This is a genomic window from Gracilibacillus sp. HCP3S3_G5_2, from assembly GCF_052063305.1.
Taxonomy (GTDB): domain Bacteria; phylum Bacillota; class Bacilli; order Bacillales; family Amphibacillaceae; genus Gracilibacillus.
This window is the reverse complement of sequence record NZ_JBQHXU010000008.1, coordinates 57,672-115,342: the sequence shown is the minus strand read 5'-3', so window position 1 is coordinate 115,342 and position 57,671 is coordinate 57,672. Positions and strand designations below refer to the sequence as shown.

56 protein-coding genes, 2 riboswitches and 1 other annotated feature (2 of these 59 cut by a window edge) are annotated in these 57,671 nt (G+C 36.4%); of the genes, 18 read left to right on the top strand and 38 right to left on the bottom strand.

Annotated elements, in window-relative coordinates; all coding sequences use genetic code 11:
• The 7 genes from ACTNEP_RS13065 to ACTNEP_RS13035 form a co-directional block, all read left to right on the top strand.
• Nucleotides 1-1,467, top strand: partial view of an AAA family ATPase gene (locus ACTNEP_RS13065; protein ID WP_441162460.1) — the 3' portion only. 1,638 nt of this gene lie to the left of the window's left edge; the window shows 1,467 of its 3,105 coding nt (coding positions 1,639-3,105); its start codon lies beyond the left edge, outside the window; its stop codon occupies nt 1,465-1,467.
• Nucleotides 1,468-1,777: 310 nt separating this feature from the next.
• On the top strand, nt 1,778-2,263 hold the full coding sequence (gene vrrA / locus ACTNEP_RS13060) for a VrrA/YqfQ family protein (protein ID WP_441162459.1): 486 nt from the start codon (nt 1,778-1,780) through the stop codon (nt 2,261-2,263).
• Nucleotides 2,264-2,344: 81 nt separating this feature from the next.
• Entirely contained in the window at nt 2,345-3,307 is a 963-nt protein-coding gene (gene msrB, locus ACTNEP_RS13055) for a peptide-methionine (R)-S-oxide reductase MsrB (protein ID WP_441162458.1), read from the top strand.
• 48 nt (nt 3,308-3,355) lie between these two features.
• Nucleotides 3,356-4,393, top strand: coding sequence for an AbrB family transcriptional regulator (locus ACTNEP_RS13050; protein ID WP_441162457.1), 1,038 nt, complete (start codon nt 3,356-3,358; stop codon nt 4,391-4,393).
• Between the two features lie 85 nt (nt 4,394-4,478).
• Nucleotides 4,479-4,682, top strand: a complete 204-nt coding sequence (locus tag ACTNEP_RS13045; RefSeq protein WP_441162456.1) for a DUF6501 family protein — start codon at nt 4,479-4,481, stop codon at nt 4,680-4,682.
• Nucleotides 4,683-4,870: 188 nt separating this feature from the next.
• Complete coding sequence (locus ACTNEP_RS13040) at nt 4,871-5,440, top strand: histidine phosphatase family protein (RefSeq protein ID WP_441162455.1); 570 nt, start codon at nt 4,871-4,873, stop codon at nt 5,438-5,440.
• Nucleotides 5,441-5,555: 115 nt separating this feature from the next.
• Entirely contained in the window at nt 5,556-5,795 is a 240-nt protein-coding gene (locus tag ACTNEP_RS13035) for an indolepyruvate ferredoxin oxidoreductase subunit alpha (RefSeq protein WP_441162454.1), read from the top strand.
• Nucleotides 5,796-5,841: 46 nt separating this feature from the next.
• Here the strand turns inward: ACTNEP_RS13035 and ACTNEP_RS13030 are convergent, their stop codons facing one another.
• Complete coding sequence (locus ACTNEP_RS13030) at nt 5,842-6,132, bottom strand: acylphosphatase (protein WP_441162453.1); 291 nt, start codon at nt 6,130-6,132, stop codon at nt 5,842-5,844.
• A 55-nt stretch (nt 6,133-6,187) separates the two neighbouring features.
• Between ACTNEP_RS13030 and ACTNEP_RS13025 the strand changes: the two genes are divergently transcribed.
• Together ACTNEP_RS13025 and ACTNEP_RS13020 are read left to right on the top strand one after the other, a co-directional pair.
• A complete protein-coding gene (locus ACTNEP_RS13025; RefSeq protein ID WP_441162452.1) occupies nt 6,188-7,159 on the top strand; it encodes a P1 family peptidase in 972 nt (323 codons plus the stop codon).
• Nucleotides 7,160-7,424: 265 nt separating this feature from the next.
• Nucleotides 7,425-8,927: an FAD-dependent oxidoreductase gene (locus ACTNEP_RS13020; RefSeq protein ID WP_441162451.1), complete on the top strand. Its 1,503-nt coding sequence runs from the start codon at nt 7,425-7,427 to the stop codon at nt 8,925-8,927.
• A 346-nt stretch (nt 8,928-9,273) separates the two neighbouring features.
• On the opposite strand, the gene ACTNEP_RS13015 is transcribed toward ACTNEP_RS13020, so the two are convergent.
• From ACTNEP_RS13015 to ACTNEP_RS12995, 5 genes are all read right to left on the bottom strand, one after another.
• Nucleotides 9,274-9,714, bottom strand: coding sequence for a carboxymuconolactone decarboxylase family protein (locus ACTNEP_RS13015; RefSeq protein WP_441162450.1), 441 nt, complete (start codon nt 9,712-9,714; stop codon nt 9,274-9,276).
• A gap of 85 nt (nt 9,715-9,799) precedes the next feature.
• The gene (locus ACTNEP_RS13010) at nt 9,800-10,672 is read right to left on the bottom strand and encodes an RNA polymerase sigma-70 factor (RefSeq protein WP_441162449.1); all 873 of its coding nucleotides are present in this window, start codon (nt 10,670-10,672) and stop codon (nt 9,800-9,802) included.
• 480 nt (nt 10,673-11,152) lie between these two features.
• On the bottom strand, nt 11,153-11,503 hold the full coding sequence (locus ACTNEP_RS13005; RefSeq protein WP_441162448.1) for a DUF2200 domain-containing protein: 351 nt from the start codon (nt 11,501-11,503) through the stop codon (nt 11,153-11,155).
• Nucleotides 11,504-11,615: 112 nt separating this feature from the next.
• On the bottom strand, nt 11,616-12,020 hold the full coding sequence (locus tag ACTNEP_RS13000) for a VOC family protein (RefSeq protein WP_441162447.1): 405 nt from the start codon (nt 12,018-12,020) through the stop codon (nt 11,616-11,618).
• Nucleotides 12,021-12,175: 155 nt separating this feature from the next.
• The gene (locus ACTNEP_RS12995) at nt 12,176-13,126 is read right to left on the bottom strand and encodes an aminoglycoside phosphotransferase family protein (protein ID WP_441162446.1); all 951 of its coding nucleotides are present in this window, start codon (nt 13,124-13,126) and stop codon (nt 12,176-12,178) included.
• 388 nt (nt 13,127-13,514) lie between these two features.
• On the opposite strand from ACTNEP_RS12995, the gene ACTNEP_RS12990 reads away from it, so the two are divergent.
• Nucleotides 13,515-13,955: a cell wall hydrolase gene (locus tag ACTNEP_RS12990; RefSeq protein WP_441162445.1), complete on the top strand. Its 441-nt coding sequence runs from the start codon at nt 13,515-13,517 to the stop codon at nt 13,953-13,955.
• Nucleotides 13,956-13,991: 36 nt separating this feature from the next.
• The gene (locus ACTNEP_RS12985; protein ID WP_441162602.1) at nt 13,992-14,222 is read left to right on the top strand and encodes a DUF3231 family protein; all 231 of its coding nucleotides are present in this window, start codon (nt 13,992-13,994) and stop codon (nt 14,220-14,222) included.
• A gap of 54 nt (nt 14,223-14,276) precedes the next feature.
• Here the strand turns inward: ACTNEP_RS12985 and ACTNEP_RS12980 are convergent, their stop codons facing one another.
• Genes ACTNEP_RS12980 through ACTNEP_RS12970 form a run of 3 tightly spaced genes read right to left on the bottom strand, consistent with a single transcriptional unit; the run spans nt 14,277 to nt 16,265 of the window.
• On the bottom strand, nt 14,277-15,347 hold the full coding sequence (locus ACTNEP_RS12980) for a hypothetical protein (RefSeq protein ID WP_441162444.1): 1,071 nt from the start codon (nt 15,345-15,347) through the stop codon (nt 14,277-14,279).
• Nucleotides 15,340-15,753: a hypothetical protein gene (locus tag ACTNEP_RS12975; RefSeq protein WP_441162443.1), complete on the bottom strand. Its 414-nt coding sequence runs from the start codon at nt 15,751-15,753 to the stop codon at nt 15,340-15,342. Before ACTNEP_RS12975 ends, ACTNEP_RS12980 begins: the two co-directional genes overlap by 8 nt.
• Nucleotides 15,753-16,265, bottom strand: coding sequence for an RNA polymerase sigma factor (locus ACTNEP_RS12970; RefSeq protein ID WP_441162601.1), 513 nt, complete (start codon nt 16,263-16,265; stop codon nt 15,753-15,755). The genes ACTNEP_RS12975 and ACTNEP_RS12970 overlap by 1 nt, the downstream gene beginning before the upstream one ends.
• Nucleotides 16,266-16,443: 178 nt before the next feature.
• Here ACTNEP_RS12970 and ACTNEP_RS12965 point away from each other — a divergent pair, with 178 nt between their 5' ends.
• Nucleotides 16,444-17,568 carry a CAP-associated domain-containing protein gene (locus ACTNEP_RS12965; RefSeq protein WP_441162442.1) on the top strand — a complete coding sequence of 375 codons (1,125 nt, stop codon included), beginning with the start codon at nt 16,444-16,446 and terminating at the stop codon, nt 17,566-17,568.
• A gap of 31 nt (nt 17,569-17,599) precedes the next feature.
• Here the strand turns inward: ACTNEP_RS12965 and ACTNEP_RS12960 are convergent, their stop codons facing one another.
• The 5 genes from ACTNEP_RS12960 to ACTNEP_RS12940 all read right to left on the bottom strand — a co-directional run bounded on the left by ACTNEP_RS12960 (nt 17,600) and on the right by ACTNEP_RS12940 (nt 21,765).
• A complete protein-coding gene (locus ACTNEP_RS12960) occupies nt 17,600-17,914 on the bottom strand; it encodes a DUF2680 domain-containing protein (protein WP_441162441.1) in 315 nt (104 codons plus the stop codon).
• Nucleotides 17,915-17,984: 70 nt separating this feature from the next.
• Nucleotides 17,985-18,713 (bottom strand): YkgJ family cysteine cluster protein, encoded by a 729-nt coding sequence (locus ACTNEP_RS12955; protein WP_441162440.1) that lies wholly within the window; start codon nt 18,711-18,713, stop codon nt 17,985-17,987.
• A gap of 221 nt (nt 18,714-18,934) precedes the next feature.
• Entirely contained in the window at nt 18,935-19,729 is a 795-nt protein-coding gene (locus ACTNEP_RS12950; protein WP_441162439.1) for an energy-coupling factor transporter transmembrane component T family protein, read from the bottom strand.
• Nucleotides 19,719-21,173, bottom strand: a complete 1,455-nt coding sequence (locus ACTNEP_RS12945; RefSeq protein ID WP_441162438.1) for an ABC transporter ATP-binding protein — start codon at nt 21,171-21,173, stop codon at nt 19,719-19,721. The genes ACTNEP_RS12950 and ACTNEP_RS12945 overlap by 11 nt, the downstream gene beginning before the upstream one ends.
• Nucleotide 21,174: 1 nt before the next feature.
• Nucleotides 21,175-21,765, bottom strand: coding sequence for an ECF transporter S component (locus ACTNEP_RS12940; protein WP_441162437.1), 591 nt, complete (start codon nt 21,763-21,765; stop codon nt 21,175-21,177).
• Between the two features lie 154 nt (nt 21,766-21,919).
• A riboswitch (TPP riboswitch) is annotated at nt 21,920-22,026 on the bottom strand.
• Between the two features lie 147 nt (nt 22,027-22,173).
• Nucleotides 22,174-22,356, top strand: a riboswitch (Lysine riboswitch).
• A 141-nt stretch (nt 22,357-22,497) separates the two neighbouring features.
• Between ACTNEP_RS12940 and dapA the strand changes: the two genes are divergently transcribed.
• Nucleotides 22,498-23,388, top strand: coding sequence for a 4-hydroxy-tetrahydrodipicolinate synthase (gene dapA, locus ACTNEP_RS12935; protein WP_441162436.1), 891 nt, complete (start codon nt 22,498-22,500; stop codon nt 23,386-23,388).
• 53 nt (nt 23,389-23,441) lie between these two features.
• Here the strand turns inward: dapA and ACTNEP_RS12930 are convergent, their stop codons facing one another.
• On the bottom strand, nt 23,442-24,587 hold the full coding sequence (locus ACTNEP_RS12930) for a M20 family metallopeptidase (RefSeq protein WP_441162435.1): 1,146 nt from the start codon (nt 24,585-24,587) through the stop codon (nt 23,442-23,444).
• Nucleotides 24,588-24,688: 101 nt separating this feature from the next.
• Between ACTNEP_RS12930 and ACTNEP_RS12925 the strand changes: the two genes are divergently transcribed.
• Nucleotides 24,689-25,132 carry a YaiI/YqxD family protein gene (locus tag ACTNEP_RS12925; protein ID WP_441162434.1) on the top strand — a complete coding sequence of 148 codons (444 nt, stop codon included), beginning with the start codon at nt 24,689-24,691 and terminating at the stop codon, nt 25,130-25,132.
• Here the strand turns inward: ACTNEP_RS12925 and ACTNEP_RS12920 are convergent.
• Nucleotides 25,129-25,275, bottom strand: coding sequence for a hypothetical protein (locus ACTNEP_RS12920; protein WP_441162433.1), 147 nt, complete (start codon nt 25,273-25,275; stop codon nt 25,129-25,131). The genes ACTNEP_RS12925 and ACTNEP_RS12920 overlap by 4 nt on opposite strands.
• A complete protein-coding gene (locus ACTNEP_RS12915) occupies nt 25,275-26,054 on the bottom strand; it encodes an alpha/beta hydrolase (RefSeq protein WP_441162432.1) in 780 nt (259 codons plus the stop codon). Before ACTNEP_RS12915 ends, ACTNEP_RS12920 begins: the two co-directional genes overlap by 1 nt.
• 119 nt (nt 26,055-26,173) lie before the next feature.
• Between ACTNEP_RS12915 and ACTNEP_RS12910 the strand changes: the two genes are divergently transcribed.
• Nucleotides 26,174-26,434 (top strand): hypothetical protein, encoded by a 261-nt coding sequence (locus ACTNEP_RS12910; protein WP_441162431.1) that lies wholly within the window; start codon nt 26,174-26,176, stop codon nt 26,432-26,434.
• A gap of 109 nt (nt 26,435-26,543) precedes the next feature.
• On the opposite strand, the gene cysK is transcribed toward ACTNEP_RS12910, so the two are convergent.
• The 11 genes from cysK to ACTNEP_RS12855 all read right to left on the bottom strand — a co-directional run bounded on the left by cysK (nt 26,544) and on the right by ACTNEP_RS12855 (nt 41,136).
• Nucleotides 26,544-27,458 (bottom strand): cysteine synthase A, encoded by a 915-nt coding sequence (cysK, locus tag ACTNEP_RS12905; RefSeq protein ID WP_441162430.1) that lies wholly within the window; start codon nt 27,456-27,458, stop codon nt 26,544-26,546.
• 218 nt (nt 27,459-27,676) lie between these two features.
• Nucleotides 27,677-28,381: a LutC/YkgG family protein gene (locus tag ACTNEP_RS12900; RefSeq protein ID WP_441162429.1), complete on the bottom strand. Its 705-nt coding sequence runs from the start codon at nt 28,379-28,381 to the stop codon at nt 27,677-27,679.
• Entirely contained in the window at nt 28,374-29,807 is a 1,434-nt protein-coding gene (locus ACTNEP_RS12895; RefSeq protein ID WP_441162428.1) for a LutB/LldF family L-lactate oxidation iron-sulfur protein, read from the bottom strand. Before ACTNEP_RS12895 ends, ACTNEP_RS12900 begins: the two co-directional genes overlap by 8 nt.
• On the bottom strand, nt 29,807-30,532 hold the full coding sequence (locus tag ACTNEP_RS12890) for a (Fe-S)-binding protein (RefSeq protein WP_441162427.1): 726 nt from the start codon (nt 30,530-30,532) through the stop codon (nt 29,807-29,809). The genes ACTNEP_RS12895 and ACTNEP_RS12890 overlap by 1 nt, the downstream gene beginning before the upstream one ends.
• Before the next feature lie 115 nt (nt 30,533-30,647).
• Nucleotides 30,648-32,714, bottom strand: a complete 2,067-nt coding sequence (locus tag ACTNEP_RS12885; RefSeq protein WP_441162426.1) for a bifunctional aldolase/short-chain dehydrogenase — start codon at nt 32,712-32,714, stop codon at nt 30,648-30,650.
• 111 nt (nt 32,715-32,825) lie between these two features.
• Entirely contained in the window at nt 32,826-34,085 is a 1,260-nt protein-coding gene (gene rhaA, locus ACTNEP_RS12880; protein ID WP_441162425.1) for an L-rhamnose isomerase, read from the bottom strand.
• Entirely contained in the window at nt 34,082-35,494 is a 1,413-nt protein-coding gene (gene rhaB / locus ACTNEP_RS12875; RefSeq protein ID WP_441162424.1) for a rhamnulokinase, read from the bottom strand. Before rhaB ends, rhaA begins: the two co-directional genes overlap by 4 nt.
• A 233-nt stretch (nt 35,495-35,727) precedes the next feature.
• Entirely contained in the window at nt 35,728-36,585 is an 858-nt protein-coding gene (locus ACTNEP_RS12870; protein WP_441162423.1) for an MBL fold metallo-hydrolase, read from the bottom strand.
• Nucleotides 36,586-36,715: 130 nt separating this feature from the next.
• Nucleotides 36,716-37,720, bottom strand: coding sequence for an AraC family transcriptional regulator (locus tag ACTNEP_RS12865; protein WP_441162422.1), 1,005 nt, complete (start codon nt 37,718-37,720; stop codon nt 36,716-36,718).
• A 56-nt stretch (nt 37,721-37,776) separates the two neighbouring features.
• Complete coding sequence (gene ilvA, locus ACTNEP_RS12860; RefSeq protein ID WP_441162421.1) at nt 37,777-39,036, bottom strand: threonine ammonia-lyase IlvA; 1,260 nt, start codon at nt 39,034-39,036, stop codon at nt 37,777-37,779.
• 90 nt (nt 39,037-39,126) lie between these two features.
• Nucleotides 39,127-41,136 carry a beta-galactosidase gene (locus ACTNEP_RS12855; RefSeq protein WP_441162420.1) on the bottom strand — a complete coding sequence of 670 codons (2,010 nt, stop codon included), beginning with the start codon at nt 41,134-41,136 and terminating at the stop codon, nt 39,127-39,129.
• Between the two features lie 238 nt (nt 41,137-41,374).
• On the opposite strand from ACTNEP_RS12855, the gene ACTNEP_RS12850 reads away from it, so the two are divergent.
• Complete coding sequence (locus ACTNEP_RS12850; protein WP_441162419.1) at nt 41,375-41,815, top strand: PH domain-containing protein; 441 nt, start codon at nt 41,375-41,377, stop codon at nt 41,813-41,815.
• 99 nt (nt 41,816-41,914) lie between these two features.
• Here the strand turns inward: ACTNEP_RS12850 and ACTNEP_RS12845 are convergent, their stop codons facing one another.
• The 8 genes from ACTNEP_RS12845 to ACTNEP_RS12810 form a co-directional block, all read right to left on the bottom strand.
• Nucleotides 41,915-42,310, bottom strand: a complete 396-nt coding sequence (locus ACTNEP_RS12845) for a VOC family protein (protein ID WP_441162418.1) — start codon at nt 42,308-42,310, stop codon at nt 41,915-41,917.
• Between the two features lie 73 nt (nt 42,311-42,383).
• Nucleotides 42,384-43,160, bottom strand: a complete 777-nt coding sequence (locus tag ACTNEP_RS12840) for a class I SAM-dependent methyltransferase (protein WP_441162417.1) — start codon at nt 43,158-43,160, stop codon at nt 42,384-42,386.
• Nucleotides 43,161-43,211: 51 nt separating this feature from the next.
• Nucleotides 43,212-44,189: a tyrosine-type recombinase/integrase gene (locus ACTNEP_RS12835; protein WP_441162416.1), complete on the bottom strand. Its 978-nt coding sequence runs from the start codon at nt 44,187-44,189 to the stop codon at nt 43,212-43,214.
• Between the two features lie 582 nt (nt 44,190-44,771).
• Nucleotides 44,772-45,170 (bottom strand): GyrI-like domain-containing protein, encoded by a 399-nt coding sequence (locus tag ACTNEP_RS12830; RefSeq protein WP_441162415.1) that lies wholly within the window; start codon nt 45,168-45,170, stop codon nt 44,772-44,774.
• A gap of 217 nt (nt 45,171-45,387) precedes the next feature.
• Nucleotides 45,388-46,311 (bottom strand): manganese-dependent inorganic pyrophosphatase, encoded by a 924-nt coding sequence (locus tag ACTNEP_RS12825; RefSeq protein WP_441162414.1) that lies wholly within the window; start codon nt 46,309-46,311, stop codon nt 45,388-45,390.
• Nucleotides 46,312-46,385: 74 nt separating this feature from the next.
• Nucleotides 46,386-47,630, bottom strand: a complete 1,245-nt coding sequence (locus tag ACTNEP_RS12820) for a glutamate-5-semialdehyde dehydrogenase (RefSeq protein ID WP_441162413.1) — start codon at nt 47,628-47,630, stop codon at nt 46,386-46,388.
• Nucleotides 47,623-48,750: a glutamate 5-kinase gene (proB, locus tag ACTNEP_RS12815; RefSeq protein ID WP_441162600.1), complete on the bottom strand. Its 1,128-nt coding sequence runs from the start codon at nt 48,748-48,750 to the stop codon at nt 47,623-47,625. The genes ACTNEP_RS12820 and proB overlap by 8 nt, the downstream gene beginning before the upstream one ends.
• A gap of 187 nt (nt 48,751-48,937) precedes the next feature.
• Nucleotides 48,938-49,160, bottom strand: a binding site (T-box leader).
• Between the two features lie 45 nt (nt 49,161-49,205).
• A complete protein-coding gene (locus ACTNEP_RS12810) occupies nt 49,206-50,282 on the bottom strand; it encodes a branched-chain amino acid aminotransferase (protein WP_441162412.1) in 1,077 nt (358 codons plus the stop codon).
• Nucleotides 50,283-50,418: 136 nt separating this feature from the next.
• Between ACTNEP_RS12810 and ACTNEP_RS12805 the strand changes: the two genes are divergently transcribed.
• A complete protein-coding gene (locus tag ACTNEP_RS12805) occupies nt 50,419-51,150 on the top strand; it encodes a CBS domain-containing protein (RefSeq protein WP_441162411.1) in 732 nt (243 codons plus the stop codon).
• Nucleotides 51,151-51,229: 79 nt separating this feature from the next.
• Here the strand turns inward: ACTNEP_RS12805 and ACTNEP_RS12800 are convergent, their stop codons facing one another.
• A complete protein-coding gene (locus ACTNEP_RS12800) occupies nt 51,230-52,726 on the bottom strand; it encodes a glutamate synthase subunit beta (protein WP_441162410.1) in 1,497 nt (498 codons plus the stop codon).
• A 16-nt stretch (nt 52,727-52,742) separates the two neighbouring features.
• On the bottom strand, nt 52,743-57,296 hold the full coding sequence (gene gltB, locus ACTNEP_RS12795; RefSeq protein ID WP_441162409.1) for a glutamate synthase large subunit: 4,554 nt from the start codon (nt 57,294-57,296) through the stop codon (nt 52,743-52,745).
• Between the two features lie 127 nt (nt 57,297-57,423).
• Between gltB and ACTNEP_RS12790 the strand changes: the two genes are divergently transcribed.
• Nucleotides 57,424-57,671, top strand: partial view of a LysR family transcriptional regulator gene (locus tag ACTNEP_RS12790; protein WP_441162408.1) — the 5' portion only. 655 nt of this gene lie beyond the right edge of the window; only the first 248 of its 903 coding nucleotides appear in the window; the start codon lies at nt 57,424-57,426; the stop codon falls past the right edge of the window.

The following is a 57,671-nucleotide window of genomic DNA, read 5'->3' as shown; positions in this document are numbered from 1 at the left end:
TATCTTACTTCTCTACAGGAAGATACTAAAGAAATGCAGATGAAGCTCCTTCAAATTAAAGAACAGGGAGAAGCTAAAAAACAAATTGTCACGCATTTAGTCCATTCACTTGAAATAAATAAAGAGCAATTAACACATAAACAATTGCAACAATTAGATAAAACAATCCAAGCAGAATTACAAGAAAAGAAAGAATCAGCAAAACACTATGAGGAAAATGTCCAGACATTACAAATACGCCTCCAAGAAATTCAACAAGCAATAGAAAACTATGACAGGTTAAAACAAGAGTTACTGCAAACACAAGAAAGATATCAAACGTTGAGCAATAACTATCATCAGATACAGGCTAAATATGATCAGATCCTTGCACAGTTTCCTGCGGATACAGAATCTCCTATAGTCTTTAAAGAACAAGTTATGCAGCTGGAGAAAGAACTAAAAAATAAATTGCAACATTGGAAAGACATTCAAGCTGATCACGAAAAAGCAATTGAGGAAAAGAACAAGGCGGCAACGAGATACGAGGAGGCAAAGCAATTTTCTCTTCAGTTACAGCAAAAATACTTGGAACAAGAAGAAAAATTTAAGCAGGCACTAAGTAATTATCAATTTTCCTCCATATCTGAATACAAGCAAGTACTTCTATCGATCAATAAGCAACAAGAAATAGAAGCCGAACTGACACACTATAAAGAACAAAAGAATATAGTGAAAAATCGATTAGAAAGTTTGATGGATTGGATAAAGGAGAAGGAAAAACCAGATCTAACAAAAATGAAAGAACAGATTGACCTGGTGGAAAAAGAGAAAGAAGAGAAAAATAAACAAATCCAATCTATTTCCTTTCAAATAGATCAACTTATCGCAACCATTCAACAAGTAAAGCAATTAGAAGAGAAGATGAAGAAAATAAATGATGATTATTTCCATATCGGAGAATTATCTGACCTTGCCAAAGGTGATAATAGTGCAAGACTATCCTTTGAGCGGTTTGTATTATCGACGTTCTTAGATGAGATATTATTGCAGGCTAATATACGTCTTGGTCAGATGACCGATCATCGATATCAATTAATTCGAAGTAACGAATTAGCAAAACGTGGTGCTCAAAGCGGGCTCGACCTGGAAGTACTTGACCATTATACTGGTAAAAAAAGATCGGTAAAGACACTTTCTGGTGGGGAGGGCTTCAAGGCAGCACTTAGTCTCGCACTAGGAATGGCTGATATTGTTCAAGCTCATGCTGGTGGTGTCCAATTAGACACACTCTTTATTGATGAAGGATTTGGTACACTTGATGAAGTGTCACTAGAGCAAGCGATAAAATGTTTGAAAGACTTGCAACAAGATCATCGTGTAATCGGAGTTATCTCCCATGTTGCACAATTAAAAGAAGAAATAAAAGCAAAACTAGTGGTAGAAGCCTCCCCGACTGGCTCTACTGCAAAGTTCAGAATAGGCTAAAAAAAAGCAAAATGATACAAAAATCAACAATAACAAAAGAAATACTGTCTAAACATGCGCTTACCCAGGAAATATCAACTGGTAATTTCCTAGAACTGTTTATGAATGAATTGAAAAAATGATATATGATATATAAAGTGAAAAGTATACATCGTCTTAAGATACACGCTGTATACTTTTCTTTGCAAATAAGATTTTGTTGACCTCTAACAACGGGTGTTTTCAAGTGAGTACTCTTTTCTCTAGCCTATACCAATCTAGACAAATGAACATATACTATATCAACATGTAATAGGAAAGGAGAATGTATATGTTTCGTCCACCAAACCAACCACCATTTAACATGCCGACACAGGGTTTCTTCCCTCAAGGTCCCATGCCACCACAACCTGCGAATCCATCTGGCCTGCAAGGTTTAATTCAACGATTTTTACCATCTCAGGCTAATAGCATGTCGCAGGCAACGAATGTGGCAACAGGTGGAGGCTCCAATTTAATGACAACATTAAACAATGTGCAGCAAGTTTTAAAAGTCGCTCAACAAGCGACTCCCTTAATTAAAGAATACGGTCCGATGATTAAAAACGCCCCCAAATTAATTAATATGATGAAAGCATTAAATGAGATAAACGATGATGATGAAAGTGAAGAACAAAGTGATGAAGAGGAAGTAGAAGTAGAAATGGAAATGGAAGAGAGCACTACTTCCGAAAATAAGCCGTTATCAAAAAAACAATCAAAGAAAACTTCGACTACAACTCGCACAAGCGAATCTCGACCAAAGTTATATATATAGGTTTCTCTCAAACAGACCACTTGCATTTTTTCCGGAGTAAGAGCACAATAAAAGTAATCATGTATAGTAGGAGGCTTACCCATGACGAAGCAATCAAAAGAGAAAGCAATTTTTGCAGGTGGCTGTTTTTGGTGTATGGTAGAACCATTCGATACACAACCAGGTATTGAACAGGTGATATCAGGATACACAGGTGGAGACAAGCCTAATCCAACCTATGAAGAAGTATGTACCAATACTACTGGTCACCGTGAAGCTGTTGAAATCACATACAATCCAGAAATTTTTCCCTATCAAAAACTATTAAAAATATTTTGGCAGCAAATCGATCCTACTGATCCCGGTGGACAATTCCATGATCGTGGAGAATCGTATAAAACTGCTATTTATTATACCAATGATGAGCAAAGAAAGTTAGCGGAACAATCCAAACAGAAATTAGAAGAAAGCGGTAAGTTTAATAAGCCAATTGTAACCGACATATTACCAGCAAAGCCTTTTTATCCGGCAGAAGAAAAACATCAAGATTACTACAAGAAACAAAGTTTCCATTATAAAATGTATAAAAAAGGATCTGGTAGAGAAGATTTTATCAAAAATCATTGGACTAAGAAATACTCGAAACAAGAATTAAAAGAGCGTTTAACACCCATTCAATATCATGTAACACAGGAGAACGGTACGGAAAGACCGTTTGAAAATGAATATTGGAACAATCACGAAGAAGGAATATACGTAGATATTGTTAGTGGTGAACCACTGTTTTCAACAAGAGACCAATACGATGCAGGATGTGGATGGCCCAGTTTTACAAAGCCTCTAAATAGGAGCTCTATTTCTGAAAAATTGGATACATCTCATGGTATGCGAAGAATTGAAGTGCGAAGCGATCAGGCTGATTCTCATTTGGGCCATGTGTTTGATGATGGTCCGATTGACAAAGGCGGAATGAGATATTGTATTAATTCCGCAGCTTTACGTTTTATTCCAAAACATAAGCTTAAAGAAGAAGGGCTTGAAGAGTATTTAGCACTATTCGAATAACTTCCCGTTTTTTTCGGGAAGTTTTTGCATAAAAAGAGGGCGTGCAGAATGATTAAGAATATTTGTTATCTTCTACTGATGTACATGGTTTCCTTCATATCAACAGGTTTATTTATTTTTTTAAACATTCCACTACCATGGATTTTAGCACCGTTGATAACAGTATTTATTTTAAATGGGATAGTAAAAGAACCACTTACACAAAATAAAACTATTTTGCAAATAAGCTTTTTATTTACAGGAGCACAGATTGGTTCTACTTTTACATCAAATACACTAAGTAAAGTGATACCTTATTTTATTCCATTTTTGATTATTACTTTATTACTGATATATGTTTGTATGAAAAGCGGTGAACTACTGGCTAAATATGCAAAAATAGAACGATCAACAGGTGTGCTAGGTAGTATACCAGGTGGTCTTTCTGTAATGGTAGCCATGAGTGATTCGATGAAAGCAAACACTGGATTAGTAGCTATTTTTCACACCATTCGATTAATAGCAGTATTATTTTTAGTACCATTGTTAGCATCATTCCTATTCATCGGAGAGAATACATATCAGGCATTTACCGATACAGTAATCGACTTAAATGTTTGGACTGTGTTATTATATTTTTTGCTTTTTGGAATTGCTTATCTGCTGCGTTACAAAATCCCGGCACCTTATGTATTGATTCCTATGTTAGTAATCGCAAGTTTAAAACTGCTGTCTGTTCCTGTGAGTGACGTTCCAGTAAGTTTATATCATGCAGCGCAACTATCGATAGGTATTCATTTAGGTTTATCGATAACAGTTTCAGACTTGAAAAAAGCAGGAAGTTTTTCTTGGATTTTCTTTTTATTTACTTGCTTTATTATCATGATAGCAACGATACTTGGTTACTTATTTGCTATACTATCTGATCTTAGTTTCGCTACAGCTATGCTCAGTCTTGCACCTGGTGGATTAGTAGAAATGGCAATTACTGCTGGTGAAGTAGGGGCAGATCCATCTATTGTAGGATCATTGCAATTAATAAGGCTGCTATTTATTATATTGGTATTGCCATTCGTTCTCAAAAGAATGACCGTTTCCAATAAATGAGCCATCATAATATTATGTTAGTTTGGGGAAATTCCTTGTACAAAAGCCAATAAATGTATATGATAGAGAGAAAGGAGGGGCATATATGATTCATCAAAAATGGGAAAGCAACCAAACAAATAAAAAGGTAAAATGTGTCCATACTAATGCAAAAAAATATAAAGTTGATTCTGTTTTAACTGAAGGGAACATCTATGATGTGAAAAATGAAACAGATGAATTTTATTTTATTATCGATAATACTAACCGAATAGCTGGTTTTAAAAAGGATTACTTTGAAATTGTTTAACTATGTTTAGTAATATTTTATATTGGGGAAACATAGTTAATGAGGTTTTTCAGACTGTAAGAATGTATACATTGTTATGGAAAATCGTTTAAGCAAGACTAGAATTTACACCTAACTTGGTGATAAGCAAAGTTTTACTATTAGTTACATGTTAGACCTTCAAAGATTCTCCATAGGAGCTGATAAAAATGAAAAGAATTCTTTTGATCCGACATTGCCATGCCTTAGGTCAACATAGTGATTCTCCTTTATCAAAAGAAGGTATACAAAAAGCGTATGAACTTGCTAGAAAACTTGAAAGACTTAGCTTTCAAATAAATCGTATTATTACAAGTCCTTATTTGCGCGCAAAGGAAAGTATTAAGCCTTTTGCAGCTCGTCAAGGAATCCCCATTGAAATTGATGAGCGATTAAAGGAACGGTTGCTTAGCGAGCATCCGATAGATGATTGGATCGATATATTAGAAGAATCTTTTCAAAATTTCCATTTTAAGTTACCTGGTGGAGAGTCCTCAAATGAAGCTTATAAACGTGCAGAAGAAGTAATAGCCGAGTGTATGGAAGATGAAATAAATGAGAATATTATTATTGTAACACATGGAAACTTACTTGCTCTGATGCTTAAGAAATTCCATGTGGATTTTGGGTTTCATGAATGGAAAACACTCACTAATCCTGACGTCTTCTTAATACAACGTATTGGTGGCGAATATATATCAGAGCGAATCTGGGAAGAAGATCAAACGGATTTTTATTAATATCATTTGAAAACTCTATGAAATAAGCTATAATGGTATTTGGGCTTTTAAAAAAATGAAAGAATATGTATGGTGAGAAATACATAAGGATTAATCGTCAAAGGAGGGGACCGTCTTGGCATTTGTAATTACTTCACCTTGTAAAGAAGAAAAAGCAGGCGAATGCGTAGAAGTTTGCCCTGTAGATTGTATAGAAGAAGGAAAAGATATGTTTTATATCGACCCTGATATTTGTATTGATTGCGGCGCATGTGAAGCTGTTTGTCCAGTAGAAGCAATTTATATGGAAGATGAAGTACCGGATGATGAACATGAATACATTGCACTAAACCGCAAGTTCTTCGAAGAAAACTAAGACAAGTCATTCAAATAAAAACCGCTATGTGTCATAGCGGTTTTTATTACTTAATATCAAACTTCTGGAATGAATGTGTAACTTCTTTTTCGGTAACCTCCATATTTTTCACTTTAGCAAAGAAGGAAGGCCCTTTATTAAGTTGCTTTAAAAACTTTTCCATCATCATATCATGACCCTGTGCTTCTATTTCAACCGAACCATCATCAAGATTTCTTACCCATCCAACAATCTCATTTTCTACCGCTAACTGTTGTGTGAATACTCGAAAACCAACACCTTGTACGCGTCCTGAAACGATCACATTTACTTGTCTCAGTATCCTCACCTCTTTCACTTAGATAATATCATTGAATATATTACATTTCAAAATTAAAGAAAGGAGAATAAAAATGAAAACGCTTAAAATTGATCAGCTAGAAGGTTTTAAAATTGGGCATCATCAAGATGAAACTGCCTTAACTGGTTGTACCGTTATTATTTGTGAAGAAGGTGCAACAACTGGAGTGGATGTAAGAGGGGGTGCTCCCGGAACTAGGGAAACGGATTTATTAGCATCCGAGAACACCATCAATAAAACACATGCTACATTTTTGGCTGGCGGCAGTGCGTATGGCTTGGATGTCGGAAGTGGGGTAATGAAATTCCTGGAACAAAGGGGAGTTGGCATGAATCTGCAAATAGTAAAAGTACCTATTGTACCTGGTGCTATACTTTTTGATTTAGCTATTGGAAGTAGTGAGATTCGTCCGAATCAAACTATGGGGTTTAAAGCTTGTGAAAATGCCTATAAGAATAAGACGGTATTTGGTAATGTTGGAGCTGGGACAGGAGCTACTGTTGGAAAAGTCTTAGGTCCTGAGTTCACTATGAAATCAGGGATCGGTTATTCTGGTTATCAAATTGGCACTCTGCAAATAGCAGCAACTGTTGCTGTGAATGCAGTAGGTGATATCATCGATCCATCTTCAGGTAAGCAGATAGCAGGATTATTCGACAGAAAAAATCATCAACTATTACATACTTCAGACATATTATTATCACAAGCAGGACAAACATTTCAAGATAACGGTTATTATGGTAATACTACGATAGGTTCTATCATGACTAATGCGAAATTGACCAAAGCTCAAGTTAATAAAATTGCTTCGATTGCACAAGATGGAATGGCAAAAACGATCGACCCTGCGCATACATTTATGGATGGGGACACTTTATTCGTAATGGCTACCGGTAAAGTAGAAGTAGATCCTACTATAGTTGGTATGCTCGCTACAAAAGTAGTAACAGAAGCAATTATAAACGCAGTAAAGATAGCTAAGTCTGTTGCCGATTTTCCTGCTTATCAGGATGTATTGTATTAAACAACTGGAGTGGGTTCTATGAAATTATTAATACCTTTTGTCGTGTTAGGTTTTATCTTAATCTATTTTCTTCCACGAAGCCAAAATTACTTTGTAATGAGTACCATACTTATTTTATGGATTATTTATTATGGTTGGGTTTATATCGAAAACAAACGCAACGATAACAGGTGAGAAGACCGATTTTATAATATGTAGATATCGTGATAATTCCTTGCTTTTTTGGAAAAGCTAGAAATAGTTTATAAAAGGAAGGGATTTTGACATGGCACAAACAATTTGGTTAGAATCAAATCTGAAATCTTTTGATGCACTAACAGAAAGCATCGAAACAGATGTAACAATTGTCGGAGGCGGAATTACCGGAATACTATCTGCATATCTTTTGTCAGAACAGGGTATGCGTGTAGTATTATTAGAAAGAGGCAGACTCCTTCATGGAACAACAGGGCATACCACAGCAAAAGTAACCGCACAACATGGTGTATTATATAATGAATTATTGCAACACGTTGGCTTGGAAAACACACAAAAATATTACCAAAGTCAAGCTGAAGCGATACAATTTATCAGACAGATTACCGAACAATATAAAATCTCCTGTCAATTTGACCAGCAAGATGCTATTTTATATACAAATGATGAGCAAAACAAACAGAAATTAGAAGATGAAGCAAACGCCTATCAAAAATTAAAAATCAGTGGAGAATTAAATGACGCCATACCATTCTCGATACCGCACAAGTCTGCATTAATAATGTATGAGCAAGCACAATTTCATCCTACAGACTTTTTAAAAATATTGGTTGAAAAAATAGAAGAAAATGGTGGAACCATATTTGAAGATACTACAGCAGTAGATATTGATTACCAAAATAAAGTAGTAGTAAGAACAGCTCGTAATTATAATGTATTGTCTGATCATGTAATTGTTGCTACTCAGTTTCCATTCTATGAAGGACAAGCATTTTATAGCACCCGTATGTATCCTTCCAGATCATATGTTCTTGGTTTGACCTCCAATCACAATTATCCAGGTGGGATGTACTTAGATATTGATCAACCGAAGCGATCTATTCGTTATGTAAAACATGAAAATGAAACGATATGGTTATTAGGTGGAGAATCACATAAAACCGGGCAATATAATAAAGAAAACACGAATCCTTACCATGACCTGCAAAGCTTTGGTGCTCAGTATCTCGACGTAAAAAATTGGCAATACAAATGGTCAACACAAGATTTCATTACATTAGATAAAATTCCTTATATTGGTTCATTAAATAAACGGCATCCAAATGTATACGTTGCAACTGGCTTTCGTAAATGGGGCATGACTAATAGTGTTGTCGCAGCACATTTGTTGAGCGATCTTATCATGAATCGTGATAATCCGTACAAAGAGTTATACCAACCACAGCGATTCCATGCAGATCCAGATATAAAGAAATTTATAAGCTATAACTCGAATGTAACAAAGGAATTTGTAAAAGGAAAACTCACTGTTAACAATGAACATAAGGACTTAAAACCAGAAACAGCAATAAAAAGGAAACATGATGGCCAAATTGTGGGTATCTATAAAGATAAACAAAGCAGAATCCATGCAGTCGATACTACTTGTACACATTTAGGTTGCGAATGTAATTGGAATCAAACGGAAAAAAGCTGGGATTGTCCATGTCATGGTTCAAGATTTTCGTATGACGGTACAATTATTGAAGGTCCTGCAACTAAACATTTAAAGAAAATTGATCTAAATAATTAAATTCTGTCTCAATATCTTAAGTATACTTGCTATTTGAGATATTGAGACCCTCTCCATTCATTACTTCCTATAATATATATTATGTTAACTAGTAAATTTTTAAGCGTGAAAGTAACTTTCTAACGTGTGTCCTGTAGTAATCTTTATTAGGAACTAATGAATGATAGCCTCTTCTATCTTTTCGGTGTCTATAAAGATATGGTATCAGTTAATATAATTATAATTAGTACATTTTTTTGTTTTTTATTGGTGTTTGACAGTATTCTTTTCACCGTATAACTATAAGATGTAAATAAGTGAGAAAGATTTATATAACCCCTTCTCACTTATTTTTTGTAACTGGTTTCTAGCTTCCAGGAATCAGGTTGGCAGCAATAGCTAATCGGTTCCAGCTATTGATTGTAAGTATGATAGTCACAAGATCGATATATTGTTTTTCGCTAAAATGCTGGCGAACTTTTTCATATAGGGTATCCGAGACACCATTTACTGAAATGTTCGTTACCGCTTCTGTTAATTCAAGAGCTACCCGCTCCTGTTCAGAATAAAAAGGCGCCTCTCTCCAGGCATTCAAAGCATAGATTCTCTGTTCTGTTTCTCCATTGGCCCGGGTATCCTTGGTGTGCATATCCAGGCAATACGCACATCCGTTGATTTGAGATGCTCGTATTTTAATCAATTCGATCAAATTGTTTTCAAACCCTGTTTTCTTCTTGTACTCTTCTAATTGAACCATCAACTTGAGTACTTCTTGATTTGTTTGCATGTAGTTGACACGTTGTTTCATGACGAAAAACCTCCATTTTGAATTTTTGTACTTCACTAATAAGACAAAATAGAAGGTGTACTTGTGACATGATACAGAGATTATTTTATTTTGGAACAGAAATATGTTTTAATTTATCTGGATTTGAAATAATAAAGATGTTTGTGATTTTTCTTTGCTGTGCCTCAAACTCAAAGGAGATAACCCTAATTAAACGACCATCTTTTATCTGCATAATTCCTGATTGATCATTGACCACCGTCAGTAGAAGTTCTCCTGCAAAGGCGTTTTTACCAGTTATACCCTCAAGAAATGCAAATACACGCTGCTTGCTTACAATCGGTTTTAAGGCTGAAAGTACCTTTCCACCACCATCAGTAACAAGTACAACATCATCTGTTAAAGCATCCATAAATTCCTCAAAATCTCCAGTTGTTGCCGCTTTGATAAATGTTTTTGCCAAAAGGTTAACTTCTTCCGTATTTTTCTGATATACAGGAATATCCTTTTTTAATTTCTGCTTGGCACGACTACATACTTTTCTGCAATTGACATCGGTCTTTCCCAGTATTTCAGCAATACCTCTGTAGTCATAATCAAATGCTTCCCGAAGAACAAATACCGCTCTTTCAAGTGGTGAAAGTTGTTCAAGTAAAACGAGAAAGGCATAAGAGACATTTTCATCTGTTACCACTTTATCTACTAGCCCTTGGTTATTTTGGTGTACCTGAGGTTCAGGCAACCAAGGTCCTGTATACATTTCTCTTCTTTTTTGAGCAGCATTTAAACGGTTAAGACAACGATTTGTTACCGCTTTAGCAAGATATGCTTTTATATCCTTCACCACAATCGATTCGGGATTAAGTTGTAAAAATAAATCATGAACAATATCTTCTGCGTCGCTTACTGATCCAAGCATTCGGTATGCAACTGAAAAGAGAAAGGGTTGATATTTTTCATATAAGACTTCCAATTTCATCATATGATTCTCCTATTTTCATGACCTTCTTTTGATAAGCTCATTATTCCCTTTAAACCTCAACCCAAGAAAAACTTTCAAAATTTTTTTAGCTTTTCTAGTATGCTATTTTTTTAATGTAAAAACTTATTTCATATATCATGGTAATAGAATCCCTACTAAAATACCTGCTGCCCTCATGATAAAATCACCCGGATCTGTGGGGGTATGTACTGCTTAACGCTCTTCCAAATACACTTAACCAAAACACAATATATCCTAAGTGAGATTGCTACAAGAAACCGAAGAAAGCATTGATTTTGCTGCTTTTTTCTCAGCCAATGTAATATCATTATCTAGATTTTTAATCGATTCGTAGCCTATTAAAGATAAAAATATCGCTCCAATTAACCACATGGGCAGCTGTATAATCGGTTGTGCCCAAATAAAGTGCTGGACAAATTTATTGCTTGTAGTTTAAGTCAATTATCAGTTAAATTATTATTTCCTTAAAATCTTCTCCATCGATTTTCCTTTTGCTAACTCATCAATTAGCTTATCTAAATAACGAATTTCCCGCATAGTTGGTTCTTCAATATTTTCTACTCGGACACCACAGACTACTCCTTTGATCAAAGACCTTGACGGATTCAATTTGGGAGCTTCTGCGAAGAAGGTCTCAAAGTCAGTTTGCTTTTCCAGTTGCTCTTCTAACTCATTTTGGCTATATCCTGTTAACCAACGGATAATTTCGTCAACTTCTGTTTTTGTACGTCCTTTTTTCTCCGCCTTCGTAACATAATGGGGATAGACTTTTGCGACACTCATTGTATAGATTTTATGTTTGCTCATAATACTTCCTCCCTTAATTATTGCGTTAAAAAAGTCTAGTTTGCTTCTTCAATTATACTGCTCTATTGCTTCGCACCAATGATTTTAGTAAAAGATTAAAGTAGCTCTATCTTTATTCATACGATCTATTCATCAACACTACTCGCCAACCATCTGGATCTTCTATTGTAATTCCTTGTTCTTTCCAGTATTCATTTTCAGGCTCTACCTCTCCATATCCCATCTTCTGTAATCGATCAGATACATTCTTGATTTCATTTTTATTAGTTATATAGAAAACTAACAGGTTATCTTTTGTAGGTGCAGGACATGGGCTTCCGTCTATATGACGTGTGAATTCTAGGTGGTAATGAACATCTGGTAAACCAATAATAACACCTTCATAACCTCTATTTCCTTTGAATTGCTGTATCTGTTTAAGCCCTAAACCATTTACATAAAAATCAATAACCTCTTCGAATTTGTCTGTAGGTCTAGCTATTCTAACCTGAACTGCTGTAAAATCGTTAAATTTCATATAAAAACCCACTCTCTGTTTTATACTTGTTGCCGGCTGTTGAAATGGAAGAATGCACCCTCCACGACTATTTTATCAAACTTATTGATAAATTACCGGAATTTATTTTAAACAATCAAAGCCTCAACTCTCTACATTATGGGAATATCAAATAATCATCCACGACTCCAGCTCTCCGCTATTCGAAGCATTTGTAATCCTACCTCTTTCAAACCTATGTTGATTAACAATAATCCAGTAGATACACATTGAATATATCCCCATTCCCATATCGCTTGAGAATCTACTCCAGTAACTTCACTCAGAAAGTTGCATCGATGATGACCACTCTCTAGTGGATTACCTGTTAGTTGATCGGGCCATTCACGCATAATAACTCCGAGATCATATGCTGGTTCTGCCACCAAGCCATCAGGATCGATCAATTTAAAACAAGGCTGAGGCTTTCCGACGTCTTGTAAGATGTTTCCGCTGTGGGCATCACCATGGATTAAAACAGAGGTTTCAAGGGCACTATTTGATGAGCGTGATTCTAGGAAAACAAGTGCATTATCAATTAATTGCTTAGCACAAGGAGTTCCAAGCTCTTCCCATAATTTAGGGATAAAACGTGAAAACCAGTTGATGATGTCATTACTCGATTGTAGTTTATGGTCTTGTGGTAAGGGTTTTTTCCAAGTTTTTTTCAAGGTACTACAGATGACTTCCATTTGACGTTTTATCGGATAATCTGTATTTGATAACGGCGTTCCTAATTTCTCTAATAACAAAGCCCGATGATTCATGCTGTAATTTAACAACCGAACATAACCATCTCCGTCTACAATAGTTAAAGCTGTTAATTCCTGTTCAAACACGGTGTTTCCTTCAGCTGGGGGAATCATCAATTTAAGTATCGCTTCTTCCCCATCCTCCGTGCTAACTTCAGCAACAAAAGCCTCTGATCCGCCATGCAAACTTTTACCAATTTGTAAGTTCCATCTTTGTTCAAATAACTGTAGAAGTTGGCCTAAATTGTTGAGCCATTGCTCCCCCTTACTACCGATATTCATGGCTTTTTGCCTGACGTTTATTGGAATTATTATATCCTTTGCTATTTTAATCATCCTTTCTATACTGCTTATTTACTCTCATTTCATTATGTAACATCTAAGAGAGGTTCAAAAGGGCTCCCGTTAGGAAAAATAGTGCAGCCAATGATTCCATAAATTGACATTATTGCATGGTCAGAAGACATTTCCTCTAACACACCGAAAATTCCAGAATTCGGGTCAGAAGTTGTGTTTTACGGAAACTGGGGGTTCTTCAAATGTTTCCTTTACCATCATTTTAACAGAGTTTCTTATTGTTTCACTTATTATTCACTCTCCTATAATTTTTTCTTGTCCTCTTTTTAAGCCGTTTCCTTTCTTACTAAATAAATTTCAACTTATAAATAAATAATCAACATTTTTGTATATTTTTTTCATACAATTCTTTTAGAGGTGATATAAAATGGCAAGAGTGAAATATACGGAAAATGACGTTAATTTAGTGGCTAGAATGATGCGTGCTGAGGCAGAAGGTGAAGGAAAGCAAGGAATGCTTATGGTTGGTAATGTCATTGTAAATAGGGCAAAGGTTGACTGTTCAGATTTTGCGGATTTAAGAACTATATCGGATGTCATTTTTCATGTGCAAGGAGGAAATTACTCATTTGAAGCTGTACAAAAAGGAAATGTCTTTTATAACAGAGCTAGGGGTGTAGAAAAAAGATTAGCCAGACAAGTGTTAGACTTTTGGAGAGAACATCCTTCCAAGTACGCACTTTGGTATTTTAATCCGTATGGGCCTTGTCCACCAACATGGTACGATCAACCATTCTCAGGACAGTTTAAACAACATTGCTACTACGAACCACAGGCAAATACGTGTGAAAGTGTTTATAGATGGTAAACAATATAATAATATGGTGACACCTCAAATAACTAAATTTGGGGTGTTTTAAGGTCTCTTAGTAAATCAACTATTCTTTCTACACCAAAACAAGTTGACTTTGTCCAACAACAAAGCTATTTACATGGTTTCTTTGGGGAGGTTCGATCTCTTCATGCTCTTGAGGTTGCTCACCTTTACGATAATATTGAAAATAATGTAACAAGTAAAGGATTATTAATTGCTTTTAGTCAAATAGCCAAAAATGAAAAGATTCAAAAATACTAAAAAAGGTAAAAGCTATCTTATTAATAACTTTTACCTTCTACATATTAATTGCTTTTAATTTTCTGGTGGTTTCTTCGTTTTTTTATTACTGCTTACTAGTTTGATACCGCTACCGATCAGTAATAAGCAAATAATAATCAACTGGAAATATTGGTGGTAAACCTGCCAAATATCAATATTGAAGTAAACCTCCAATTGATCGGCTAATGCTGGCATCAGTACCGAATCGAATAAATAAAAGCAACCAAGTAAAATGAAGACCACGCCTATCCACTTTTGATAATTAGCTAGATACTTTATAATTGGTACATCATCTAATACTTCATATTCATAGCGATTTGCCAACTGTAACGCATCAAAGAAACTGAAGAACCAAATCAACGGAATCAAAAATAAGAATAACGATAAATTTAATATATCTAAAATATAGATAGAGAATAAAAAGGAAGCCATTAATTGAATACCTCTTTTTTGCAATCCTAAATATAAATGACCTGCTCCTGGAAAGATAGCTAAAATAGTGGCCATCATTTTACTTTTTCTATCATTTTGGAGTTGATTAAAGTCATCCATTATGGTTTTATCTACTAACTCTTTGCCTGCTTGCTTTAGATTTAATTGTTGAATAATATCAAACATACTATAAATCCAAATGATGGGTAGTGCTAATAGAAAAATTAAAAACACAGCACTTGTCAGAAAACTAACAAAAAACACCATCATAATGATCCCAAAAAAGGCAGAGAGAAGAGTTAATCCTCTATAGGATAAACCTAAATAAAAATGACCAATTCCAGGGATTACGGACAATATCATTGTTGTAACACGCTCATTAGATGAGGAAGTAGATGTAGATTCATCATTACTACCTGGCGCAGTCTTTGATAATAATAACGTTATCGTGATATCCAGCATATTGATGACCCATATTGCTACCACTAATACTAGTAATAAAAAAAGAGTATCATAGAAATTAAAACCAAATATCGCTATTATGAAAGATAATGCAAGCGTTACTCCAAAAGTAATTGTATAAAAAACACCTCGAATTTTATGTCCCCAATAAATATGACCTGCTCCAGGAATGATCCCCAGAAAAAAAGCTACAATTGCTAATTTATTCATTATGACGAACCCCCTTTATTTCTTCTAACACATCATTTGTTTTTGTCATTAATTGATCAGTTACGGAACGATTGTTTTGTTTCTGCTGCATCTCTGTCACATTTAATGCCCCTTGGAATACACCCGTTAATGTCAATAAAATAGTCAATCCCGCTGCCACTAGATAGTGAATGAAAGCTGTGTTTTGCTTCTTTTTAGGAGGAGAAGGTAATATCTTCTCTATTTGGTGAAGTGTAACTTCTGTAAAATCATCAGGTAGCTCTCTGTTCATCTCGACTTCTTCTAGTAAGGATAGATATAAATCCATACATTTATCACATTCTAATAAATGTTTCTCAATACTTTTCTCTTGATCAGATTTAGCATTCATATAGCTACGTAACGCATCTTTAGTAAAATGCCTCATTAAAAATCCTCCTCCTTCCAATTTTCTTTCATCCACTTTCGTGCTCGATATAACCTCATTTTGACTGTGGTTTCTTCAATCCCCGTCATTTCAGCAATCTGTTTATAAGATAGTTCCTCAAAGTAGTAGGCTTTCACTACTTGACGAAACTTTGGTGGCAATAAATTAATTTGCTCCCGAACCTTATTTATTGTATCTTTACTAATGATTTTTTCCTCTGGGAGTATTTCTGTACTGACTGGTTCAAATTTTTCAAACGTTTCTAACTCTTCCTGCCGTCTTGTTTTCTTTCGCTTATAATCGATCGCTTTATTTAACGCAATACGACTAATCCACGTTTTAAATCCTTTATGTTGATAAGAAGAAAGAGCATCGATAATTTTAATAAAGGTTTCTTGTGCTAAATCTTCTGCGATTTTTTCATCATGTACGACACTGTAGATTACTTTAAATACATGATGTTTATAGCGTTCAATCAATAAGCGGACTGCGTGGTAATTGCCCGCTTTTATTTTTTTAATTAGTAGTTCATCTTGAATGATGCTCCCCCCTCCCCATTTCTCTTTCTATTTTAATTGACGTCTATAAAAAGTAAATGACTACAAAAATACCAAATTTTTTTACACTTATATTTACTAGTGTTCATGATATAATGGAGAATAGGATATCAAAGAAGTCAGGAGTGAGAATTTGCCCAAGTTTAGAACAATTATTTTCTTCCTGTTAGTGGGAGGATTAATATGGTTTTTTTATGAAGATGATTATCAACAAGGTGGATTTTCTAACGTCTGGTATGAGATGAAAAGTGATTTCAATCATTTCAAAGAAGATAACCAAATAAAAAGTACAGTACAGAACTTACTCTATGATTTGCAGCATTTATTCGAAATGGTTACAGACGATCAAACGGAAGTTCCACCTTCTTCTAATATAGAGTCACCAGAACTAATGAAACCGACCGAGCAAACTTTTTCCATTCATAATATCGAGATAAATGACTCGAAATCAGAGGTTGAAAAAATCCTTGGTGATGCAAAGCGAAGCTCACAAAATGAGTATGGGGTTGAGTGGCATACGTACCATACTCAATATCAGAATTTCATGATGATTGCTTATAACGAAAATAATGAAGTTGCTGGATTATATACGAATCAGGACCTTATCAGTTCAAGTGTTGATATCACACTGGAAAATGGTAAAAGAGATGTAAGAGATGTATTTGGTGAACCACTACATTCGATAAGGAAAGGCTTAGTTAATTACCGTATTGACGATAATGATGAACAGGACACATACGTAATCGATGATAACTATGTTACCTTTTTCTATGATATTCACCAAGATAATACAATAGCAGCTATTCAAATCATTACAGAAAGTCTTGAAAATCAAAAGGATGATTACTTCGCATCGCCAACTAATGAATTGGCTGAAGGGTTGGAATATCAACTCTTTGACCTAACGAATGCAGCAAGAGTTAAATTTGGAGAACCAGTTTTGGAATGGCATGAAGCAGCAAGGGTTACTGCACAAAATCATAGTGAAGACATGGCGGTAAATAATTATTTTGGACATACTAATTTAGATGGCCAATCCCCATTTGATCGCTTAAAAGAAGATGACATTTCCTTCCGTATGGCAGGAGAAAATTTAGCAACTGGTCAATCAAGTAGTATTTATGCTCACCAGGGATTGATGAATTCTAAAGGCCATCGGGAAAATATTTTAAACTCGGATTTCCGATTAATGACTGTTGGAGTTGCTTTTCAGGAGAACGGCCAACCTTTTTATACGGAAACCTATTTAACGAAATAATGCTTACCAATAAAGGTAAGCATTATTTTAGTTACTCTTCTTTTTTCTCATGCTTCATGTGATGCTTATGATCCCATTTTGGAATAAAATTATTTTCTACTAGTTTTTCGTATTTTTTCTCCATATGTTGTAGTATCTTTTGACCTTTTTCTTCTTCTAATACACCATACTCTACATATTTTTCGATAATTTGCTTCTCTTTTTCTATTGCTTCCTGTTTCAATATTCTGATCTCTTCTATCTGCTCATCCGTAAGTTCCACTTCCCCTGTTTCTGCATGAACAGAAGCCAGGAATAGACCGCTGGTTGAGATGGTTAATATACATGCAATCAAAAACTTTCGCATTTTGTCTCACTCCTTTTCCCTTAGTATGGTAAATTTTACGTTACTTATGCGCGGAAAAAAAGCGAGTTTTCTAACTGATGGAATCTTTCAACCAATTTATTAACAAATCTTCCTGGTATAAATCGTCCGGGTATTCAACGATCCCTGTATCCTCTTCTTCATATAAATATATTAATAGTTCATTCATAGCTCCCATATACTCCTGGTATAGAAATTCAAAACTGGTTGTCTCTGCAGGCATGATATGATCAGCACAAACAGCTGGATCGGTATAATTAACATAGGTTCTGCACGGTAAAGGTCTAACCTCATATGCTAAGCATTGATTGGTATTGGTATCTAACATTACACAAGGTAAGAGTGTTTTTTTATACTGGTATTTTTTATCTGGATCTGTGACATCCAACTCTGTAAACTGTTCCACTTTGTCTTGATGCTGACGATAATAGTTGGCAAAGTGCTTCTCCAACTGTTCCCGTCGAGCTTTAGGCATTTGGCTAATAGAACGTTTGATAAGTTTTGCTTCCATCTTATTAATAACGATTGGAAAATAACAGCAAAACGAACATCCCATCCGACAAGTCGGTGTCAATTGCACGGCTGTTTCCATTTGTTCTATTTCTGTAGAGACGGTTTCGAGCAGAAGCTGATAACTTTTAACTAATTTTTGATCTGCGGACAAATGACTATCTATTAATTGATCAACGATTTGATAAAAAGCATCTTCGTTAATTTGATATTTCTCATTGAGTTCATTACATTTCTCGATAATTTCTTGATGTGTTAGGTAACAATTCATGTCTACTTCTCCTACTAGATTACGATTCTATAATAACAGGAAACAAGAGTATATCCTTTGGGTGATTGACTAATTCGATCTCGTCAGTTACTAAGAGTATACTTATATTATACTTTTAATATTTTAAAAGAAAACCATTATTTTTCTTCATCTCCATAAAAGGAGTAAAGGCATGAACCTAATTTTATGTTAATAACAGATTGATCCCCCTCGCCTTTAACTCATCTAACATATTCGACTGGGAATAATGCAAATTGTTCACTACAAACATACGCAATAAGTAACCAGATAACTAACAGGAAAAGGAATAATAAATCTTTATATGAATAGCCAAGATGATAATAAAAAGTTCTTTTACTATTTCTCGAGAATTGCTTGGCTTCCATTGCGATGGCTATTCGATGTGCTCTTCGGATACTTTGGGCTAACAATGGAATAGCATATAATTTTATCTTTTCATACATCCCTTTGATTCCTTTGGAATATTGAACACCTCTTACTTTTAATGCCTGTCTTAATGTTTGAAATTCCTCGATGATTATTGGCAACATCCGAATAGCTGCCATAAAGCTATATGCATACTTAGGCTTCACTTTTAATTGCTGCATAGTAGAGTAAAATAAATAAACAGGTCTTGTTGTTAAAGCAAACAGTAGACTTAAAATACCAAAGACACTGCTTCTGAGTCCTAAGTGAATCCCTCGATAAAAACTTTCCTCTGTTATATGGATTAAGCCAAATTTAAACCAAGTATTCTGTCCTTCTCCAAAAAAGATCATTGTTGTAGAAGACGATACAAAAATAATCAATAATGGAACTGCTAGCAGTCCAATCATTTTCCAGGTATGACCAGTACCGAAAAGATATAGACCAAGAGCGCCAATAATTACATATAGCAAATAGTTGGGATTATGAACAAATAACAAACCAATAAAAAGAGTAGTTAGTATTAATAATTTAAAGCTAGGATTAATGTGATGTAACCATGTTGGTTGATAGTTAATACTAATAGACATATACCTCATCCTTCAAGCTATTTTCTTTCGTTTTAGAAAGGTCCATTAAATCGATGATCTTTCCATTTTTAATTTGCCATTCCTTCGTAGCATATAGCTCCACTATTTCTGGTTGGTGTGTAACCATGACAATTGTTATGCCATTTTGTCGGCATTCTTCAAACAATTCGAGCATCTGAAACGTATTTTTTGCATCCTGACCAAAGGTTGGTTCATCCAATAACAGAATATCTACATCGGCAATTGTGGCAGTTGCTACGCTTAATCGTTTCTTTTGGCCGATTGATAATTGATATGGATGATGGTCTTTTACATGGAGAAGATTATATTTGGTTAAATGTGTTTCTATTCTGTCGGCAAACTGTTTTTGAGGTATATTACTATATTTTAAAGAATGCTCCAGTTCTGCGTAAACGCTGTTCGTTATAAATTGTAGTTCTGGATTCTGAAAAACATACCCGATTTTTCGATAATCACACGTTCTAGTACCATCAGATAAATAGTAGTTTATATCACCTGATGTTTGGATTAATTGCATGATTGCCAGCATGAACGTACTTTTGCCAGATCCGTTCTCACCAGTAATCGCAATCCAGTCACCTTGGTGAATCGCCGCTTCCTCTACATATATTTTCGTTTGCTTCTGATAAAGACCAGAAAAGGACTTCATCGTCATTATCGGTTGATTCTTCATAACTTCATTGCAGCTAGCAGGAAGCTGACGTACATAGTCATCCCAAATGTGTGGATACCATACCCCGTATTGATATAGCCTTGCTTTAAATTGATTAAAGATTACGTTTGGGTCACCATCAGCGACTATTTGACCAATATCGTCCATTATGATCACTCGATCAACTAATGGTAATACATGTTCGATTTTATGCTCAACTATCACAACCGTTTTATTCTCTGCTACTTCCTTCAATGTATCCCAAACTTGCTTTGTACCTAGTTGGTCGAGCATAGCTGTTGGTTCATCAAGAAACAACACTTCAGGTTCCAACGCTAATACAGATGCTATCGCCAGACGTTGTTTCATTCCACCGGATAATTGATGAATAGAAGTGTGTGGATCATCTAATTGTAAACCAACTTGTTCTAAATAATATCTAATTAACTCCTTCATCTCTTGTTGAGGCTTATATCGGTTTTCTAGAACAAAGGCTATCTCTTCATCTACATAAGGCATACAGAATTGCGTATCCGGATCTTGAAAAACCATCCCGTATGATGCGGAGATCGTAAGTTTATCTGCTTTAATCGGCACTTCTATCACATCTGGTATTAAACCAGCCAATATCTGAAGTAAGGTGGATTTCCCTGAACCTGATGGACCAACAAGTAATACTTTTTCCCCTTCTTTTATGGATAAAGATAAATTTTTAAATAATAAAGATGCTGTATTCGGATATTTAGCTCGCAGATTTTTAACCTCTAACATATTATTTTACCTCATCATCCAATATTTTATAATCATCTTCAGAAATTGGGCGAATTGCCTTTGTTACTCCGGTTTTATCTAATGCTTTTACTAGATAGTAAGCAAAAAAACCTGTAATCAAGATAGAGCCTATTACTCTATTCACTATTAATAACATAAGATTCCAAGCAGCTAATGAATCGATATAGCCATAATATACATCTAGTATAAGCGATCCAATGGCAGCCCCTACTGCTGCCAAGCAAACTACATATAATCGGTAACTCTTGTATCGATACATGGCAAATATGAGTTCACAACCTATTCCTTGGACAAGACCATATAACAACAAGGATATCCCCCATTGGCCACCAAACAAAAATTCTCCTTGTGCAGCTGCAAGTTCCGCTAATAAAGCAACACCAGGCTTACGAATAATGAGAAAAGCAACAGTCGCTGCCATAAACCACATACCATAAATTAATTGATCAATGTGTAAGCCCAACACCCCTACAACACTGTATAATGGTCCCCAAATCTTATAAATAACACTAAAAATAAATGCGATGACAATTGTAATTAAAATATCGGTTAATGTTAACGTTTTTTTCATGTTCGCACCTCTTTCCTTTTAGGATAAATTAATATTTTCTTGTAGTATCAGTCTATCTTATCGCTAAGTACCCCTCCTTTAAACACACAAATAGCCACTATCCATACATTCGTAGAGATAGTGGCTATATTTATCCATATAAAGGTATCACTATATAAGATATTTGCCACTTCCCTACGCTGGTATTAACCAGATCAGGTTCTAAGGGTCTTAAAGTAATACTTTAATCTCAGTCTTTACAAGACACCCCTAGTGGAATGTGTTTATACTATTTAATTCGACTTCATCATATCAAATTTTTCCATATTGTCAAGATTTTTTTATAAATCGGATTGCATCCATCGATATTTTTTGGTATAGTTGGTACCAACGTAAAACAATTAAATATTTTGCTTCAATTTTTATTGAAGTGAGAATAGAGGTGCAAAAACCATTAGTACATAGTTGGAGACTGATGCTGTCTGTGAAGACTATGGAAAGGGGAATTTGCCGAAGTAATCTAAGTATGCATCTGCTTATTTTACTGGTCCTTCATTGAATAAATGCAGGGCTGTCATATAGTGAAGAACTATATGGAGGGCTATCTCACGCATCGAACCTAATGTGAATTCAAGATGCAACAGTGATACCCTCATTGTTGCATCTTTTATTTGTTGTAGGCGATGAGATACCCTCTATTCAATGAAAATATCATCAAATTGTTTTAAATCTTTGAATAGAGGTGGATATATTATGAACTTTGGACGTGTACTAACAGCAATGGTAACTCCTTTTGATCAAAATGGGGACATTGATTACGGAAAAACGGAAAGATTAATTAACTACTTATTACAAAATGGAACAGATGCATTAATTGTAGCGGGAACAACGGGTGAATCTCCTACTTTATCAAAAGAAGAAAGAATTTCCTTGGTTAAATATGCTGTTAAAACGGTTAATGGTCGCGTACCAGTTATAGCTGGAACTGGATCAAATAATACACGTGAAACTATCGAGTTGACAAAAAAAGCAGAATTAATTGGTGTAGATGGAATTATGCTTGTGGCGCCTTATTATAATAAACCATCACAAGACGGTCTCTTTCAGCACTTTCAAGCAATTGCGCAATCTACTAACCTACCTGTGATGTTATATAATGTTCCAGGAAGAACAGGTGTAGATATCAGTCCTGAAACGATTATTGAACTGTCAAAAATAGTTAACATCGTATCCGTGAAAGAGGCTAGCGGAAACCTTGAGGCGATGACGAAAATAATTCGTGACACTGACGAAAACTTTTCTCTTTACAGTGGCGATGATAGTTTAACACTTCCAGCTGTAGCTATTGGAGCTGATGGAATTGTTTCTGTCGCTTCGCATATTGTCGGGAATGAAATGAATGAAATGGTTATGGCTTGTCAAAACGGTGATATTCGAAGAGCACAGGAACTACATCATTTCTTGCTGCCAATCATGCAATCGATGTTTATGGCACCAAGTCCAACACCTGTAAAAGCTGCTCTAGGAATGAACGGGCTGGACGTCGGAGGAGTTCGATTACCGCTAATACCTTTAAATGATGAAGAAAAACAATTATTAAGACACCAGGTACATTTTTTGCGAGAAAATTATGATGTTGGATAGGCAAAATGCAGTTCACTAGTAGAGTGAACTGCATTTTTAGTATATAAAATGATTCAATACGATTTTGCTAATTCGGCAATTACATGAGCGAGAAGTAGTGTTCTTGGGACGAATGATTCTAACTCAAGATATTCGCTTTCTCTGTGTGCCCGTCCACCAACAGGGCCAAGTCCATCGACTGTAGGTATGCCTAATGCTGAAGTAAAAGAGGCATCTGACCCTCCACCAGTTTCGGTATCTTTAATAAAAATATCTAATTCATCCCCGACTCGTTTAATAATACGTAACAGTTTTTCTGTTTGTTCCGTTTTTTCCATCGGCGGGCGATTAATGCCACCTTCTATTTTGACTTTGGTTCCGTCCACTTCCGTACTCGCTATAATTGTAGCTATTTGTTCTTTAATTTCTTCCGCTTGCTCCTGTGTTCTAAAACGTACATCTACTTCTGCTGTCGCATGATCAGAGATAGTATTGACTGATGTGCCCCCTTCAATTAAGCCTACATTAACATGGATGCCCTCTTCTTCATCGGTAATATCATATAATTGAATAATTTTGTGTGCTAATTCCTCAATCGCACTTCTTCCTTTTTCAGGCTCAATGCCAGAATGTGCCGCTTTTCCAATCACCTCTAATTTATAAAGCCCTTTTCCTCTTCTTGCTGAGACGATTGCTCCGTTTTTACGAGCTGGTTCCATTACTAATGCATATTTTTTATTTTGAGCATGTTTTTCGATTAGTTCTCGAGAGGTTGGAGAACCTATTTCTTCATCACTTGTCAGTAATATTTCGACTTGATCGACCGAACTATTGTTATTTACTAGCAATGCTTTCATTGCATAATACACGGAAACAAGACTAGCTTTCATATCGATTACACCTGGTCCATATGCTTTATTCGCATTAATATGGAAAGGTCTTTCACTAGCTGTTCCTTTTTCAAATACGGTATCCATGTGAGTAAGAATTAAAATAGTTGGTTTGGAGATATCCACATTCTTTCTTCTTAGTATCAAATGATTACCATATTTCTTCTGTTTCACTTCACCTACTACAAAGTCTATTGCTTGATAATATTGTTTCATGATAGCTCCGACTTTATCGACTCCAGCTTTGTCGTAAGAACAACTATCGATATTGACTAACTGTTCTAGCATTTTCAGCATTTGGTCATACTGTCCTTCTAAATAACTTCTCATTTATTTCACTAACTTTCTATATAGACTAAGAAAATCATACTATAACCTTGTCGATTTTGCTATACTATTCATAATTACGATCTTAGGGTGGAGTGTGTTTAATGAAAATATATGTAGATGCTGACGCTTGTCCTGTCACAGATATTGTTATCGAAGAAACTAAAGCTTTTCAAATCGATGTCGTAGTAGTAAAAAGTTATAGTCATTTTTCGATGAAAGAAACGCCAGAGCATGTGAAAGTAAAATATGTAGATGATGGAGCTGATGCAGTTGATTACCGTATCGTCCAAATGATCAGACCTGATGATCTAGTGATTACCCAGGATTATGGACTTGCTGCACTCTGTCTAGAGAAAGACTGCCATGTTATGCATCACCTTGGTTTTACCTATTCAAAAGATAAAATAAACCGAATGTTACAAGAACGACATGTAAATGCGAAAGCTAGAAAAGCAGGACTGCGAACAAAAGGACCAAAAAAAATAACAGAAGAACAAAAAAACAGCTTCCGTTTGAAGCTGCGCAAGCTGTTGGAACAAAATTAATTTTCCTTTTCTTCCTCAATAATTTCAGCAATTCGACTAATCTGCCATCGTTTCGCTGTCTCATCATTGATCTCATAGATTTTCCCTGCCCGCAATAATTCTTTATTATAGGTGGACTGAACGAGCATTTTTACTTTTGTCATCAAACTTCCCTACTTTCTGTAACATAAGCGCTTATCCAGCGTAAGCATGCATGTTTCCAATCCTTTGTTTGAGGATGTTCTTCAGCAAGCCCCAAGCCATGTCTGCCATCTTGATAGATATGTAGTTCATAAGGAATATGATGCCGTTGCAGTGCTTCGGCATACTTTAAACTATTAAGTGATAGGACAGATTGGTCATTGGCTGTCGACCAAATAAACGCAATTGGCGTATCTTTATGTATCATTTTCTCACAAGAATAGTGAGCAATCAATGCTTCATCAGGATTTTCACCAAGTAAATTCGTTCTGCTGCCCTCATGCGTATATTGTCCCATCGTAATCACTGGATAACATAAAATATGAAAATCTGGTCTGGATGAATAATTATTCTGTTTATTATAATAGTTACTTACGACTGCAGCAAGATGACCACCAGCGGAAAAGCCTAATACTCCCACTTTATTTTTACCAGTCAACCCCCATTCCTTTCTTTTAGCTTTCAGCAATTGTATCGCTTTTTGTGCCTGCTCAATCGTTTCTTGTTGTGAAATTGGTGCTACTTGATATCTTAATACACATGCATGTAGCCCATTTTGATTGAACCATTTTGCAACAGGTTCTCCTTCATGATAAGCACGATGACTATACCCTCCACCTGGTATAACGAGAATAATTGGTGCTTCCGGATTATCTCTTGTAATATATGGTGTAATACTAGGAATGTCTTCATGTAAAAATGAATCTTGCCAATTTATCTTATCTTTTGCAATTATTTTCAATCAACTGACCACCTTTTATAAATTATTTTCTTAAAAATAGGTGAATATCCTATCCCAAATAACAATTACTGCATAGGCTACTATCAAGTGATGAGATTACACAAGGAAGGGGAATGCTTATGCATCATCACCACTATCCGATGGCACCTCAACAGTTTCGCCATCCACAACAACATCCGCAAGAAAGGTTGTTCGGACCTATTGGACCGTTAGGGGCAGGTTTACTAGGTTTTGGTTTAGGTTATTTAGGAAGCGAACTCGCTGGAGGCCCGGGTCCATATCCATACCCTCCATACCCGCATTATTATGATTACCCTCCGTATGGACCTCCATTTCCACCGGGACCATATGGACCAGGACCTTATTTTGGACCATTCTAACATATGAATGACTAAATGATTGCCAACTTAGGCACGTATTTCACTCATATCGTTTATTTTCGAAACAAAGAGATCAGATTTTACTGATCTCTTCTTTCTTTATTAATATTTAGAATAAATGCATACTTAAATATCGTTCCCCAGTATCTGGAGCGATACAGACCACCTTTTTACCTGATCCAAGTTTTTTTGCTACTTTAATAGCTGCAAAAACAGCTGCACCTGCTGAGGGACCAACAAATATTCCTTCCTCTGCAACAAGACGTTTAAATGTATGGATAGCATCGTCGTCAGCAATCTGAATAATTTCATCATAAATCGAAGTATTTAAAGTAGCTGGAATAAACCCAGGACTAGTCCCCACTAATTTATGTTTACCTGGCTTCCCGCCAGATAATACAGGCGATCCTTTCGGTTCGACAACAGCTATATGCAGGCTCGGCAACATTTGTTTTAATGCTTCACCTGTACCTGAAATGGTTCCACCCGTACCGGCAGTTGCAACAAAACCATCCAAGTCATTATTCATTTGCGCTAATATTTCGAGAGCTGTTGTTTTCCGGTGTATATCCGGATTTGCTTTGTTTTCAAATTGCTGGGGCATAAAGCTATTTGGTATTTCTTCGACTAATTCTTTTGCCTTTTTGATTGCTCCAGGCATCTTTTCAGAACTTGGAGTTAGAACTACTTTGGCACCATATGCTTTTAAAATATTGATACGTTCTTGTGTCATGTTATCTGGCATAACCAAAATAGCTTTATAACCTCTTGCTGCACAAGTCTGTGCAAGGCCGATACCAGTATTTCCACTTGTTGGTTCAATAATAGTGGAATTTTCTTTCAGTAGACCGGCCTTTTCAGCCTCCACAATCATATTAAAAGCGGCTCTGTCTTTCACACTTTTAGACGGATTAAATATTTCCAGCTTCACATAAATTTCTGCAGCACCTTCAGGTACCATACGATTTAATTTAACTAAAGGAGTATTTCCAATCAACTCCGTCATATTCTGATAGACTTTCATCTCTGTCTGCCCCTTCCTACAACATCTTTCTCTATCATAGCAAGGAACCCCATATAAAGACAACCCGTTAGCCTAAAACTAGTAGGGAATCATCAAGTATATACCCCACTTATCCAATGTGTACTTATTACAACTGATTATTAGTCAATGGCGAATCAACCATTTCGCTTCGGACACTGGCTATTCCATCCGAACATGATTTTCGGCCTTTTAAGATGTTACAAGTCATTTACAACAATATAGGCTGCTCGGATTGGACCATGAACGCCTACTACTAGATTCATTTCAATGTCGGCACTATTGCTCGGACCGGTAATAAAATTAATGCAAGAGGCAATATCTTCTCCTTTTTCCACTTGAGCATGTATATAATCGGTTGCCTGGGTCATTCTTTTAACAATGGTTGACTTCGGAATAATGGCAATGTAATTGGCTGGTAAAAGGCTGACAGAACGCCCTTGTCCTTGATTATTGAATAATACAACCGTACCAGATTCTGCTAGGGTAATATCACTGAATGTAATCCCTACATCAGCCTTTTCCGCAATTCTAATGGAACCTTCCCGATCAGTATGGTCCCACTTATAAGCATGTAAATTTTGCAAGTAGCCTTCGATGTTAGCACGCTCAAATCTCGGATCATCGGCATAAACAATGGTCTCTGATGCGTATTCCTTCAACACTTTTGTAATTGTTTCCGTTAAGGTTAGTAATGGTGTTTGATAGAAATCAGTGTGAATCTCTTTACATTGTTTTCTTAGAACACTGATTAATTGATCTTTGTCATATCCGTCTAAGACCTTTTTCTGGGGTGCTACGGACCATGTAGGTTTTTCCACGGGTTTATCAGCAGCAATTCCCCCTATTTTTTCACGGATATTGGTTAAAAAGGAATCACGGTTCATAATATTTCCTTTAGGCATTTTTTTCACCTCGTTTCTCGCGATTTTCAAACCAATCACGAAAACGTTCATTAGCAGGCTGAGGAAAATCTCTTGCATGTGTCCAATGCTTTAATGGCCCTGGCCCTTTAGTTATTAAATGGTTTTTAGCAAATGGCGTTGTTATAAGTGGGGCCATTTTTGTTGCCGTGCGATAGAGATTGTCTGAGTTCATAAGCTGTTCAAACCCTCGCATGACGACACGTTCTGACAGTGTTGATTTTTTCTCATCCTCGACAATTTTCCTTCTATGCAAAATCAATTGTTCATGAAGGGGGATTTTTACAGGACATACCTCGGTACAAGCTCCACATAAAGATGAAGCATAAGGTAATTCTTTGTATTCATCATAATCGGATAATAATGGTGATAGTACAGCACCGATTGGACCAGGATAAATCGAGCCATATGCATGCCCTCCGACATGCCGATAAACTGGACATACATTAATACACGCCGCACAACGAATGCAATGCAATGCCTCCTGGAACTCCGTCCCCAATATTTTTGATCTTCCATTATCAACAATCACTAAATGGAACTCTTCTGGTCCATCTGCTTCTTCTAACTGTTTAGGACCAGTCAATGCAGTAATATAACTGGTTAATTTTTGGCCAACGGCTGCTCTCGTTAACAGACTGACAACAATATCAAGTTCTTCCCATCCCGGCACAATTCTTTCCATCCCCATTACAGTAATCTGTGTTTTGGGTAGTGTAGACACCATACGGGCATTCCCTTCATTTGTAACCAAAGCAAACGAACCAGATTCCGCCACAGCGAAATTACAGCCCGTAATCCCTATATCAGCTGTTAGAAATTCTTCGCGTAATTTTTCTCGTGCAAACAACGCCAATTCTTCCGGTTTTTCTGATTTTAAGTAAGCTAATTTCTCCTTAAATACGTCGCGAATTTGTTCTTTATTTTTATGAAGTGCTGGTGCCACAATATGGGATGGAGGATCATGATCATCAATTTGCAGAATATATTCACCTAAATCTGTTTCAATTACTTCACAACCAATCTCTTCTAGTGCTTGATTCATGGAGATTTCTTCGGTTACCATCGATTTCGACTTGGCAATTTTCTTTGCATTTTTTTCTTTTGCTATTTTCTGAATGTATTCATTTGCCTCTTCTCCAGTTTCTGCAAAAAAGACATGGCCACCTAGTTCAGCTACTTTTTCACTTAATTGGTGTAAATAATAGTCCAAATGTTCAATCGTGTGGTTTCTTATTTCAGAACCTAGGGTGCGCCAATCTTCCCAGTCACCTAGTTCTTCTGCTGCTGTGGCTCTTTTATCCTGTAACCTTCCTTGAGCAGAACGAACAGCTCCACGCATGAAGTCATCTTCAAGGCCTTTTGTTACTCTTTTCTTAAAGTTTTTCTCTCCAATTTGCATCGGCATTATCCGTCACCTCTGCTATTTAAAATTTCAGCAATATGCTTTACCTCGACAGGGCTACCATTCCTTGACAGTCGTCCACCAATATTCATTAAACAACTACCATCCGCCCCTAATAAAAGATTCGCTTTCGTTTCTTCTATATGTTCTACCTTTTCATCTACCATTTGTTCCGAAATATCACTCATTTTCACTGAAAATGTTCCCCCAAATCCACAACAATCATGGCGATTTGGTAAATCAATCAATTGCAATCCTTTCACGTTCTCCAATAACCGGAATGGTGCTTCTTTTACACCTAATAGTCTTGTCATATGGCATGATGTATGATATGTGGCTACTCCATCATAATTTGCTCCTACATCTTCTACTCCAAGAATATCGACGATGAATTGCGTTAATTCATATGTCTTTTCTTTCAATTCGATCGCACGTTTTTGCCAATCAGAACCGTCTTCGAATAAGTGCACATACTCATGAATCATGTAAACACAAGAGCCTGAAATGCCTACTACATATTCAGCATCCTCAAATGTTTCTACTAAATGCTTCGCTACTTCTAGTGTTTCTTTATGATAACCACTGTTATAGGCAGGCTGACCACAGCATGTTTGCGCTTTCGGAAAGTCGACTTCACAGCCGAGATGTTCTAATAATTCAACTGCTGCTTTCCCGGCATTGACATAAAACATATCTCCTAAACATGTAACAAAAAATGATACTTTCATGTTTTTACTCTCCTTTTAGGAACATCAGCATAACTCTTTCTATCATTCTATCATGTTTCCTTCATATAGTAGAATGGATAAACCCTCATGCAGAGAGTTTATCCATTATCTATCATTATCTAGTAAATGCTGCTGCTACTCCACCATCTACTGTTACCATACAACCTGTTGTTTTTGCTGCTTTAGATGAAGCAAGAAAAGCAATAGATTCGGCAATATCCTCTGGTAAGATATTAACATTTAAGATCGTACGCTTACGGTAATGTTCTTCTAAATCGTCTGTTCCGATACCATAAGAAGAGGCACGTTCCTTTTTCCAAGATGAATCCCAAATCTTTGATCCTCTAATAACGGCATCAGGTAATACAGAGTTTACCCTAATCCCAAGTGGACCTCCATCCGCTGCAATGGTACGAGCTAAGTGTACTTCTGCTGCCTTTGCCGTACTATATGCTGCAGCATTTTTTCCAGCATAAATCGAATTTTTTGAGCCGATAAATACCATGTTACCGCCAATTTCCTGTTCTTTCATCAATTTAAATACTTCACGCGCAACTAGGAAATAACCTGTGACAAGCACATTCATATTTAAATTCCATTGCTCCATTGTTGTTTCTTCAAATGGGCTTGAGCTGGCTAATCCAGCGTTATTAACTAAAATATCAATACCGCCATATTTTCTTACAGAAGCTTGAATTGCTGCTTGTACTTCTTCTTCTTTTGTAACGTCCATTTTTACAGCAAATACACGGTTTTCTCCATATTTTTCGTTTGCATCTTTCGCTAGATTTTCTGCACCTTCCAAATTTATATCGGCAACAACAACATGTGCCCCTTCGTCAAGAAGGCGGTAGGTTGTTGCAGTACCAATACCTCCTGCACCACCAGTGACAAATGCTACTTGACGGGAGAATTCTGCTTCGGGTGGAGCTAAGCTTAATTTGTAAAGCTCTAACGGCCAGTATTCTACACCATAAGATTCTGCCTCATCCAGTGATACAAAGTTGCCTAATACAGTTGCCCCTGACATAACCGCTATAGCACGATGATATAGCTGCTCACTAATATTTGCTGCTGTCCAGCTCTTGCCGGTATTCACCATGCCTAATCCTGGAATCAAGATAATACGTGGAGCAGTTTCAACTAGTTCGTCACCTTCATTTTTATTTCTTTCAAAGTACGCAATGTATGCTTCTTTATAAGCTGCTAAACCTTCTTTAATTTTTGCTATTAAATCTTCTCGATTACCAGATTGCGGGTCCCAGTCGATAAATAAAGGTACCCGTTTCGTATGGACAAGATGGTCAGGGCATGCTGCACCAACTTGTGATAACTCTTTTGCTGCATTACTATTCACAAATTCTAATACTTGTTTATCATCATTATAGGTTGTCAACATCTTTTTATCCTTGCTTACCTGACCACGGATAACGGGCATTACCTCAGCAAAAAGATCTTTTCTTTCTTCTTCAGACAACGCTTGGTATTTCGCACCTCCGAATAATGTTTGACCTTCTGCTTTATTGGTAATATATGCTTCTGCCTCATTGATAATATCAATCGTTTTGTTATAGCTTTCTTTTGATGTTTCTCCCCACGTTACAAGACCATGCTTTTCCATAATAACTAATTCAGCTTTAGGATTATTCCTTACACCTTCCGCAATCATTTTGGAAAGCTTGAATCCTGGTCGGATATACGGAACCCAAACAAAACGATCTCCATAAATTTCTTCCGCAATTTCTTTACCGTTATCTGCACATGCAATACTGATGATTGCATCAGGATGTGTATGGTCTACTTGTTTAAATGGTAGAAATGCATGTAATAATGTTTCAATAGATGAACGTGGATGCTTGGAATCTATCATACAATGTGCTAAGTATTCCACCATTTCCTCGTCAGACATATCATCGCGTTCTAAAAGTGGACGAATATCATCTAATTTAAGCCCAGTAAAGTTTTCTGCTTTCATCGTAGCTAAGTCAGAACCACTTCCTTTTACCCACATTACTTCAATATCTTCACCTTTAAAATCTTTTTCGATTGTCTTAGATGAGGTATTCCCCCCACCAATGTTAACAACTGCACGATCTGAACCTAATAGGTTAGAGCGGTATACGAGTGATTCTAATCCATTATGTTGAGCAACTTGATTGTCGTCCCATTTGTTTTGCACCATTTAAAATTCCTCCTCTTTATTTTTGTTTTGTTTGATTTGTTTGGTTCTATCTTGATTATACTACAAAACAAAAATAAATCAACATAAACAAAGATTGATAATCATATTATTTTAACTATTACGCTTGGATAGAACCTTTGTTTCGTAGTCTTTTACCTCATCCAACCATTTTTCTTGAGCTGGTACACCCATTTGTTCACAATAATAATCCCAAATTGCACCAAATGGATAAGTTTTGAACTCTTCCATTAAAGCTAAACGATCTGTGAAATTGCCTTCATCTTGTAGCTTTCTTAAATGATCATTTGGTAAAAGTAATGCATATAAGATAGATTTAATCATATTCCTTGTACCAATAGTCCATGCTGCAACACGATTAATACTGGCATCAAAGAAGTCTAAGCCAATCATTACCTTATCCAAAGCATTGTTACGAACAATTTCTAGCCCTATTTCACGAAGTTCATCATCTAATATCACTACATGATCACTATCCCAACGGACTGGCCGTGATACGTGAAGGGCTAATCTGTCACTGAAGAGAAGCATGGCAGAAATTTTATTAGAAATCACTTCTGTTGGATGGTAGTGACCGCTATCTAATAAACATAATTTATTGTTTTGAAGGGCATATCCCATATAAAATTCATGTGATCCAACAACATATGCTTCTGATCCGATGCCAAATAGCTTACTTTCTACTGCATCCATATTTAACGCTTCATCAACATTTGCTGCAAAAATCTCATCCAAGGAATCTTTCAATCGTTTACGTGGTGTCAGCCGATCGCTTGGGATATCTTTAAATCCATCCGGAATCCAAATGTTCGTCAATGCCGGCTGTCCTAATTCCTTACCAAAGTACTCACCGATTTTACGTGATCTGATACAATGCTCGATCCAGAAATCTCGAATCTCCTTATCTGGGTGTGCTAATGTTAGTCCGTCAGCTGCTTTTGGATGAGAAAATAAGGTTGGATTAAAATCAAGCCCTACTTCCTTTTCCTTTGCCCATTTCACCCAATTTTCAAAATGCTTGGGTTCTATTTCATTACGATCTACTTTTTGACCGTCCGTTTCAGCGTATATTGCGTGTAAGTTAATCTTATGTTTTCCAGGAATTAACGACAGCGCTTTCTCTAAATCGCTTCTTAGTTCTTCTGGAGTAGTCGCTTTCCCTGGGTAATCCCCTGTTACATCAATTCCGCCAGACAATTCTTGTTGTTCCACTTCAAAACCACCAATGTCATCTCCCTGCCAGCAATGAATCGAAATCGGCACATTTTTCAGCTTGTCAAAAGCTTCTTCTACCGATATTCCCCATTTTTCATACTGTTTTTTTGCTGTTTGAAAATTCTCTTTTATATTCATGCCTTTTCACCTCTAAACTGAAATTTTTGAATATCAAATGATCGATTAATCAATTGTTTTGACTGTTCGATTGAATGAATTTGACCAGTTGTCAGCATTTGCGCGACCAGATTTCCTATTGCTGTAGCCTCATCTGGCCCTGTATAAATGGACTTACCACTTACTTTTGCTAGTTTTTCATTCATGTAATGATTCTTACTGCCACCACCAATAATATGGATCGTGTTATATACTTTTCCTGTTAACTCTTCTATTTCGATTGCAGTTTGATGATAACTTTCTACTAAACTATCATATATACACTTTGCAAATTCACCTGGTGTTTCTGGAACTTGTTGATTCGTCTCTCGGCAGTACTCCCGAATTGCTTGTTTCATACTTTCCGGACTTAAAAATCGCTGATCATTTACATCAACTGTCGATGTGAACGTTGTTTCCTGATATGCAAGATCAACAAATTCGGAAAAACTAAATTGGTCCTTCCATTCACGCTTTACTTCCTGTATCATCCAAAGACCCATGATATTTTTCAAGAAACGAATATTGTCATTTGCACCTCCTTCATTTGTGAAATTATAATGCAATGCCTCCTGTGTACTGATCGGTTCAGGGTGTTCTACCCCCATCAAAGACCATGTACCAGAACTAATGTAAATAGTATCTTCTGCTGGTACAGCCAATACTGCTGAAGCCGTATCATGTGTTCCAGGTAAGACAACTTGAAGGTTCACACCAAGCTCTTGTTGTAACGCTTTCGTAAGTGTACCAATTGATCGCATTGGCTTAGTTGGCTCGGCAAACAAGTGTAAAGGTATGTTTAATTTGTTAAGGAATCCTTCATGCCATTTTTGATTCGAAGCCTTTATTAATTGAGTGGTTGTAGCATTGGTATACTCGTTAATGATTTTGCCGGTTAATAAATAATGCAGATAGTCTGGAATCATCAAAAAGTATTTTGCCTCTTTTAATACTTCTGGCTGTGCTTTTTGTAACGCAAACAGTTGATAAATGGTGTTAAACGGTTGGAATTGGATGCCAGTTTCCTGGTAAAGTTCCTTTTGATCAATAAGTTGAAATACTTCTTCCATTATCCCATCTGTACGGTGATCACGGTAAGCAACGGCCTCCGTAATTCTGTTTTTGTCTTTATCTAACAGCACAAAATCAACGGCCCAAGTGTCTATACCAATGGTTATTGGTTGATAATTGCTTTCTACACTTTTGGTAATACCGTACTTCACCTGTTGAAACAACTCGTCAATATCCCAGGACAAATGGCCATTTCTTTCGTCCATGTTATTTTCAAACCGATGGATTTCATCTAATAATAATTGGTTATTATGGACATAACCTGCAATTACACGACCACTTGAAGCACCAATATCAACGGCTAAGTTACATTTTTGCATCTGAACCACTCCTTTTGTAAGCGATTTATACTTTTATCATAAAGGATTTATACGGATTAATATATATCGAAAATTACAATTTTATTGTCCTTTTTTGCACTAACAGTGTCAACACAATAAAGTGAGACGATGATCTTGGCTGTTGCAGACGTTTAGCACCGTGAAAAATATAAAAAAACCTATGACAAAAAGACAAAAACTTTTTGTTCATAAGTTTTTTCATGGTATTTTGCTTAATGGATATTTTTGTCTACATACTTCCCGTAGTCAGGAATTGCGATTTGCTCAAATTCATTTGCCAGTTTTGCTAAGCCATTTGTTAACCATTCACCAGAGAGGGGGACACCATGCCCCGTTACAGCAACATCGGGCTTTAATTCGGCTAATTTCTTTACTGATTGCTTTGCTGCCTTCCAATCGGTTGTTAAATATCTTGGTGGTCCGCTTATTTCCTTTTGTTGTGTAAGTACTTTAAAAAGATCTTCCTGTTTTACGGCCACAAATGCATCGCCAGCCAGTAAGGTTCTATCTTTTTCCCTAAAAAAAGAAACATGTCCAGGTGTATGTCCCGGCGTATGGATCCAGCGAAAATCAGGCATGTGCGGAACAGTTCCATCAGCTGAAAGCGCCTCAATGTTATCACCTAAATCAATCGGTTCATTAGGGAACATTGGCGACATTTTCGCTATCACACCACCCTCTACAGTAGCATCTGGTTCTGGGTAAGCTTTCTTTCCGGTTAAGAATGGTAATTCTTCTGGATGAGCATATACCGGAACGTTCCAGTGCTTTACTAATTCTACGGCAGCTCCTACATGGTCAAAGTGACCATGAGTCAAGATAATTGCTTTCGGTTTACTATTTGATCCGAAGCGTTCCTCTGCTACAGATATAATCTCCTCTGCTGAACCTGGCATTCCTGCATCTACTAGTACAAAATCCTTCGTATCTGGATTTCCTACTAATATAATATTGACAATTTGAATGGTGTGACAAAGTATGTCAGGTACTATTTGAGTACTTACGCCACTTCCTATTGATGTTGCAGGAATGTGATGATAATCTTTTCCATAATTCATTTCCTGATCCATTTTTGTCCTCCTTTATCATAAGTAGCCTTCATCTTATTGTTCCGTTGATTGGTCATCCTATTTACATATATATTGAAAAGTTTTATCGTTTAAAAAATCAGGGATAAATCACCAAATTAAAAAAATGCAGTTAATCTTGTTTGATTAACTGCATTTTATAGGCCTTAGGGGTCATTCCATATTTATTTTTGAAGAGCCGGTAAAAATAGCTGATATTTTCGTAACCAACTTCTTCAGCAATTGACTGCATTGATAGATCACTATATACTAATAAATTCTTTGCCATGAGAAGCCTTTTTTCTTGAACTAAATCTTTAAAATTTTGATTAGTCAAAGCCTTTATTTGTTTACTTACCCAGTAAGCCGTTTGATTGACGCGATTAGCTAATGCCTGTAAGTTAGCTTCCTGATAATGTTCTTCAATATATCGAAAGACCTCTGTTAAAAAGGCGTGATGCTCTGATTTTAAAGAGTTTTGATTGGTTTGATTTTTTTGTTCAATAAGTTCAATAATAAGTAAACCCATTAAAAATTTAATCTTCGTTTTCGATAAAATCGATTCTTCCATCATTTCTTTCAGCAGCTGGTTCATAATATCTTGAATACGATCAGAATCGGAAACCGGATAATACAAATATTCTCCTTTTTTCGTATAATCGAACATGCTATTCATCAAGAAATGAAGCATTTGACTTTGAATGAAACCTGTCGATAAATGAGATAAAATATAATCAAAAAAGCCAGGATGGATAATAAAATTAATAATGATATCTTCTTCTTCACACGCTTGAAGCTCATGTTCAATATATTGGTTGAGGAGTAAAATGTCACCTTGTTTCAAAGTAATCGGTTCATTGGCAACCTTTTGATGGAATTTTCCGTGAAATACATAATTCATTTCAATATAGTCGTGAGAGTGCCTTGGAAAGTCAATATAGCGTGGATGCTTGCGAATCATTATTAAATTATCTTCTAGGAACTTCTCGCTTTGAATAACAAAATCAGAGGTAAGGTTGGTATAAATCTTCTTATTCACTGCTTGGTTACCTTCTAGTATCGCACGCTCTTCTTCTGTTTCCTTCATTAATTCCTGAAATAAAAAAGTATCCAAATCACGCACCTCCTTTTGGCGCACAGCCGAATCTCCTAAATAAAGTGAAGAACAGGAAGCGGACAAGTCGCTTCCTGTTCTCAAATTAATAAGTGAAATAGTTGTTCATCTTTATTAATTTCGATGAAGGTGAACCCTTTTTTCTCCATACGTGAAATAATTTGATGGTAATCTTCTGCATGCTCTAACTCGATACCGACCAGAACAGGACCTTTATCACGGTTATTCTTCTTTGTATATTCGAAACGGGTGATGTCATCATTCTTACCCAAGACCTCATCCATAAATTCACGTAATGCTCCTGCACGCTGTGGGAAATTAACAATAAAATAATGTTTATATCCCTCATAAATTAAAGAACGTTCTTTAAATTCTTGCATTCGGTCAATGTCATTGTTCCCGCCACTAATAACACAGACAATATTTTTCCCTTTAATTTCATCACGGTAATAATCAAGCGCAGATACAGGCAATGCTCCTGCAGGTTCCGCTACAATCGCGTTTTCATTATATAAATCTAATAACGTCGTACATAGCTTTCCTTCTGGAACTATTGCAATATCATCGATAAATTCTTTGGCAATATCGAATGAAATATCGCCTACACGCTTCACACTTGCTCCATCAACAAATTTATCGATCTTATCTAGTTTAACGACTTGATTTTTTTCAAGAGCTGCTTTCATGGAAGCAGCACCTTCTGGCTCTACACCAATGATTTTAGTTTCTGGACTGATACTATTTATGTAGGAACCAACACCAGAAATTAATCCGCCGCCTCCAACTGCCATAAAGATATGGGAAATTGGTTCCTCCATGCTATCTAATATTTCCAAACCGATGGTGCCTTGACCGGTAATTGTTCTTGTGTCATTAAATGGGTGAATAAACGCTGCATGGTGTTCATTACAGTATTCCATTGCCTGATCAAATGAATCATCAAAAGTATCACCGGTTAAACGGATTTCTACAAAAGGACCACCGAAAAATTCAACTCGGTTCACTTTTTGCCGTGGTGTTGTACTAGGCATAAATATGACACCTTTTACTCCTAGTGCTTTACAAGAATATGCAACACCTTGTGCATGATTTCCGGCGCTGGCACAAACAACACCGTTTTCTAATTCTTCTTTCGTTAAGCCTTGCATCAGATTATATGCTCCACGAATTTTAAATGAACGTACAACTTGTAGATCTTCTCTTTTCAAATAGACATTACAATCATATTTTTCGGATAGAATTGGATCTCGTTGCAATGGAGTTTTCACCACAACATCTTTTAATACTTGATTAGCAATAATAATATCTCTCACTTGAATTGGATTGACTTTTGTACTCATGATAAGAACCCTTCCTACTTCAATTGTTAGATTTATACTAACATAAAGAAACAGAATATTAAATAAATTTATTCATTTAATAAGTGATTTTTAGTAAACGAGTATCGCTAGATCAGTATTTCCAACAGTGATAGCATGTGACACCTGCTTGTCTTGTAAACAATCCCAGTAGTTCACATCTTCCTTTAAATCTATCATCACTGGATCCGTATTATGGTTGAGAATAAATAAGTATGTCTTGTCCTCAGCTACGCGCTCCACGATTTCAACATTTTTTGGAGCGTCTAGCGGGGCACTAACCTCAATCTGTTGTAAAATACCGTTAAATAATTGAGCGAGGTAATCATCAGTCGTCTTGGTACCAATATAAATCGAACTACCTTGACCGTAGCGATGAATAGTGACGGCAGGATAGTCTTGATACCAATTTTCTTTAAATGTGGCGATCGCTCGCGCACCTTCTAATTGAATGATGTCAGCCCATGTATGGACGATAGATTTTTCTCCATTAGCTACAATCGTATTTGTTTCATCATCAGCCATAGGGGCAAACTCTTCCACTGTTATGCCTAAAAGTGACCTTAATGGCGCAGGGTAGCCACCTAGATGAATATGATCTAGTTCATTAGCGATTCCACTAAAAAAGCTTACTACTACTATTCCTCCATTTTCCACAAATTGCTCGAAATTCTTTTCTTCTCCATTTCGTACCATGTATAACATCGGTGCTACGACTAATCGATAATTCTCCCAATCTCCATTTGGTTCAACGAAATCAACAGCAATGTTATTTTCATAGAATACACGATAATATTGATAGACTTGATCCAAGTATGACAATTTATTATGAGGTTTCCCTTCATGCTCCACTGCCCACCAATTTTCCCAATCAAAAACAATCGCTACTTTTGCAGTACCTCGTGCACCTGCTAATCCTTTCAATCGTTTAAGTTCATTTCCTAATTGCTTTACTTCTTGATAAACTCTACTATTAGGATCATTGGAGTGAGGAACCATAGCACCATGAAACTTTTCTGCACCTGCTCTTCCTTGACGCCATTGAAAGTACATCACTCCGTCTCCACCACGTGCAACAGTAGAATAGCTCCATAATCTCATTTCACCAGGTTTTTTTGTCAGATTAATGTCTCGCCAATTCACATGCGACGTAACCTGTTCCATTAAATAAAAAGGCTGTCCTTTTTTTAAACTACGCATTAAATCATGATGCATAGCATGTCGATAAGGTATCCCCTCTCTCGGATCCGGATACGAATCCCATGTAACAAGATCCAGCTCTTTTGCCCATTGAAAATAATTCAGTGGTTTAAATTCATACATAAAATTCGTGAATACTGGTACATCAGGGGTAATATCCCTTAATACCTCTTTCTCAATTTTATATAAATCTAATATTGCATCATTCATAAACCGTTTATAATCTAATTTTTGACTCGGATTATAAAAAGTAGGTAAATTAACGGGAAATTGAATTTCATCCCACTCATTATATCGTTGGCTCCAAAAGTTCGTTCCCCACTTTTGATTAAGGTTTTCTATAGTTTGATAACGATTTTTAAGCCACTCACGAAAAGCCAGTAAACTTTCATCACTGTAACACTCTGACAGGTGACAGCCGTACTCATTGTTAATATGCCACATCTTTAATGCAGGATGGTCCTTATATCTATTAGCCATTTCCGTAACCATTTGTTTTACCGCATAACGAAACCGCTTACTATTAGGGGAATAATGTTGCCGAGAACCAATCTGATAAGGTACGCCATTCTCTTGTACGGCCAATACCTCTGGATATTGCTTAGATAGCCATGCCGGTGGTGACGCTGTTGCTGTCGCCAAAGATACACCCACTCCGTGATTATGTAAAATATCCAATACTCTATCTAACCAACTAAAATCAAACTTCCCTTCTTCTCGTTCCAGGACAGACCAGCTAAATATTGCTACGGAAACAAGATTTACTCCTGCTTCCTGCATTAACTTTGCATCTTCTAACCAAACACGTTCGTCCCATTGTTCCGGATTGTAATCGCCTCCAAATGCAATATCTGGCATTACTTCTGTTATTCTCTTAACCATTCGCTACACTCCCACAATTATTCTCTCTTTATAGCTAATACGTACATCTTATAAGAAAACGTAATCATTATCAACTATTAAAGATGGAAAGTTTCTTAAGGCTGTTTTCGTAAACTTTGTTGTTTTTAAGGTAATAGTTCATGTTACAATAGGTTTGTGGAAAAAATGATTAATTGAAGAATGAAACCTTTTTAATTAATTAGCCGTAAGTAGGCTTTAATAAAGGAGTGATTATTCAATGATTTTCCATTCAAAAGTAGATAGTTTTTTCATAACTTTTATATCCATAGGAGTTTTAATAATAGGTGGTGTAACGCTTTTACCCACGTTCATTGATAAAGAAGCATCAATATCTATCATTATTATGATGTCTGCTACCTTTATTATTTCAGTAGGTTTTATATTATGGACAGCCTTTTCTATTAAGTATGTTTTTTATGAAGAGTATCTCTTAGTAAAAGGCGGTCCTTTCAAGAGTAAAATCCCTTATCAATCTATTACAAAAACTACTCCAACGAACGATATATATACTGGTTATCGAATTTTATCATCTAAGAACGCGCTTGAATTATTTTACAAGTCAGCAATTTGGGGTAGCGTTAAGATTTCACCAAAGAATAGAAGTGAATTTATCACCGAGTTAAAAAAACGATGTCCAAACGCAAATATTCAAGGATAAACTTTATTAAAGCAATGGATACTGTATACTCCCCCTCAATTAGGACTTCCACAATTAAGTAGTTTACGATGATATTGGCAACGATTTGTAGTTTTTTCGTCATGATAGCATTTCTTCAAATAAGTCCAGTTTGTTTCCATAGAGATCTTCAAAACCAACACCTATACCTCCTGGTACTGCTACAGGCTCGCCATAGAAAAGGACACCTTTTGCTTTCATATCTAAGTAAGTCTTGTTAATGTCATCCACCTTAAACATCAATAATACCTGACCTGCAGCTTGTCTGCCTACAAGCTGTTTTTCTTCGGTAGTTACAGCTTCAAGCAATTCAATCACAACCTCACTATGTAAAGAAGGTGCTACCGTTAGATAACTCCATTCTTCCGTAAACTGCTCTTCATCTCGAATAATAAAACCTAATTTGTCCGTGTAGAATGCTTTTGCTTCTTCTTTGTCTTTTACAAAAAGGCTAATCTGACAAATGCTCTTAATCATAAAATCACTTCATCTATGTCTTTGTTACTTTCTTTTATATCATAGAATGATCACGTGGAATTCTTTTATATTGCTATGTCACCTCGATAACACCGTAGTGAAATAAAGAGGTTTTTCGTTTAAACTGGATAAACCCATACCGAACAAAGCGATCGCTTCTCCAATGATCCTTCAAAACCACACGCTGTCTGGCAACTCTTTTCGCCTCTTCTATTACTTCAGCTGTTAGATCGTCTCCAAGAGCATTTGCTCGAATTGGATTAAAACCACTTGCTGAATTAATTGCTTCAGGAAACATTGGATCAAAATAAACGACATCAAAAGCATTTGATTTTTGTTGTTGTAAATATTGCAAATGCTGAACATGCTTGATTTTAATCCTTCTCATTGCCTGGTTGATCTTTTCAATGGGACTGTTAAATGTCTTTAAACCCTCATTCACTACGATGTAAACAGCTTTACTAGCTTCTAAACCAATCACTAATCCATTGGAGCCTACCACCAAACTGGCAATAAGACTATCAGAAGCAAACCCCAGCGTACAATCTAATAAAGACATACCATTTTTTAATTTAGCTGCACTGACAAATGGATCTTCTTCCTTCATTAGAAGTCGTTTTGCCCGAATCATTGCCATATTTGGATGAAAAAAGAGTTTGTTATGCTCATTTAAAGGAGAAATAAATAAGCGATCCTTCCCAGTAACGATGATGTCCGCTTGATGAATCCCTTTCAATGTCTCGATCGATCGTCCATTTCGTTCTACATAGGGGACGTTATACATATCAGATAATCGTTGGGCGGCTTGAATAAGTTGAGGTGTTACACGACCTGCTGTAGTTATGATCATTTACTTCTTTCCTGTTCTTTAGAATATTTGTATCATGACTTCACAAAAGATTTATTGAAAAAATCGAGATACATCTTTATTATTCATAGCTTGTTGCTTTTGTTTATTATTAACATGGGTATAAATTTGTGTTGTATTCAAATTCGTGTGCCCCATTAATTGCTGGATTGTCACTAAGTCTGTCCCTTCTCGCACCATTCCCGTGCCGAATGTATGTCGCAATTTATGAGCCGAAAGTTTCTTTTGTTCTAAGTATGCATATCCAGGTTGCTGTTTTAACCGTTCAAATGTCTCCTCTGTAATTTCCTGTATTCTCCTTCTCGAAATTCGACTTCCCCTTTTTGATAGGAAAAAAGCATTTCTATCCTTTGCTTTTGGTGTAGGACGAAACATTCTTTCATATTCTAACAGTAATTCATATAACGGGAAAGGAAGTGGAATATATCGGGTTTTATTTCCCTTTCCTAGCACTTCAATACCTGGCTCTTTTGGATCCCGAATAATATCTTGTAGGTTTAAATGGTGAACTTCTGCTACCCTTAAACCAGCTAAACTCATTAACATCAATATACATTTATTTCGAATATGATACTCATTTGGTGCAATAGAGGATAGAAAAAGCTCCAATTCTTCATCATTTAAATAGATGGGCAGTCGCCCTTTTTCTTGCTTTGCCATCTCTACTTCTTGTGCAGGATTGTATGTAAGTAATTCTGCTTTTATGAGAGATTTATAAAATGTACGAAGTGCCATCAACCTTCTGTTCCGAGTAGACTTAGCAGCATTTCGATGCTGTTTCCTGAGGAATGTCGCAATTTCTCGTTTAGACACTGTTTCTAACGCAAGCCTCACTGATCGTTGTTGATGAAGGTATAACAAAAATAATTTTGTATCATGAAAATAAGATCGAATCGTGAATTCCGAATAGCCTAAATCCTCTAAGTATGTATGTAATATATCTAACTCTTCTTCATAATGCGTAAGAATAAGCTTTTCTAATTCTGCATGATATTCTTTAGATGTATTCAATGCTGTGGCTCCTTTTTTAGCTAAACTGATATCAATATGATACTACAATTTTATCGTAATCGCACATAATAATAATTATATGCGGTTAATTGGTATAATAAGGTACCTGTTTTTTAACGAAAATGATGGATAAATTCCATTCATATTTCATGCTTCTAGAAGCGATTTTAAGACACTTTATGTAAATGATGGATCACTAATAGTAGATTATTTCGTCTGGAGGTCCTGGTTTTCGGATAAAAATCATGTGAATACTAGATCAGTAAGGATTTAATTGTAGTCAAACAATAGAAAATAACAATAAAGAGCATGATCCAAGAAATACCTATGAAATAGAAGTTTCATTAGCTCTTTATTAACTGTGAGAAAAAATTAGCGATAGATAGCCGATACATCCTTATATTTAGCGGGAGCCAGAATAGTAGACAAGAGGGAATTTTTTGAAAAAAGATATTAGTTTAAGCTGAATGCGGCGTCATCATCACGGTGCAATCTGGCGTATAGTTACCCGCTGAGAGAATTCTCACTAATGTGCTTTATGATGTTGGATATTATTCTTTCATAATCCCTTTTTTAGTTTCTTTAGTCACTTGAAACCGCAATATGTATTTCAACATTACCATTTGGAAGATATTTTTCAAAATCAACAGAATAGACACGTTCTAGCTTACCTGACTTCTCTAATTCCCATATCTTTTGCCATGCTTTTAAAATACCACCATCATCAGGCGATGTGACTTTAAATATTTGATAATCTCCTGGATTCGAAATAAGAATACTTCCGTTTTTATCTTCAATTCCAACACCTAACGAATAATCACCCATAAAGTCACTTTCGTAATCATAGTAAACGCCATAAATGGTATCCTTTTTTCCTTCTAATTTTCTATATACTTCCTTCCACATATGTTGGATCTTCTCCATCATTTGCTTATCCTTAAAATTATTGGTCCGAATGTTAACAAGCAATTCAATTCTCATAATTTTCCCACTCCTTTTATAAAATAAGACTTTCCTTTAAGGAAACTATTAACACTTTGATAATATCATCCTTATTCTATTACGCAAATTAGAAGAAAAATAGTTTCGGAAATTCATCGATAAGGCAGTTCTAAATCAAGCCTTTATATATTCTTTTTACTACTTAAAAAGAGATGCCAGGCATTTATTATGTCTGACATCTCTGTATTATTATCTCTTAGAATACATTTTGCAAATTTGGGACTACTTGTTTCTTACGTGATACAACACCTTTCAAGGTAGCTGTCTTGTTTTCAAGTTTCACATCAAATGCCTCAGCAACCTTATCTTCTGCCTCACCTACTGAAAGTACGACAGAGTCATTGTTAAGTATGTCCGTAATAACGAAAACAAATAGTTTTAAACCTTTATCAGCTACTGTTTTTTCAATAGCTGGCTCTATTTTGTCTCGTAACGCTAGGACATCATCCACTTCAATAGTGTTTACTTGTGCGATTTCCACTTTATTCCCGTTCATATCGAATTCCTTTGCATCCAAGGAAATTAATTCTTCTGCTGATTTGTCGCTGATATCAGCACCTGCTTTTAGCATTTCAAGGCCATATTTTTCAGCATCTACACCTGCAATTTCCGCCAATTCTTGCGCAGCCGCAACATCTTGATCCGTACATGTTGGCGACTTGAATAAAAGCGAATCAGATATTATTGCAGAAAGCATTAATCCGGCAGTTTCCTTTTTAATATTCACTTCGTGCTCTTTATATAATTTATTCAGAATAGTAGCTGTACATCCAACTGGCTCAGCACGATAATATAAGGGATCTTTTGTTTCAAAGTTGGCAATTCGATGATGATCGATTACTTCCAAAACTTGTACGCGATCAAGATCATTGGCACTTTGCTGACGCTCATTATGATCGACTAAAATAACCTGATCTACTTCATCGGAAACATTCTCCACCATTCTAGGGGAGGATTGGTTGAAATGATCTAGCGCAAATTGTGTTTCATTGTTCACTTCACCTAATCGTACTGCTTCTACATCTTCTCCTAATGCTTGTTTAAGCTCAGCATATGCAATAGCTGAACAAATTGTGTCGGTATCTGGGTTTTTGTGTCCAAATATTAATGTTTTTGCCATTTTCATACTCCTTTATTTACCAAATGTTTATCTCCAATCCTATTATACAGGAATGAGATCGAAAGAAAAATAGTTTACTTCATTTGACCATTACCGTGTAATAAATATTTTGTCGATGTTAAAGCTTCTAATCCCATAGGACCACGAGCATGTAATTTCTGTGTACTTATACCAATTTCTGCACCGAAGCCAAATTCAAATCCATCCGTAAACCTAGTCGATGCATTATGGTACACAGCTGCTGCGTCTACCTGATTCATAAAGTTTATAACATTCTCATTATTTTCGGAAATAATTGATTCTGAATGATTCGTACCATATTTGTTGATATGATGAATCGCTTCTTGTACAGAATCTACTACCTTCATTGCAACGATATGATCTAAATATTCTGTTTCAAAATCCTCTTCTGTTGCCTCAATAATATTCTCTCCAGCAGACACCACAATGCTGTCTCCATGTATTTCAACTCCAGCTTCTTGTAATGCTATCACTAATTCAGCTAAATAATTTTCTGCCCATTTACGTTCTACTAAAATTGTTTCAATCGCATTACAAACAGAAGGCCTTTGAGTTTTCGCGTTTATTGCCACATCGATCGCCATTTCTTTGTTAGCTGTTTCGTCAATGAATAAATGACAATTTCCTGCTCCTGTTTCCAATACTGGTACAGATGCATTTGCAACTACCGTATCAATTAATTTTTTCCCTCCACGTGGTATCAATACATCGAGGTATTGATTTAATTTAAACATTTGCGACGCAGTCTCACGGCTTGTATCTTCAACAAGCTGTACGGCATCGACAGGTAATTCAGATTGTTTTAATGCATCATGAATAACCTTGACCAAAGCCGTGTTAGAATGTATGGCGGATGAGCTTCCTCTCAGCAATACGGCATTTCCTGTCTTTAAACAGAGACTCGCAGCATCAATTGTTACATTTGGTCTTGCTTCATAAATCATTCCTACCACACCAATTGGTACACGTGTCTTCTGGATTTTCAAGCCATTTGGACGTGTCCATTCTTCCATTATCTCACCAATTGGATCCTTTAATTCTGTCAATTGTATTAATGCATCTGCCATATCACTAATTCGCTCTTCATTCAAAATAAGGCGGTCAATTAATGATTCGTGCAAACCGTTATCACGACCATATACGATGTCTCGATTATTTTCGGCAATAATATATTCTTTTTGTTTTCTTAATTCCTCAGATATAAGCTTTAAAGCCTGATTTTTTTGCTCCGTCGTTTTAATGGCTAGTGCAACTGTTGTCTCGTTCGCCAACTTTGCTTTTTTGATTAAATCACTCATAATTATATGCCTCCTCTAATGATATTACGAGTCGATCACGATGAATCACTTCTGGTCGCTTGCTGGAAGATTGTTCCATCGCAACTTGACTGGATTCCCCTTTAATTTTGATCAATTCTTCTGAAGAATAATTCACTTGTCCCTTTGCTATCACTTTATCTTCAAAAATAATATCGACTACGGCTCCGACTTGAAAGTCACCATCTACCCATTTAATTCCAGCAGGCAACAAGCTTTTTCCTTGATACATTATTGCCTCGCTTGCTCCTTTATCAACGTGTAGTTTCCCTGATATGTCAGAGTGAAAAGCAATCCATTGTTTCTGTTTACGGTAACTATTAGGTAAATCTTCACCTATATACGTGCCATCACCTTGATTTTGCATGATACGAATTAATTTATCCTCGCTCTCACCTGTTCCGACAAACACTTTCACTCCAAGGGAAAGCGCAGTTTTTGCTGCCAGCAGTTTAGATTTCATACCTCCAGTTCCGAATTTGGATCCAGATTCATGCTTCGTTTGCTGCAAAATATCTGCAGATAACCTTTTTAAACGGTGGTACTTTTGGGCAGTAGGGTCTGTTTTAGGGTTTTTGTCATAAAGCCCATTTATATCCGTTAACATTATTAAGTAATCTGCATGTACTAGTCCACTTACTAGTGCCGATAACATATCATTATCGCCAAAAGTTAATTCATCAATTACCACGGTATCATTTTCATTAATAATTGGGACTACATCACGCTTTAATAATTCCGTCAAAGTCGAATAGACATTACTATACTGCGTTTCATTACTAAACACATCTTTCGTTAACAGAAGTTGAGCTGTAACCATATTGAAATGTCGAAATTCATCTGTGTAAGCTTGAATAAGTAATCCTTGCCCTACTGCTGCAGCAGCCTGTTTGCCTGCAATCGTAACAGGTCTAGTTGGATAACCTAAATCTGAAAATCCAGCAGATACAGCACCAGAAGAAATCAATATTACTTCATAGTTTTGTCTTTTCAATGCAGCAATTGCTGCTGTATGCTCTTTTAATTTTATCAGGTCAAGACCACCATTTTTATTCGTTAGTGAACTACTTCCAATCTTAACTACAACACGCTGCTTCATTATACATCTCACGCCTTTATTCATTATAGTGCTATTGATATGATTGAGAGTGTAATAAATCTCAAAATCAGCAACCGGCATACAAAAGGTAGAAAGGCTAATAATCCAGTTACACTACCAATGCTCTTACTCAACCCTTATTCTTATTGAACTACTTGTGTAACAAAAAAGCTCTTTTCATCCTTATATTCTAAAGGACGAAAAGAGCTTTTTCCGCGGTACCACCTTTGGTTGAACATACTAATTCATCAAATGTTCCCCTTAACTCTTTAACGCAGAGTAACGATTAAGTTTATGCTTAACAGTTCATAGAGTAGGTTCATTAGTTTAGAGGGTGATGGAATTTTCCAGCCTATGAATTCCACTCTCTGATCACCATAACACTAATTACTGGCTCTAATCATTACTTTTTATTTATACAATATTATTATAGGAAATAGTTGCTCAAATCTCAAGTATTAATATTTTACTTTTACAATCCAATTAAATGGGTCTTTCTCTGTACCGTATTGGATACCTGTCAATGTATCATATAATCGTTTAGCAATTTCACCCGTTTCGCCATTATTGACGACCATTTTTTTCCCTTCCCAAGCAAGCTCCCCTACTGGAGATATAACAGCTGCTGTACCAGAGCCAAAAGCTTCCTCTAGTTCACCCTTTTGATAATGCTGATACAGCTCTTGCATCGTGATCCGACGTTCAACAACAGGTATCTCCCAATATTTCAACAATTGGATGACTGAGTTTCTCGTGACACCTTCAAGAATACTTCCGTTTAGTTCTGGTGTGACGACTTCCCCATTTATTTTAAAGAAGACGTTCATACTGCCGACCTCTTCTATATATTTTTTCTCCACACCATCCAACCATAATACTTGTGCATACCCTTCGTCAGCTACTTGCTCTTGAGCTTTCAAACTGGATGCATAATTTCCAGCTGTTTTCGCTTCACCAGTACCTCCTTTTACCGCACGAACGTATTGATCTTCAACGGCAATTTTAACAGGATTGATACCTTCTTCGTAATACGCACCAACTGGTGATAAAATGACAATAAATTGATAAGTGGCGGATGGAGCTACACCTAAATAGGGCTCAGTAGAAATAATAAATGGTCTAATGTAAAGAGAGGTTCCAGGCGCATCAGGTACCCACTCTTGATCGATCTGCACTAAATGTTTAATTGCGTTAATGGCGAATTCTTCCTCAATCTTCGGAATACACAATCTATCATTGGAACGATTAAGTCGTTCCATATTTTTATCCGGTCGGAATAACTGAATATTATTGTCTTTAGTGCGATATGCTTTTAACCCTTCAAATACTGTTTGACCATAGTGAAATACTATAGCTGCAGGATCTAGAACAAGTGGTTGATACGGCACAATTCTTGGGTTGTGCCACCCCTTATCTGGAGTATAGTCTTGAATAAACATATGATCGGTGAAGTATTTACCGAAAGCAAGTTGATCTGATTTTGGTTTTTCTTTTGGATTTTCGTTCTTAATATAAGTGATTGTATACTCTGACATAAAAAAGACTCCCTTATTTGAATGAATTCAATAATATTTCGGCAAAATAACCTATAGACTATATTTTATTACTAAACGACTAGTTATGACAACCATTAATTTTGAAAATTTTCTAATAATTAAAAGGAGTTATATCATGGGTTATGAACTTTCGGAACGGTTTGAAGCGGCATTTAACCAAATACATGATAAATTGTGTGATTATGCTGAAGAACATAATAATCATGCTTCTTTTACGGATGTATTGACAAAAGCTAAATTTAAGCATCATTTGATAAATCGTTATTATGATTTATTGAAACAATGCAGTAAGCTACGTAATGCAATGGTACATCGTAAAATTAAGGAGGACTTTTATATTGCAGAACCACATCTGGAAGTAGTTGAGGAATTAGAGCAGTTGGCAGTTCTCTTAGCAGAACCGCCAACTGCCTTATCCATCGCCTCACAGCCAGTTAAATATTTTTATTTAGACTCACCGATTAACCTTTTAATGGACTGCATGCAAGAAACGGGATTTTCTCAATATCCGATTTACCAAGGAGAAAAATTAACAGGACTTTTGACTGATGGAGATATTGCAAACTGGTTTGCAAACAATGCCAATCAGAAATCCCTTGGAATCAAACAGACAATTGGTGAAATATTCCAGATCAAAAGGAAGGAGAATACGAGGATTGTAAGCAAGGATTCAACAGTGATAGATATCGAAGCAATTTTTAGAGAATACGTAGAAAAAAATCAAAAAATAGAAGCAATTATCATCACGGAAACTGGTTCTGCAGCAGAACTACCATTAGGAATCATCTCCTCATGGGATTTAATTCGACTAAAAACATACAACTTCCCTTTACTCAAACATACGTAATATAAGGTTCAAAAAGGCGAAAGCATAAGATTTAATTATAAAGAAAAACCTACGCATTGCGTAGGTTTTTTGGTTGTATCTACATATTTGCAACGGACGGTAGGGCTGTTTCGCCCATTAGATACTGATCTACATGGTATGCTACTTCACGACCTTCATTTATTGCCCATACAATAAGGCTTTGACCGCGACGTGCATCCCCGGCAGCAAACACATGCTCTATATTTGTGCTAAAATCACCATATTCAGCTGCTACACGATTACGTTCTGTTTTTACATTAAAAGCATCTAATACTGGTTGCTCTGCTCCTTCAAATCCGATTGCAATTAAAACTAATTGTGCTGGCCATACCTTTTCTGTGCCAGGTATTTCCTCAAATACAAACATACCATTTTCATCACGGGTTTTCTTCATCTCAACGGTGTGAAGCTCTTTTAATTTGCCATTCTCATCCGTGACAAATTTCTTCGTTTGGATAGAATATTGACGAATGTCTTCACCATAGTATTCTTTCGCTTCTTTATGAGCATATTCCAAGCTGAACACTTGTGGATATGCTGGCCATTGATTCTCGTCTGAACGTTTTATTGGTAGCTGCGGGTGTTTACCGAACTGTGCGATACTTTTTGCACCTTGACGAAGTGCGGTTGCAATACAATCAGCACCAGTATCTCCACCACCAATAACAATGACGTCTTTCCCGTTAGCATCTAATTCTTCTTCTAATTTTACATTCTCATTTAGTATTTTTTCCGTTGCACTGGTTAAATAGTCCATTGCAAAGCGTACACCTTTACCTTCACGCCCTTCAATAGGCAGATCACGGTGTTTCTGCGCACCGGTACAAAGAATCACAGAGTCATAGTTCGCCTTTATTTCTTCTGCAGAAATATCTTTACCTACTTCCGTATTTAGAACAAATTCAATCCCTTCTTCACGAAGTAACTGAACGCGGCGTTCTACCACATCTTTATCTAATTTCATATTCGGAATTCCGTACGTTAAAAGACCCCCTGCGCGATCTGCGCGTTCATAAACCGTGACCTGATGTCCAGCTTGATTTAGTTGGTCTGCTGCTGCTAGACCAGCTGGTCCAGATCCAATAATAGCCACTTTCTTGCCTGTACGATGTGCTGGCACACGCGGCGTAATCCAGCCTTCTTCAAAACCTTTATCAATTATTTTTTGTTCAATATTTTTGATGGTTACCGCAGGATCATTTATCGCTACCGTACAAGATCCTTCACATGGTGCTGGGCAGACTCGTCCTGTAAATTCAGGGAAGTTATTTGTTTTCATTAAACGATCTAAAGCTTCTCTCCACTTGCCTTTATAAACTAAATCATTCCATTCTGGGATGAGGTTGTAGATAGGACAACCTGATGTTGCCCCATCAATATCCATTCCAATGTGACAGAATGGTGTACCACAATCCATACAACGTGCTCCTTGTACTTTTGCTACTTCATCAGAGAAAGGAGCAGAGTATTCTTTCCAATCATGAATTCTTTCTAATGGATCTCGTTCATTTGCCGTTTGTCTTTCGAATTCCATAAAACCAGTTGCTTTCCCCATACCTTCTGTCTCCTTTCTATTTAGTTATTACCTCTTCTGTTTGTACTGCCACAGTCATTTTGTTTTCTTTTTTCGCTGTGAATGCTTCATAGCGAGCTTCGTCCACTGATAAACCTTGAGCTTCAAACCAATCTATTTGCTTTAACATTAATTTGTAGTCTGTAGGGATTACTTTCACGAATTTTTTCACTTCATTTTCCCAATCTTGCAGTGTTACAGCTGCTTTATCACTATTGGTATATTCATAGTGATTCATGATTAATTCTTTTACTTCTTCCATTTCTTTACGATCTGTTAATTCTTCAAACTGCACTAAATCTGTATTGCACAAACGTTTAAAACGTTCAATATTATCTGGTTTCACATAGGCGATACCACCAGACATACCAGCAGCAAAGTTTTTACCTACGTTTCCGAGAATCACGACGCGACCACCTGTCATATATTCACAGCCATGATCACCAACGCCTTCCACCACGATTTTTGCTCCACTATTTCTTACCGCAAAACGTTCTCCCGCGTAGCCTTGAATATATGCTTCACCACTTGTCGCACCATAGAAGGATACGTTACCAGCAATTACATTGTTACCAGGATCAATGGTCGTTTTCTCAGAAGCACGTACAATTATTTTTCCGCCTGATAAGCCTTTCCCGACGTAATCATTTGCATCACCCGTTACTGTCAATGTCATACCCGAAGGAATAAAGGCACCAAAACTTTGTCCAGCTGATCCAATAAAATGAAGATTGATCGTATCCTCAGGTAAACCTCTTTCGCCATATTTCTTAGAAATTTCACTTCCAACAATGGTACCTACTACACGATCGGTATTTTTAATCGGGAATGATGCTTCTAAAGCTTCTCCTGAATCAATTGCTTTTTGTACAGTTGGTAATATATGTTTCATATCTAGTGATTGATCTAACTTATGATCTTGTGTTGTTGTATTAATGCGTGTTCCTTCTGGTTGGTGAAGAAGTGTTGTTAAATCTAAGTGTTTAGCTTTCCAATGTGCATTTGCACGCTCAGAAACTTCTAATATATCGGTTCTTCCAACCATCTCATCAATTGTTCGGAAGCCTAACTCTGCCATAATTTCACGAACTTCTTCTGCAATAAATGTCATGTAGTTCACAACATGATCTGGATTACCAGTGAATTTTTTTCGTAATTCCGGATTTTGCGTGGCTACCCCCACTGGACACGTATCATTATGGCATACGCGCATCATTACACATCCGATAACAACGAGAGGTGCTGTTGCGAATCCAAACTCTTCTGCTCCTAATAACGCAGCCATTACAACATCTTTACCTGTTAACAATTTTCCATCTGTTTCGAGAATTACTCTATCTCTCAGTCCATTTAACATTAAGGTTTGATGTGCCTCTGCAAGACCTAATTCCCATGGTAATCCTGCATGTTTAATACTTGTTTTTGGTGAAGCACCTGTACCACCATCATAACCAACAACAGAAATTACATCTGCGTTACCTTTTGCTACACCTGCAGCAATTGTGCCTACACCTGATTTTGCTACGAGTTTAACACTAATTCTTGCATCACGGTTCGCATTTTTTAAATCATGAATTAATTGTGCTAAATCCTCAATTGAATAAATATCATGGTGTGGTGGAGGGGAAATTAAGTCTACACCAGGTGTCGAGCCTCGAACATCAGCTACCCATGGGTAAACTTTCATACCTGGTAATTGCCCTCCTTCACCAGGCTTCGCACCTTGTGCCATCTTAATCTGCAATTCTTTTGCATTTACAAGATAATGACTTTTCGCACCAAAGCGTCCAGATGCTACCTGTTTAATTGCGCTGGAACGTAAGTCCCCGTTTTCGTCTCTACTGAAACGGTCAGGATCTTCGCCACCCTCGCCACTGTTACTTTTACCACCTAAACGGTTCATCGCAATAGCTAAGGCTTCATGTGCTTCTTTACTAATGGAACCAAAGGACATCGCGCCTGTTTTGAAACGTTTAACAATCGACTCAACAGGCTCCACTTCTTCGATAGAAATAGCATTCGACTTCTTAAAATCAAAAAGGTTTCGTAAAAAGCCGATACGCTCTTCGTTTGCTGCTTTAGAGAATTTTTTAAAAAGATCGTAATCACCACGACGACAAGCCCATTGCAATGTATAAATAGTAGTTGGATTAAAAGCGTGATGTTCTCCTACTTTACGCCATTGGAAATCACTACCTGATTCAAGAGATGCTTGAACAGCAGCTTGATATGCTTCATTATGGCGCTTTTCGGTCTCTTCTTGTATTACATCTAAGCCAATACCATCTATCTGTGATGCAGTACCAGTAAAATGTTCTTCGATTACCTTCTTACTAATACCGACTGCTTCAAATATTTGCGCACCACGGTAACTTTGCACTGTCGAGATACCGATTTTTGACATTACTTTAATGACGCCTTCTGTTGCTACACGAATAAATGTTTCTTGTGCCTCCTTTAGTGTCATCTTTAGACGATCATCTAAAATAGCTGTGGAGTATGTTTGGTAAACAAGGTATGGATGAATGGCATCAACACCATAACCCAGCATTGTAGCAAAATGATGAACTTCTCTTGCTTCACCGGTTTGAGCAATAATACTTGCTTTCGTGCGTATTCCTTCCCGTACCAAATACTGATGCAAGCCACTCACAGCGAGAAGAGTCGGAATCGATTTCTGGTTCGCATCCATATTTTTATCACTTAAAATGATAATATTGCTTCCTGCTTCAATTGCCTTTTTCGCTTGTTCAAACACACTATGAAGCGCTTTTTCCATATTATCTGTAAACAACGTTTCGATAAATTCTGATTGAAAACCTGCAATTTCATTGTTTGCTAGCTTTTCTATTTGTGTATTTGATAAAATCGGTGACGCTAAACGAATTCTGTTAGTTTTTGTTTTAGCTGGGTGTAGGATATCTCCCTCAGCACCTAGCCACGTTAACATCGATGTAACTAATTGTTCACGATAAGCATCGATTGGTGGATTTGTTACTTGTGCAAACAATTGTTTAAAATAGTTAAACAGACTTTGCGGACGTTCAGATAATACCGCTAATGGCATATCATTACCCATCGCACCAATTGGATCTTTTCCTTCTTCTAATAAAGGAAGAAGATATTTTTCGATGTCCTCGGTTGTATAACCAAATGCCTTTTGCTTTTGAAGAAGTTGTGGATCAATATAGTCATCATTTTTCGCTTCCACTTCTAATGGCACAATCTGATCCTCTAACCACTCTTCATAAGGATGTGCGCTTGCAATCTCTTCTTTAATTTCCTTATCTGAGATAATACGCCCTTCTTCTAAATCGATAAGAAGCATTTTGCCTGGACTTAAACGCTCTTTTAATAATACATTTTCTTCTTCATAGTCGACGACACCGACTTCAGAAGAATAGATAATATAATCATCTTTTGTTACATAATAACGTGCCGGACGTAAACCATTACGATCAAGAATTGCTCCGATTTGTTTACCATTCGTAAAAGTAATAGAGGTTGGCCCATCCCATGGCTCCATCATCATGCTGTGATATTGATAGAATGCGCGTTTTTTATCATCCATGTGCGGATTTTTCTCCCATGGTTCAGGAATTAGCATCATCGCAGCATGTGCCGGCTTACGGCCTGCCAATGTGAAAAATTCCAATGCATTATCTAAAGTAGCTGAGTCACTTCCACCACCATTAATAATTGGTAATACCTTCTCTAAGTCGTCACCAAATGCTTCTGATACAAATTGTTTTTCTCTTGCACGCATCCAATTAACATTTCCTCGCATCGTGTTAATCTCACCATTGTGAATGAGATAACGATTCGGGTGTGCTCTTTCCCAAGAAGGGAAGGTATTTGTACTAAAACGTGAGTGTACTAGTGAAAAAGCAGAGACAAAATCTTCATCTTGTAAATCTAGATAAAATTTGTCTACTTGATCAGGGGTTAATAAACCTTTATAAACAATCGTTCTGTTCGATAAACTTGGAAAATAAAAACGAATTCCTTGTTGATCCGCCCAATTTTCCGCTTGTTTACGAATAATGTATAATTTTCTTTCGAAAGCTAAGTCGTCTTTTAAATCATTCGCTGCTTCAATAAATACTTGATGAACAGTTGGCAATGTTTCGATTGCACCTTTACCAATATGTGTTGGATCTGTAGGGACATCTCTCCAGCCGATTAATTTTTGCCCTTCTAGTTCAATTAATTGATTAATTTTTTCTTTTGCTTGCTTTTGTTCATGTTCATTTTGTGACAAGAATAACATACCAACTCCATAACGTCCGACAGCTGGTAGTTGAAAGTCTTTACATTCTCTTCTAAAATATTTATCAGGGATCTGCACCATTAAACCAGATCCATCACCTGTCAGTGGATCGCTCCCTTGTCCACCGCGGTGTTCTAATTTACATAACATGTCTAAACCTTTTGTTACAATTTCGTGCGTTTGCTTCCCTTTTATATGCGCATACAAACCAATACCACAAGCGTCATGTTCAAAATCAGGATTATATAACCCTTGGGCACTAGGCAAGTCATGATACGTCATATATGTCGCCCCCATTCAATTTACTTTTAAGGTGTCTATTTCTATTGTAAGTTTTCTTATTGATCGAAACAATATATAATAAACATAACATTGTTCTAATTTTGATATATATTATGAGGTGAAACAAGTGGAATTACGTCAACTACGCTATTTCGTTGAAGTTGCAGAGCGTGAACATGTCTCTGATGCAGCTGCTGAATTACATGTTGCACAGTCTGCTATTAGTAGACAAATAGCTAATCTTGAAGCAGAGCTTGGTGTCGAACTATTTGAACGAGAAGGAAGAAATGTCCGCCTTACACATATAGGACGTATATTTCTAACTCATACCAAAACGGCATTAAAAGCAATTGATCATGCAAAAAAGCAAATCGA

Bases quoted from the DNA above. Each gene is read 5' to 3' on its own strand.
- vrrA (WP_441162459.1), top strand. From the start codon at position 1,778: ATGTTTCGTCCACCAAACCAACCACCATTTAACATGCCGACACAGGGT.
- msrB (WP_441162458.1), top strand. From the start codon at position 2,345: ATGACGAAGCAATCAAAAGAGAAAGCAATTTTTGCAGGTGGCTGTTTT.
- ACTNEP_RS13050 (WP_441162457.1), top strand. From the start codon at position 3,356: ATGATTAAGAATATTTGTTATCTTCTACTGATGTACATGGTTTCCTTC.
- ACTNEP_RS13045 (WP_441162456.1), top strand. From the start codon at position 4,479: ATGATTCATCAAAAATGGGAAAGCAACCAAACAAATAAAAAGGTAAAA.
- ACTNEP_RS13040 (WP_441162455.1), top strand. From the start codon at position 4,871: ATGAAAAGAATTCTTTTGATCCGACATTGCCATGCCTTAGGTCAACAT.
- ACTNEP_RS13025 (WP_441162452.1), top strand. From the start codon at position 6,188: ATGAAAACGCTTAAAATTGATCAGCTAGAAGGTTTTAAAATTGGGCAT.
- ACTNEP_RS13020 (WP_441162451.1), top strand. From the start codon at position 7,425: ATGGCACAAACAATTTGGTTAGAATCAAATCTGAAATCTTTTGATGCA.
- ACTNEP_RS13015 (WP_441162450.1), bottom strand. From the start codon at position 9,714: ATGAAACAACGTGTCAACTACATGCAAACAAATCAAGAAGTACTCAAG.
- ACTNEP_RS13010 (WP_441162449.1), bottom strand. From the start codon at position 10,672: ATGAAATTGGAAGTCTTATATGAAAAATATCAACCCTTTCTCTTTTCA.
- ACTNEP_RS13005 (WP_441162448.1), bottom strand. From the start codon at position 11,503: ATGAGCAAACATAAAATCTATACAATGAGTGTCGCAAAAGTCTATCCC.
- ACTNEP_RS13000 (WP_441162447.1), bottom strand. From the start codon at position 12,020: ATGAAATTTAACGATTTTACAGCAGTTCAGGTTAGAATAGCTAGACCT.
- ACTNEP_RS12995 (WP_441162446.1), bottom strand. From the start codon at position 13,126: ATGATTAAAATAGCAAAGGATATAATAATTCCAATAAACGTCAGGCAA.
- ACTNEP_RS12990 (WP_441162445.1), top strand. From the start codon at position 13,515: ATGGCAAGAGTGAAATATACGGAAAATGACGTTAATTTAGTGGCTAGA.
- ACTNEP_RS12980 (WP_441162444.1), bottom strand. From the start codon at position 15,347: ATGAATAAATTAGCAATTGTAGCTTTTTTTCTGGGGATCATTCCTGGA.
- ACTNEP_RS12975 (WP_441162443.1), bottom strand. From the start codon at position 15,753: ATGAGGCATTTTACTAAAGATGCGTTACGTAGCTATATGAATGCTAAA.
- ACTNEP_RS12960 (WP_441162441.1), bottom strand. From the start codon at position 17,914: ATGCGAAAGTTTTTGATTGCATGTATATTAACCATCTCAACCAGCGGT.
- ACTNEP_RS12955 (WP_441162440.1), bottom strand. From the start codon at position 18,713: ATGAATTGTTACCTAACACATCAAGAAATTATCGAGAAATGTAATGAA.
- ACTNEP_RS12950 (WP_441162439.1), bottom strand. From the start codon at position 19,729: ATGTCTATTAGTATTAACTATCAACCAACATGGTTACATCACATTAAT.
- ACTNEP_RS12945 (WP_441162438.1), bottom strand. From the start codon at position 21,173: ATGTTAGAGGTTAAAAATCTGCGAGCTAAATATCCGAATACAGCATCT.
- ACTNEP_RS12940 (WP_441162437.1), bottom strand. From the start codon at position 21,765: ATGAAAAAAACGTTAACATTAACCGATATTTTAATTACAATTGTCATC.
- dapA (WP_441162436.1), top strand. From the start codon at position 22,498: ATGAACTTTGGACGTGTACTAACAGCAATGGTAACTCCTTTTGATCAA.
- ACTNEP_RS12930 (WP_441162435.1), bottom strand. From the start codon at position 24,587: ATGAGAAGTTATTTAGAAGGACAGTATGACCAAATGCTGAAAATGCTA.
- ACTNEP_RS12925 (WP_441162434.1), top strand. From the start codon at position 24,689: ATGAAAATATATGTAGATGCTGACGCTTGTCCTGTCACAGATATTGTT.
- ACTNEP_RS12920 (WP_441162433.1), bottom strand. From the start codon at position 25,275: ATGACAAAAGTAAAAATGCTCGTTCAGTCCACCTATAATAAAGAATTA.
- ACTNEP_RS12910 (WP_441162431.1), top strand. From the start codon at position 26,174: ATGCATCATCACCACTATCCGATGGCACCTCAACAGTTTCGCCATCCA.
- cysK (WP_441162430.1), bottom strand. From the start codon at position 27,458: ATGAAAGTCTATCAGAATATGACGGAGTTGATTGGAAATACTCCTTTA.
- ACTNEP_RS12900 (WP_441162429.1), bottom strand. From the start codon at position 28,381: ATGCCTAAAGGAAATATTATGAACCGTGATTCCTTTTTAACCAATATC.
- ACTNEP_RS12895 (WP_441162428.1), bottom strand. From the start codon at position 29,807: ATGCCGATGCAAATTGGAGAGAAAAACTTTAAGAAAAGAGTAACAAAA.
- ACTNEP_RS12890 (WP_441162427.1), bottom strand. From the start codon at position 30,532: ATGAAAGTATCATTTTTTGTTACATGTTTAGGAGATATGTTTTATGTC.
- ACTNEP_RS12885 (WP_441162426.1), bottom strand. From the start codon at position 32,714: ATGGTGCAAAACAAATGGGACGACAATCAAGTTGCTCAACATAATGGA.
- rhaA (WP_441162425.1), bottom strand. From the start codon at position 34,085: ATGAATATAAAAGAGAATTTTCAAACAGCAAAAAAACAGTATGAAAAA.
- rhaB (WP_441162424.1), bottom strand. From the start codon at position 35,494: ATGCAAAAATGTAACTTAGCCGTTGATATTGGTGCTTCAAGTGGTCGT.
- ACTNEP_RS12870 (WP_441162423.1), bottom strand. From the start codon at position 36,585: ATGGATCAGGAAATGAATTATGGAAAAGATTATCATCACATTCCTGCA.
- ilvA (WP_441162421.1), bottom strand. From the start codon at position 39,036: ATGAGTACAAAAGTCAATCCAATTCAAGTGAGAGATATTATTATTGCT.
- ACTNEP_RS12855 (WP_441162420.1), bottom strand. From the start codon at position 41,136: ATGGTTAAGAGAATAACAGAAGTAATGCCAGATATTGCATTTGGAGGC.
- ACTNEP_RS12850 (WP_441162419.1), top strand. From the start codon at position 41,375: ATGATTTTCCATTCAAAAGTAGATAGTTTTTTCATAACTTTTATATCC.
- ACTNEP_RS12845 (WP_441162418.1), bottom strand. From the start codon at position 42,310: ATGATTAAGAGCATTTGTCAGATTAGCCTTTTTGTAAAAGACAAAGAA.
- ACTNEP_RS12840 (WP_441162417.1), bottom strand. From the start codon at position 43,160: ATGATCATAACTACAGCAGGTCGTGTAACACCTCAACTTATTCAAGCC.
- ACTNEP_RS12830 (WP_441162415.1), bottom strand. From the start codon at position 45,170: ATGAGAATTGAATTGCTTGTTAACATTCGGACCAATAATTTTAAGGAT.
- ACTNEP_RS12825 (WP_441162414.1), bottom strand. From the start codon at position 46,311: ATGGCAAAAACATTAATATTTGGACACAAAAACCCAGATACCGACACA.
- ACTNEP_RS12820 (WP_441162413.1), bottom strand. From the start codon at position 47,630: ATGAGTGATTTAATCAAAAAAGCAAAGTTGGCGAACGAGACAACAGTT.
- ACTNEP_RS12810 (WP_441162412.1), bottom strand. From the start codon at position 50,282: ATGTCAGAGTATACAATCACTTATATTAAGAACGAAAATCCAAAAGAA.
- ACTNEP_RS12805 (WP_441162411.1), top strand. From the start codon at position 50,419: ATGGGTTATGAACTTTCGGAACGGTTTGAAGCGGCATTTAACCAAATA.
- ACTNEP_RS12800 (WP_441162410.1), bottom strand. From the start codon at position 52,726: ATGGGGAAAGCAACTGGTTTTATGGAATTCGAAAGACAAACGGCAAAT.
- gltB (WP_441162409.1), bottom strand. From the start codon at position 57,296: ATGACGTATCATGACTTGCCTAGTGCCCAAGGGTTATATAATCCTGAT.